Origin of the sequence: Bradyrhizobium sp. ISRA436 (assembly GCF_029910015.1) — a bacterium.
In the GTDB taxonomy this organism is placed as follows: domain Bacteria; phylum Pseudomonadota; class Alphaproteobacteria; order Rhizobiales; family Xanthobacteraceae; genus Bradyrhizobium.
This window is the reverse complement of record NZ_CP094519.1, coordinates 5,976,351-6,034,021: the sequence shown is the minus strand read 5'-3', so window position 1 is coordinate 6,034,021 and position 57,671 is coordinate 5,976,351. Positions and strand designations below refer to the sequence as shown.

Sequence of the window (57,671 nt, the reverse complement as noted above, 5' to 3'; positions counted from 1 at the left end):
TGTCCATGTGTTGAGCGGGATAAGCTCGCTGCCCGTCGCGTAGATCGGCGCGTCGGCAGTGGTGGTGACGGCTCATCCGTGAGAGCCATGCGGGCGGAGGGCAGCGTCTCACTGGCCGCGCTGAAGCGTCGAACGAAGCGGACGTGAAGGCAGATGTGGCCGCTCGCGGGTTCGGCAGGCGCAAAGCTTCGAGAGCGTGCGCCATCTGGCAGCCAACCGATCGATGGACCATTCTGACTGCATCGGCAGAGCTCGTTCGTGATGGAGCGGGGTGGGGAGCAAGTGGCTGAGCGTTCAGCGTCGGAGCGAATCGTGGATTGTGCCGCGTTCAGTATAGTACGAGTCTACGCAAGAGGGCTTTGGAGGACGAGGTGTCGGATCGGTACATGCTGCTGAACATGATCGAGACCGTTTGTCCCCTGAAACGGCATGGATGTTGCCGACGAAAATCACCTAACCGCGGAAGGCGCACCTCCTGACTTGGCCTACGCTTGTTGGTCACGAACGCGATAGCAAAAAACGCCGCACGAGCGCGCTGGCTTTAGGTCAATGGTCTTCTGCCGATGCCAAGCTGCTCGATGACGAGCTTGGAAATCTTTGTTGGATCGCGAACGCCCGTTGCGCCGATCTCGATGGTCTTTCTCGCGACGATTTCGGCGATCGGGTCATCACGATCGACCAAGCAAAGCGAGTGCAGGGTCAATTCATAGGCCGACGTTAGGCGCTCGACTTCGTCCGGTCCGAGGTTGCGGCCCTGGAGCAATTTATTGATGGCAGTCACGACGGCGCTAACCCCGCGACAAAAGTCACTTTTATCGTTCACATGCACCCTGATTCGAAATTTGCATTGAGTACGATGAAGCCGGATGTCTTTGGTTCGGGCGCATCGTCGCTGATGCAGCGTGCACGATCGAAATTGCGCACCATCGACCAAATGATCGGATCTGCTCAACTGGAACGCTTGTGTTCCTCCTTGGCTGCCAGCATCCGCTCGAAGCGATCAGCTTGTGCTTTCGTGAGATTGACGGCCAAGCCGACCCCGATCACCGCTGACCCCTTACGTTGCCGATCATAAACCATCCACCCGCTTGACCCTTGACGCACTAAGAACCTGGATGGAGGAGGCGCCTCATCGGTATCCTTGTCCGATCGTTGTTTGCCTGGATATTCCATCGTGGCCTCCCAAACAGTGCAATCCAATTCTTTGTACGTAGCGAACCGATCTGCTATCCGGCTGCGCGAAATGTTCGTGCATAGCAAGTGATGAGCGTGTTGTCGGGATCGCCCTTGCGGGCGGGCAAGTGAGGTCTCTATTCCAGACATCCGATCGGAAGAGGCCGGCGGCCAGCAAAAGCCCGCTCTAGCTCATCAGCCAACTGCATGGCGTTCGGTAGCGCTGGCATAGACCGTGCGCTACGATTGCGGCATCTGTAGGCGATCGGCTGCGCAAGTGTTCGCGGCCGGCAGGCGTGATTTCATGCGGCCGACCGTCACACCGGGCACGTTCATCTGATGCTGGGTAATCACTTAACGGGGGCGTTACCGGTCCTGTCCCGCCCGTGGAGCGGAAGCGAGACTGGGGCCGACTGGAATTGCGCTGTCTGGCCAAAAGTGAGCTGGCAGGTTGAAGTGGGCGTGATCGGAGGCTTGTCCGCCAACGCCGGGATCGACGGCATCAGTAGTTGTCGTCTTGTCTCGAAGTCGCCGCCGAGGGGTGCGGCGAGGCTAATTACGGCAGCGTCAAACGGATTAAGAACGCCTGGGTTAGGCTAGCGCCTGTCCGAAGCGTTCGGCCAAACCAGCCTGATTTCGACGGCTCGAAACTTCCATGCTGGTTTCCAGAGCCTCGGCTACTGGATCGGCGGCGAGCACGTTTGCGGCGCGGGACAAAACGATCTTTGATCGATCCGGCCTTTGCCTCCGAATCATTGACCCTGCAGAGCCCGCGGCAACGCAATGCCGGGTCCGTCATCCAACCAAGAAATCTTTCTGACTCGTCAGCTTCTCGAAAGCCGACGCTCCTAACATGAGCGAGATAGAGGTCCCGAGGCCAGTGCTCCGATCTGCAATCTGCATCAAACGGAGGTAATACGTGGAACCTGCTAGCAACGTCAAACCATCAGCGTCAGAAACCGTCGCGACGGCCGACTCTATGCTGCAAAAGCAGCCGGTAGAGCAAACGGCCTTTGAGCAACATCTCAGTGAAGCACAACAGCGCGAGCCGCCGCAAACCGATCCGGCCCCTTCGCGTCGCGGTGTTGCGCCGGGTGTCGCGGAGCACATCGTGGCGGCGGAGGCGCAATCTCCGCGCCTTGTCGTTGTTTCAAACCGCCTTTCCAAGCCTGGTGGGGCCATGACAGGCGGCCTGGCTGCGGCTTTGCTTCCCGCGGTGGAACGTTCCGGAGCGCTGTGGGTCGGGGCCTCGGGCCCGCTGAAAGCCGGCAACCACGAGCTCGGCGAGGGAGCGCTGGTGAAGCTCGATTTACCCGCCGCAGATTATGACCGCTACTACAACGGTTTTTCGAATTCGACACTGTGGCCGGCACTACATTCGCTGAGAGAGCGAATCTCCTTCTCGGAGGACGACTACAAGAGCTATCGTAAGATGAATGCCTTCATGGCTGATGCCCTGCTTGACTACAAGGAGCGGGACGCATTCTGGGTGCATGACTATCATTGGCTCACGCTCGGCGCCGAGCTGCGTGATCGGCGCGTCGACCGGCCGATCGGCTTCTTTCTGCACACGCCATGGCCGGCGCCCGGTGTGATGCAGCTGGTGCGGCCTCATCGCGAACTGATCGAAGCGATGCTTGCGTACGATTTGGCCGGCTTTCAGACCGACGAGGACCGGCAGAATTTCCTTGCCTGCGTCCGTGCCGAGCTCGGGCTGACCCCCAGCGAAGACGGTGTTGTTATCTCGCCCCGTGGCATCACCAGATGCCAAGTGTTCCCAATTGGCATCGATACGGACAAATTTGCACGATATGCTAAAGACGCAAGTTCGAATCCCGATGTCTCCAAGCTGCTGGACGGTCTCAATCGCGAGAAGCTTGCCGTCGGCGTCGACCGGCTGGATTACACCAAGGGCATCGACAATCGTATCCAGGCTGTCGGTCGCGCCTTGGACAAAAAGCCGAACAGCATCGCGCTTTTGCAGGTCGCCACCAGCTCTCGAGATGGCATTCCGAGCTACAGAGATTATCAGAACGACGTCAAAGCTGTTGTCGACGATGTCAACGCTCGCCACGGCGCGGACGACTGGATGCCGATCCGCTACGAGACCGAGCCTGTCAGTCAGGCGGTGCTCGCGGGTCTCTACCGCGCCGCACGTGTCGGCGTCGTGACCCCCCTGCGTGACGGGATGAATCTCGTAGCGAAAGAATATGTCGCCGCGCAAGACCCAATAAGTCCCGGCGTGCTGGTTCTGTCGAAATATGCCGGCGCGGCCAAGGAGCTCGATGCGGCACTACTAGTCGATCCCAACGATATCGAGGGTATGGCGGAGACGATTGCGAAGGCCATAGAGATGCCGCCCGAACGCCGCCTCGACTCCTACCGCAAGATGATCAAGAAGCTCCAAGACTATCCGATAGGCGCATGGTGGGCCGACTTCGTTGCGAAGCTCGAGGATAGCCGGATCGGCGTAGCCGCGGGCGACTCCATTCCGTTAGACGCGGGAGCTTCCAGTCGCTCAGAGAGCCGGACCATCCACGACGACCCAGCAGGCCCATCGGGTGCGATAGATCACTCGGAACGGGTGTCATATCCGGACGTCGCCGTTCCGGCTACGGTGCCAGCGGATCATTTCGGACATATCGGCTTCCGCTAGAGCAATGACGCCGCGCTGCCCCGGGACGTGTTGATCAGTACATTGGACAGAATCTGGGTCCTGCCGGCCACGGGCGAGCCCAGCGCCGATTCAGCGAGCAGCTTGACGCGGCGTAGTTGAGCAAACGCGCCGACCGAGCATGGATTGCATCGACGAGGCGAGCGTAGATCTCCAAGCTCATCATAACCGTCGGAGGGCCAAGGAAGGACCAAGGCGGCGCTGAAGCAGTCTTTGTTGGCGCGCCACACCGGAACAGAGGCCGACTATGTCGAGCTTCTAGAGCATGATCCGGAGCTGGCCTTCCGAAAAGATCATGCTCAAACAAGAAGCTAAAGCGCGATGACGGTTCGACCTCATCTCATCGCGCTTTAGGGTGGTTAGCCAACGGCCGGAAGATTGCAGCTCCGAACGCTTCGCATTCGTCGCTGGTTAAGTCGGAGCCATGGGTCGGCCCTTTTCAAGCGATCGCGATTCGAGCTCTCGCAATTGGAATCCAAGTGCGAATGTTGGGAGTACCTTTTTGCCTCCCCATTGCGGTATGCTCAGGCGATGAGCTCAATGTTGAAGATTGTAGCGGCAGTGGGAGCGATCTTCCTGGGAGAGGCCCTTTCGATCATCGCGGAGTTGATCGCCTCAAAGGAGTTCGGAAAAGCTGGCGGGAATCTGACGACGCTGCTTCCGATGTTCCTGCTGATCATGCTGGGCGGTATCTTGCTCGTCTGCGGATATGCTCTCGGCTACATGCATCTCAAGAATATTTGGATCATAGTCGCAGTATCGGTGGGATCGATCCTCGTGGTGGAACCGATTCTCTCGTTCTTACTCTTTCGGGACGTGCCGACGATCGGTTCGCTGGTTGGGCTGGCACTGGGCGCACTTGGCACTCTGGCAGCGATATTTTTATAAGCGCTATCTGTGTCAGGCTAAATTACCGTGGTTCTGTGAAAGCGGTGGGTTATGAACCGCTCAATTCGATCGCAGCGGCGGAAATGTATTCTGACCGATGTGGCCGGCTCCTGGGAGCGCTATTGCCGTGAGATTGGAGCCGGGGTCTCACTTCGTTGTTACCCGACGCGGAAACGTTCCAGCCTGGATATCAAGCTGCCGCGCAAGCTTCGAAATTTATCGGGAAGGACCTGCAAGTCTTCAACCGTAGAGCTCTTGCGAGCCAAGCAAAGGGAGCGCTCGCGTCTGATTGACGTGCCATCAACTGGAGGGGGGCCGTCGTTTGGTCCAATGACGTCCGTCGATGCCAAACGGATCGCCGACAACCATAGAGAGCTCCGCTGGATCGCAAACGCCGGTTGTACCGATCTTGGTGCCCTTCCTTGCAATGATTTCCGGCGCAAGGCGATCGTAGGGTTGGTCGAAGGCCGAGCCTCAGATGGCTCAGCTTTGTTTCGGCCCGCGTTTTGTCCTCAGGCGCCCCACTCACGGTCGGGCCCGAAGGCGCTGCTGTCGCGCCAACGAGAGCTCCAAAACAATATGCCACTGATAGTGGTCAGGGATTTTCCTATCGGCGTCAGGAACCGTTCGAGTTCACTTCGGCATAGCCGCCCTTATCGTCCCATTTGTAAACGACATAGTCGAGCTGCTTGATGTCGCCCTTGACGTCATATTCAAGATTGCCGATTACGGTGTCCCAAGAGCTCGCTTTGATCGTATCCATCACCTTCCTTGGATCTATGGTGCCGGCCTTGGCCACGGCTTGAGTCCACACTTGCACCGCCGCATAAGTGTAGAGCGTGTAGCCTTCGGGATCGATGTTCCTGGCCTTGAATTTCTCGACAATCGCGGCCGCCGTCGGCTTCTTGCGTGGGTCCGGTCCGAAGGTGAAGAGCGTGCCCGCACCGGCGGCGCCGGTGATCGAGGCATATTCCTTGTCGGCCAATGCGTCGCCCGACATCAGCGTCGTGTTTAGCCCCTGATCGCGCATCTGACGAAGGATGAGGCCTGCCTCCTGGTGATAGCCGCCGACATAGACGAGATCGATATTGTCTCGCTTCAGGCGCGAGACGATCGCATTAAAGTCCTTGTCGCCCTTGTTATAGGATTCGTACAGCTTTTCGGTAATGCCGGCCGCGTTAAGGGCCTTCTTAGTCTCGTCGGCAAGTCCCTTGCCATAGGTGGTCTTGTCATTGAGGATAGCGATATTCTTGCCCTTGAAGTTCTTGGCGATGAAGCGGCCGGCAACCAGACCCTGCTGGTCGTCACGCCCGCAGACGCGCGCTACGTTCCAAAGCTTGCGGTCAGTCAAGAGTGGATTGGTCGAAGCCGGCGTGATCTGCAACACGCCGCCGTCGGCATAGGCGTCCGACGCTGGGATCGAGGATGAAGAGCAAAAATGTCCGGCTACGAACGGGATCTTGGCTCCGGCGACCTTTTCCGCCACCGAGCGTGCCTGCTTGGGATCGCAAGCATCGTCCTCGACGTCGAGCACGAGCTTCTTGCCGAGCACGCCGCCAGATGCGTTGATATCGGCGACCGCCATTTCGGCGCCGTTCTTCATTTGCCGGCCGAAGGCCGACTCACCGCCGGTTATGGGTCCCGCAACGGCGATGGTGATGTCTTCCGCGAACACCGCTGTGGAGAACGCGAAGGATGCACCAAGTGCGAGGCCGATGAGGTCGAATAATTTCATGAATGGTCCTCACAAAGTGAAGGCAATGGCGAGTGAGCACGAGTGGAGCAGTGCGCTGGCGGCTGCAGTCGCGCTAGATCACTGTTGCTGACGCCGGCTTCATCGTGCATCAAACCCCTCGATCGCGTCCCGGAAAAGAGCAGCAGTCCTGTCTTGTCTCGCTAGGAGGACATCTGCCTCTCTCAAATGACCAAGCTTCTGGTCGCGAAGGCATCTGCAGAAAGCTTGGCCGAAAAGAGAGAACCTCTGCAGGCGTCGGGACAGAAGAACGAACCAGCGCGCATGTGCCAAGCAACGATTGAACGTTAAGCGCGCTCGCCGGTGCCAACTTTACGCGACCCGTCTCATGCTGGCCAGTCAACGCCACAAAGGTGTCCATGCGAATATTAGCTGAGTTGGCCGTCCAGAAAAGAAATAGGTTTGTACGAAACGTACACGGAGCGCGTCTTTGATTGTTGGCGTCAGTCGCGGCCGACAACCGCAGCAACGGAGTTTCCCTCAAGTCAGGAGTTCTTCACCAGTGCCGTGTTGAGTGGCGTCAGCTTCTTCACCATCACGCTCAAGGTGGGGCTATAGTCTGCTAAATTACCAGATGGGGCCCGAGAGGGGATTGGGGATTGTCATATACTCATTCAGTAGCTGCGGAATGCGCCAGTTATTTCAAACAGACCATAGCCAGGTTGAAGCGAGACGACCTCATTATTGCAGTCGCACTGCTCGTCTTCTTTGTGGTCAGTATCGTCTCGCTCATGGTCGCCGGAGCGACGTTTCGCAACATGCAATTTTGGCCGTCAGACAATATGTCGCCGGACACGCTAGTTGGAGTGGGCGCAATGATGCTGTTCATTCCAGCCTTTGCCGTCGCGCGGTTCTCGTTCGGCTACATCGTCGCATTCTTTCTGCTGTCGGCTGTGCTCGGTTACGTCTGGCTCTCCTTCTATTCCGGATTCGACTATCCTCATGCCTTGGCGCGGTGGTCGATGTTTGGAGCGCTCGTCGGTGCCGCGACGCCGCTGCTGTTCGTGAATTTTGAGATTTCACGGCCTGCCGTCACGGAGGATGCATCGCGCCGAATAGCGCTCGCGCTTGCAGCGATCGCGGTCTTGGTGCTCGCTGCGGATGCCTCTTATGGCCTCACGTTCGGCAGCCCGCTTGGCGCCGCCCGCAATTCGGTCACCCGCCCGCTTGTGCTGAACTACCTGACGGGTATCGTGATCTCGGGGATATTGCCGTATCTGTTCGCCTGGTTTGCGAGCGGCAGGCAGCCGATTGCGGCGTTCCTGGTGCTTGTCCTAACGGCTGCGTACTATCCCATCGCTGTCAATAAAACCGTATTGCTGCTGCCGCTTTGGCTGCCGATCGTGTTCTTGCTCTACGCGCGGCTCAATCCAAGGCTCGCGACGATCCTGTCGTTGCTAATTCCGATGGTCATAGGTCTCACACAATATGAGCTCGTTCGGCTGTATTCTCCGAACGATCCTTATTACTTGTTTGGGGTCTTCAATCTACGCATGATCAGTGTTCCGGCACTGGCCATAGACCATTATGCGAATTTCTTTCACGATCACGCGCTGACGAACTTTTGCCAAATCTCATTGGTGCGCGCCCTCATGGGCTGCCGATACGGCGAGCTTGGACCCGTCATGGCGCAAGTCTACCGCGCTGGCAACTTCAATGCCTCGTTCCTGGCGACGGAAGGAATTGCGTCGGTTGGGCTTCAATGGACGCCGGTGGCGGCGCTGATTTGCGGTACTATCTTGTCGATCGGTTCGCTTGCGAGCCGCCATCTGTCGCCGCCGTTTATTGCCGCGTCGTCGGCGGCAGCGGCAGAGGTCCTCGTGAACGTCCCACTGTCGACTGCGATGGTCTCAAATGGGCTTGCGTTACTATTCCTGCTTTGGTGGCTGACACCGCCCACCCCACTCGTTCGGGAGCAGCCTCAAAATGGAATCGTGGCAAGTCTTGGCCTGGCCGGTGATTGAGACCACCAAAGGCAGCAGCCCTGCAGTTCTGTCCGTGTCGACGGCAAGCGGCCTACATGGGCCGCTTTGGTTCGAGGCGGGATAGGGCTCGTCAGCTCCTCGCAGCTAAGCTTGGTCGTTGCGTCTTCTTCAGGTGATCTGATGGGATGGGTGTGCGCAATTTCAACATAACGGCTTGGGCGCACGTGCCTCAGCCAGTCGCGCAAGAGGAGCAAGCGAAACGCCCGGAGGCGGCTTTCCAACGGGCGCCCGTTTCTGCCCGATGATCTCTGTCGGTGCTATCCGCATCTGTCCAACTCGGACTGGAGGTTGATCGAGCGTGCGATCGGTGCCGCTTTTGCGAGCGGGGAGGTGGATTCGGCATTCGGTAGGCCAACCATCTGGCCAGATAGCCTTGGCTCTGAGGGTCTGTCGATGTCCGGGGCTCGATGACGCTGAATTGCGCGCTTACGTAAAGGCGGGACACAATCATGGCACGCATTTGCCCACCGGGTTGAATGACCTTCGTAAGTTCCGTGACCAATCTGCAGATGCGGCGAGCCGCGGCCTCGAAGTTGGCCCCCTGCAGTCGGGCTTCATCCTGGATGTTCGAAATGACTTCATGGGCCCTCCGGCAAAGCGTCAACGATTGCGGAAATAATGAGCCCGCACAATTGACAGTCTCGGTCAGCCTGGGATGAGCGTCAGCCAGGGCGAGGTGGCGAGGCCGCGTCGTTGGCGCTCGTCGACCCTGAACTCTTCACCTTCGATCCGGCCCAGTTCCCTCCAGGCGAGCTTCGGTCCTTGCTAGGTGATGAACCCGCCGCGGCGCCACTCTTCAGCGTCGATCCGGGGACTTCAGTTCCGCCCCAGATGAGCTTCGGTGATTGCTGGAAGATGAACCCGTCACATCGCGCGCCTTCCTTGTCGGTCCAGAGGACTTCAGCTTGCCTCCAGGTGAGCTTCGGTCGTCGTTGGAGGATCACTCCGCCCCGTTCGTCAATTTGGGTTCGGCAGATCAGCCGGGTTTCGACCGCAGTCCGCCGCCGGCTCTATCTCTGTATCTTCCCCAGGGCTGGCAGCACTGGGACCAGTGCGCGCCGGAAGACCTCAAGGAAGGAATGCGCTTGCACAACGTGCCAACCGCGGCTGACCCAAACAAAAATCTAACTCTTCGGGACGTGAACTACACGGCCACTATCGGACCGGCAGGTCTGGAGCACGAAATTGTTCTCCGTAGGACTTGAGCAGAGTCGCCGCCCATCCTGGTTGGAGCTCAGCGAGGCTTCTCGGCCATCCAGCGAACGTTCATATGGTCCGACCACTGCTGTTCGAGCAAGGCGCAAAGCGCGTTGCGTGCTCACGGACCGCCTTATCTCGGAATGACACTAAGAGAGAACGAGAGAGTAACTTGTACTTCGGCCTTCCCCGTGTCTTTGAGGAGGATGTCCAGAAGTTTCGCCCGGCGGCGGTGATGCCATCGAAAAGTTTGAAGAAATCGCCGTCTTGGGCATGCGCGCTGTGGAGCGAGGATGGGTGGCTGCAAGCACAGGTGCCGCAGCCGAACGACGCAAAAGCGAGGAACTGCCGTACCCAGCATCGATGTATCGGCTCTGCGTAGCTTTCGAAGCGCGCCGAAAACGAAACGCCCGGTACCTCCTGTGCGACTGCAACCAATGCACAAATTCTAGGCGAGCGATAGCAGCAGGAGTGGCGTTCTAGGCGACCGGCCCGTAGGAGCACGGGACACTCTTCCCCTGGCCTGCCGAGTTGGATAGCATCACAACCTTGAAGAGAGAAGAGCATGGCGAGCAGGCTTGAACGCGTCGAGAGGGTAGAGAGATCCGCGATTCTTCGGCGCCTCGGTCGCGTGCAGGCGTGGCGCAGGGCTCGCCTCCAGCGGCTCTTGGCCGATCCTGATATAGCGAAGAACGACCCGGAGCGACGCAAGTCCATCAAGGCGGCGCAGCACTATACGGCGGTCTCGATGCGCGCCAAAGCCATTCAGATCGGACTGATAGATCGCTAGTGCGGCACGCCCAGCCGCCCGCATGGCACGCCGGGACTGGACGATGTTCAACGGCCTTTCGGCCGTCCAAGATGTCGTATCATCGATTGCGGGATCAGCTATCGGAGTGCTTCCGAGCATTGGGGCGTTGGTGATGTTCTCGCCACAGGATCACGCTTTCGCGCGATCAAGATGTGCTTCTGAAGCAACTTTCGAATGCCCGGTAGTAGCGTTCTTCATCGCTAGTACCCACTTTTCTTGGATCGTGAGTCGTGATTCAAGATATGGATGATACCCAAAGCGAGAGAAGTCCACCTTTCGAGGGAGATCGCAAGGTGCTTGTGGCGTGCTGTCATTCGCCAGTGACGTTCCAGGCCGATTTGGAGTGGGTGCGGATAGTTCTTTTGGCGCCGGCCGAGCGCAGCACGCGGTCGATCGACAAGGAAGTTGGATCCAAACACGGATCGTTAACCTTTGGCGGCATCGCTATGCCGACCATGGCCTTGAAGGTCTGAAGGACATGCCGCGGTCTGACAAGCAGCCGATCTATACGAAGACGACCGACAAGCGAATTCTGAAGCTGTCGGACAAGCTACCCCAGCAAAGTTTGCGCGCTGGACCGGCGCTCTGCTGGCCGAGGCGCCAGGGATGTTGACGTCCAATATGTCTGGCGGTTTGTGCGCAGCCACCAGGTTGACTTGTCGACTCGCAAGCCCTCATGTGAGAGCAACGACCCGAACTTTACGGCCAAAGCCGCCGATGTTGTCGGCCATATGTTGCCCCGCCCGCGAACGCCATTGTGCTGTGCGTGGTCGAGAAGCCCTCGATCCAGGCTTTGGAGCGAGCGCAGGGTTATCTGAAGTTGTTCGATGACCGCGCCTTGATCGGCCAGAGCCACGATTACAAGCGTGCATGGCACGACAACATTATTTGCCGCGCTCGAAGTCGCCACCGGAAAGATCATCGCGACCTAGAATACGCGGATGGCCTAACCTAGGCAGCGACCTCATCATCACGGCCAAACTCGATCGCACCTTCGGACCGGACGCGCATGCGCCCGGCACGCTCGACTTCCAAATAGCTGAAAGCGGGCGCGCCAGTCCCGGCCGATTCGGCAATAGTCGATAGCTCGCCTGGACTGCGAAGGTCAGTGGCCGGAATCCGATGGCGAATGAGTTCGAGAGTCCGTCACCATCTCGGGCGTATCGGAGTTGATTCTTACCTTCTTGATCGGTGTATGATCTTGCGGTGCGCGAGCCGTATTCGGATTATCCACGCTGGCTGTCCAATAATCAGCTAGATTGCCGCCCAGAAACAAGACCTCGGTCTCCTCGCTCGGTATTCCCCCTAACCAATCTCGCAACTCCTCATCTCCGGGAGCATGCCCACGCTCTAGAATATCGTTGATCTTTTTGATCGGCCAGGCGGTGACGCTTGGTACCGTATAAGTGTGCAGCTTCTTAGCGTTTTTTGCAATTGCGTTCGCGCCATTCTCGCTATGGTCCTTTGAAAGGAGCAGTCGCGAGGGGGTCTGGCACAATGACACAAAAGCACTCTCTGTAAGGCCTTTCGTGTGCCATGCCGCGAGGCGCGCCATATCAATTTCGTCCTCTCTTTCGTCGTCCGAGCAGATAGCAGCCTTATAAACATGCGGGCTAGCCTGAGCACGCAAACCCGCTAGGGAACGCACATGCGCGATGGCACTCACCTTTTCGTCTAGAATCGGCTCACAATCGATGTTCTCGTTCTGAAAACGGTGCAGCGACAGATATGATGATGCCACCACATCGTCGAAAATGCGCTTGCCGTCGACACTGCCGGCAGAAGATCCGGTGGTTCGTGGCCACTGTGTTGCTCGCTGCGCAGCGAGTTTGATCTCGTTCTTCAGCGCCTTAACGCTCGCTCCGGCCAGCGATGCCGCAAGTTCGGCGCGCCCTCTCACAAAGGATGCGGCCGGGCAGCGCTCGCTTTCCCGGATGGCGCTCGCTCTCCGATTGCCCGTCGTCATGGTCGAGGGTGATCCAATCCGGAAATCCATGGAAGCGGCAGCTGAATCTGATGTTGAGCGCAGTTCACTCAGCTGCTGCTCAAAGTCCGCTTGATCCGGGGACGGGTATGCTAGTGAGCTGGTTTGTAGGCTTAGTCTGCCCGGCTCTTGCTGCGTCCGCTGCTGCTGGGTCAAGCGTTCTATTGTGTTCTGTGGATCGATGTTCATCTGCTCCCCTCGCGCGCGGATCGTTCGGTTTGATCTTGGCAGGTGCGGCTTTCGAGAAGCTGACAAATGAGGAAAGCATGCGGCCGCCAACTTTTCGGGGGGGCTTCCCGGTCGGCTAGCCACGCTGCGGGAGAGCGTCCCACGAACTGCGTACGCCAGGTAATCCGGCGCATTCGCGTGCCTGATGGGTCATGGGATGACGTTGCGGCTGTGTAACTCATCTGCCAAATAGTTTAGCAGCCGCTGGGAGTGTGCTCGCAGCCGTGCTGCCCCATCCTTTTTACGGGCTGGAAGTCGCGCAGAGCCTCGGAACGAAGCCACAGCTAGCAAAGTATCGCGGCAGAGAAGTGACGGAAGCGAAGAATGCTGCGCGCAATCGGCACATAATCTGCCGAGCATCTGCTCCAGCGCTTTGTGTTCCCCAGCTACTTCCAGCAGGAGCGAGCCTAACCGGTGGGCACCGGCCTAGCCCAACCAAGCGGCCGGCATGCCTTCAACGAAGAGGTCCGTCTCAGTTGGCCGCCATCGGGACCGCATCGTCCAGAACGCTTCCCAGTACCCTTTATTTTGGGACGATCTTGCAGGCCCCATGCTGGTATTCCACCAATAGAAGCTGCTCGTGCCGGCTCCGACTTAACCGGTCAGTGTTTCCTTAAATAGGCAATCCGGCAGGCGCGTCGGACTGGCCAACTTGGCTCACTTAAGCGCGTCAGCTTGTCGACAGCTAATCCCGATAGAGCGAGAACCAGAGAGCGACCCTATCTGCTCAGGATTGCGAACCGACTCAAACCGAGAGGGGACATGGACCCGTTTAACAGCATCAACCCATTCGACCGAGACTTTGCTGCTTACAACGCCGCGGTGCCACAACCGCAACAGCAGCAAGCGGAGTTTGAGCCGTACTTGGATGAAGTGCCGCAGCTTGATACCACTGCCGTCGACGGGATTCCCGTTTCTCCAGATCGCTACAATCCTCATCTGTCTGATGAAGACCGTAGATTCACCGAGGCGTCGGAACTTGGGGACCATACTGCACGCGGTCCTCATCCCCCGGACGCAGTCACTAGACGCGTTGGGGACGCCGCTTCTCAGCGCAGCGCGTCGCGTGAAGCTTTGAACTGGCCTAAGGAGATGACTGCCGAAGGTCACGATCAGGATCCGCCGCGAGCTATAACGGGCGAAGTCATCCTAGCATCGTCTCTCAAGCCAGCCGCGCGCGATCACCAAACACCGGATCCCGGAGAAGCCGTTCGTCACTCCAACTGGAGCTACGGTTCCCAGCCGGCTCACAACGAGCTGACCGGGAGCCTCCCCCTTTCAAGTCACGCGGCTCGCGTGGGTGAGGATTACAGCCGGCAGTTGTGTCCTGCGAAGAGGCAGAGGACGCTAGGCCATGCGGAACTGGATGCTATTGAGCGCCAGCTGAGCGAGCCGGGCAATTCAATAGCTCGTGTGCTGATGGAAAGCGCAGGCGCACCGTCGCCTTTCGGGCCAGCGGTCGATTCGCCATTGGTCCTTCCTGAGGAAGGTTACGATCAGGATCAGCTGTGGGCGATGGTGGAAGACGTCGGCCCATCATCGTCTCTCGAGCCAACCGCGCGCCATCAGCAGACCCTGGATTCAGGAGCCGTCGTTCGTCCCTTCAACTTCCGGCAAGGCGACCAGCACGTGTTGGCTGCGCCTGACGGTAGCAGCATTCCGCCGAGCCAGGACAGCCGACCCAACAGTTTCCTGGTTCACACTGACCGCTACACCGCGCTGTTCGTGCCCGCGGCGGCGATGAGGCGAAGCACCCCACTCAATCCGCCAGGCGCTGCCATTCGTCGCGGATCTCGATTGGAAAGCGTTCCGCAGCCTAGCGCGCGGCCGGCGAATCCGGCCTCGCCAGCGCGGCTTGGACGGTCGACGGAGCAAGCCGCCCCGGCGTCCTCCAGGGCTGAGAGGACGTCCCCCGCGGTCCGCGAGATTTATGCAGCATCATGGGCCGTTCCCGAGGGCTTTTCGCACGGCACCCAACCCGCCCCGCCCACGATGATTTCGAAGCTCGGCCGCTGGGGCCTCCTGCCGGACGCGGCGCAGCCGGAAAAACAATATGACATTCGCGGCGAGCGCTATACCGCCCTCTTGGGTCCGGGAGGGCCCAACGACGTTCGGCTCATCCATTATCCACGAATGTAGACGCCGAGGAACACTCGACACTAGGAGCCCGTCCAGATAGCTCTGATAGCGGGGTTGTTATTGGACGGCAGCTTGCTCCAGCGACTCTGCGACCTTGGCAATGGGGCGGGCGGTGCAAATGAGCGCTGCCCGTCCCGATGAACTTGCGCGCAACATCGCTCAGCGACTCCTCGTTGAGCCGAAAGCCATCGTCCCTTTATTGTTTGGGAAGAGCCAATGGCCAAAGCTGCGAAGAAAACCTAACGCGTTCTTGGCCACGCCTTGACCGACCAGAGCCACGATTACAAGCGGCATGGCACGACAACATTAATCGCCGCGCTCGAAGTCGCCACCGGAAAGATCATCGCGACGCATTCAAAACGCCGGCGCCGCGTCGAATTTCTCGATTTCATGAACAGCCTCACCGCGGCTTTTCCGAACCGGAAGCTTCACGTCATCCTCGACAACCTCAACACCCACAAGAAGAGCGAGGACTGGCAAGGCCCACCCAACGTGCAATTACATTTCACAGCGACAAGAGTGTCCTGGTTCAATCAGGTCGAGGTGTGGTTTTCGATCTTGCAGGGGCAGTCGCTCAGCGACACCTCCTTCGCAAGCCTCAAGCAGCTGCAGGATCACATCGATGCCTACGTCAACGCGTAGAACGACAGATACGAACCCTTCGTCTGGACCAAGAAAAAGGTCCATCAACGCCGTTTCAAAGGACGCCGTATCACTCAGCTCTGATTCCGTGTACTAGACGCGTGATCCCCGCCCCGTCGCGCGCGTATCCCCGATACGTGCTGCGCCTGTCTCGCACACGCGATTAACCACGGCTCAGCGCGCATTAACCGATCAGCATTGCGCGGTGGCGAACAGAGTGAGACTTCGCTCTCATCCTGATTGATTGTCGCGCCATACAGCATCTCCCGGTCTGGTTTCTCAGGTTTGGGCTGGCGTGACCTTTTCGACTGTCGCGCTGCCGAAAGTTCTTGCCAATTGCAGGAAGTTCGCAAGGAGCTCGTCTCCTCCTTGGGTCAGTATCGATTCCGGATGAAACTGTACGCCATAGGTTGGTTGATGGCGATGGGCCAAAGCCATGATCTCACCTTCAGCTGAACGGGCTGTCACCATGAGATCCTGCGCGCATGGCTCAGTGAGTTCGACGATCAGAGAATGGTAGCGCCCGACGCAAAGCGGAGACTGTAATCCCTTAAACAGCCCCCGGCCGTCATGGGTTATGCACGAGGGCCGGCCATGCATGGGGCGACGCGCGCGCGCCACGCGCCCGCCGAAAGCGCTTCCAACGCACTGGTGCCCGAGGCAGATCCCGAGAATTGGGACGCGACCGGAGAGCTCGCGGACCACGGCGGTGGATATCCCAGCCTCCATAGGCGTGCGGGGACCGGGCGAGATGACGACTGCCTGTGGCTTGAGGCCGAGGACGTCGCCGATGGTGACCGCATCATTTCGGATCACTTGCGCCTCTTCCCCGAGCTTACGGACATGGCGGGCAATATTGAAGACGAAGGAGTCGTAGTTATCGATGATGACGATCAAAATGCACCAAATGTTGAGACGCGAAAGCGTCAACGATTCGCTGTGCCTTTGCGAGCGCCTCTTCATATTCGGCCTCCCGACCAGGCATCGCCGTTATCCCGCGGCGTGCATGCAGCGCGGCCAGGTCATTGTCGATCATCATACTGCGGATCGCAATGTTCCTACCCATGAGCCCATTCAACCCGTGAAGCCGATCATGCCGCAATATACGTCTCGCGCCGCTCGTTCGATATCCGCAATGATTCCCATCAATCGCATCGTTGACGCTCCAGTTCGCGGAACTGCCCGGAAGCGAAGCTCAGAGCACTCTGCGTCTTGGTCTGCTGCAGTGCGGCGCCTGACCATCGAGCCGAAGTGGTTCGCCGACGCACAGGATTCGAGGTGGCACAGCGCAAGGAACTTCCATCAACCGCCGCCAGTGTAACGGCGGATAGATCGTTGCGCAGCGGGTCAACGATCGGCCACTGTCCTTTTCGGACGGAAGCGGGATTTTAGCACGGCGTCGGTTTGCCTTGGAGTTCCAGAATGTGCGATCGTGCCCTTGACGGAGCGCGCTTCCATGCGTCGTCCGTCGAGTCTCAGGAATCGTTCCGGCGATGCAATTGTCAGCTTGCCCTGGCCCAGCAGCGCTGCAAAGCGCGCTGGATTCGACGACCGCAGCCCGCAGTAGAAGGCAAGCTGATCCAATGAGGTCGACAGCTGTGCGCAAAGAGTGCTGCCCAGCGTTCACCTGGAAGACGTCGCCTGCCAGAATCGAGGACGACGACGTGTTGGAACGCTGCAATTAGTTTTGCCGGCTGAAAGTTCGAATGCCACGGGTCGGTTGAGCTGGAGCCCCTATTCTGCGGCGAGCTCGGGCTAGCGGGGCGAGCTGCCGTCGGCGCGACTACGCCAACGCTGGCTCCGCCGTGCAGCGTCCTGTTCGGGCCGTCCGGCGGAAACAATCCTGCGCAATCATGATGGCCTCGAAGCTGACGACCAGCCCATAGATGCGCAGGATTGATTGAGACAAGCGCTGACGGGCGATTGCCGGGATCGGCAAGTCGTTCTGACGTCCTGTTCAGATGACAGGCAAAAAAAGCCTGCAGGCATCTCTGGAACAGAAGCAAATCGGTCAATGCTCTTACGGATACTTGGCGAGCAAAGAACTCTCCATGAATCGTCCTCGATAGCATCTCCGTTGCAACCGCCCTCCGTCCGCAACCATGTAGGTTCAGAACGGCTTGCAGGCCGGATATGAGTAGCCGCCGAGCAGCTCATGCCTTGCTGCGCTATCGAGAAACGCAAGATCAGGCGATTGCTCGAGACGTCGCATTGCTGCGGCAGGCTCGATTCACCGCAGTTGCCGTCAATGACCAACGAGTGGAGCGCTGCGAGAGGTCTCCCATTGGGTGGTCTTGCGCGACGGTGACCATCGTCCGCGACTTGCAAGCCATCGAGACCGGTTTCAAACTATTCCCGCCGGTGGACCCGGCTGACTGCCAGCGGACCGATGCGTGCAGTCACTTAGCTCATGTCGGCGTCGAAGCCGGGCGCGCATTGGTCGATACATCGTAGTCCGCGGCAAACCGCAGCTCACGGAGTGGTCGCACCCGCCTGATTGATTCCTGGTACAGATGATGCGCTTTGTAGGCCGCGAGTTCCGTCTCGTTGTCGAACTCACCGTAAACCACGACATCGATATCGTTGCCGAGGGCATCGCTCTTGCGGTTACGTGCAACCTCAAGCCGGCGCGCATGTGGGATTGTAGTGAGAAGCGATAGGCCTTCGATGATTTGCTCGATATGGGCCCTATCCTTCGCGGAGAACAAGACGATGTGACGAATCATGGAAGCCCTAAAGGAGGAGTGATGCCGCAAGGAGGCCGCATAACTATCTTGAGAGCCGGGCCGCCGCAATGGCCGCAGCCATAGGGACCGCGCTAGACCGCTCAAGGGCTTGGCGCTAGCGATGTTGCCCGCAGTCTGCCTTGGTACTTGCAACGACCTTATTTCGTCAGGAGGCCGGAAGGGCAAGGCGCTCAATCGTTTGAATGTGACGCGCGAGCAGGCGGCAGGCTTGATCGATATTGCGCGCTCGCAGCGCTTGCAGAATTAGGCGGTGATCCTGACTGGGCCGCGGTCGCCAGCCGCTCGTGCGGGCCATCGCGAACACCAATCGAGAATTTGCAAGCTGCAGTCCGTCGAGACTGGCGAGCAGGCGGGGCATCGCGCAGGGCGCGACGAGGGCCTGATGAAAGGCGCGGTTGGTAACCTCAAATTCCTGAATGGTCTGCGCATTTTCCCCCTCGATCAGAGCGAGCTCGATGCGTGCCAAATGGTGAGACGTGAGCTTTGGGGCCGCATTGCGCAACGCGACCACTTCGAGCGCGGCGCGCATCTCGGCGATTTCCCTCACTGAATTGGTGTCGAGTGGCGCAACCCGGACCCCGCGACGAGGCTGAGCTACGACAAGGTACTGCGCCTCCAATTGTCGAAAGGCCTCGCGCACCGGAACGTGACTTGAGTTGAATTCCCGCGCGATGTGATCCTGCCGGAGCGGGGCGTCTGGCTGCAGCGCGCCGTTGATGATGCGCTCGCCGATTGCTTGCGCAATGCGGCCAGTCATGGTTGCGTTCTCTCCGTTCATCATAGATTATCTATCATAAAAACGAATGCATTCGCATCTGGCCTAGGCTAGCATCCCGTAATCAATCACATCATAGATAATATCGGTTATTATCTATGATCCGTCGAGGGTGGGAAAATCAAGATGGACGCGGCTGTGGAGGGCGAGCGGAACGATGGCGCGAGCCGCGCATCGATCCGAAGTGATTGGGAACTAGCGGAGGCCGCAGCGCTCCATGACCTGCCGTTTTCCGACCTGATGTTTCAGGCGCAGTGCGTCCATCGCGAGAACTTCGATCCAAACCACATCGAAACGGCAAGCCTGCTCAGCATCAAGACCGGCGGCTGTCCGGAGGACTGCGGCTACTGCTCGCAGAGCGCACATTACGAAACGGGCCTGAAAGCCACGCGCCTGATGGATCGCGCAAATGTGGTTGCCGCCGCGCAGCGCGCCAAGGCTGCTGGCGCCGCCCGCTTCTGCATGGCCGCAGCCTGGCGCAGTCCGAAAGGCCGCGATCTCGATACTGTCTGCGACATGGTGAGTGCGGTTAAAGATCTTGGCATGGAAACCTGTGCCACACTTGGTATGCTGACATTCAAGCAAGCGACACAACTCGCCAACGCCGGGCTCGACTTCTACAATCATAACGTCGACACTTCAGCCGAATTCTACGGCAAGATCATCTCGACCCGCGCCCTGCAGGACCGCATCGACACGCTTGGACATGCCCGCAAGGCCGGTCTCAAGCTGTGCAGCGGCGGCATTGTCGGGATGGGCGAGTGCACCGCGGATCGACTGGGCATGCTCGCCAATCTCGAAAAGCATCCGGAAAGCGTGCCGATCAATCTGTGGAACGAAGTCAAGGGCGTGCCAGTGAACGACACCGCGGAGCGTCCCGATCCGATCGCATTTGCGCGGCTGGTTGCAACCGCCAGGATCATGATGCCAAAGAGCGTGGTGCGGCTCTCCGCCGGACGACAATACATGACCGACGAGGCCCAGGCGCTGTGTTTTTTGGCTGGCGCGAATTCGATCTTCATTGGTGACGTACTTCTGACCACCAAAAACCCGCAAGCCGATTGCGATGCAAACTTGCTCGGTCGGCTCGGCATCAAGTCCTCAGCCAAGTGAAACAGAGCAGTGAGCGCATTGCGCGCAAACTCCAGCAAAGGTGAGCCATGCAAGTCACGTTGATGAAAGGCAAAATCCATCGCGCCTCGGTCACGCAGGCCGATCTGCACTATGAGGGCTCGATATCGATCGATCGCACGCTATTGGATGCGGCGGGATTCTTGATCAACGAACGCGTCGAAATCTACAACATCGAAACCGGAGCACGATTCGCCACCTATGTCATTGAGGCGCCGGAAGGGTCGGGCACCATAGGTCTGAACGGTGCAGCCGCGCGCCTTGCGATGACGGGCGACAAGGTGATCATCGTTGCATATGCGTCTTTCGAGGAGGTGGAAGCCAAGGAGTTCAAGCCGCGCGTTGTGCTGGTTGATCGGGAAAATCGCATCTTGCCGGGCTGAAAACCAACGAGGCCGACGTTGGGGCCGCTCGGTCTTCGCCGGCCAATGGGACGCATGCGCGTCATCTGCCGACGTTAGGAAGTCAACGATGAACTCGATCCACGCCGCGAAGCTGGCCGACTATGTCGCGGCCCTGCACGCCTTAAAAGAAGACGATCGGCTGCGCGGCCTCAAACCGCGCACGGGGATCGATTTTGCGTCGAATGATTATCTTGCTCTCGCGAGTGCGCCGCGCATGAAAAAGGCCGTCCTGGCTGCCCTGGAGACCGGCACGCCGATCGGAGCCGGCGGTTCGCGCCTTCTGCGCGGCAATTGCGAGGAGCACGAAAGGCTTGAAGCCGAAGCAGCGCAGTTCTTCGGCGCAGAGACAGCGCTGTTCTTTGGCGGCGGTTATGTTGCAAATTTTGCCGTCTTGACGACGTTGCCGCAACGAGGCGATTTGCTCGTTCTCGATTGCCTTGTGCACGCGAGTATTCATGAGGGCGCGCGGGCAGGGCGGGCCGATTTCCGCATAAGCGCTCACAACGACCCTGAATCGGTCGAAAACGCGATACGCGATTGGCGTGCGAAAGGCGGAACAGGCCGCGTATGGATTGTGGTCGAAAGCCTCTACAGCATGGACGGCGATTTCGCTCCGCTGGAAGACCTGGTTGCGCTCGCAGACCGGTACGACGCATTCCTGGTGGTGGACGAGGCTCATGCGACGGGCGTCTACGGCGAGCAGGGACGAGGGCTCACCGCGCCTTACGGGACGCTCGAAAATCTCCTGGTCGTCCACACCTGCGGCAAGGCACTCGGTGCTGCCGGAGCGCTTGTTACCGCCTCCGGTGTGCTGCGCGACTTCATGGTCAATCGCTGCCGTCCGTTCATTTTCGCCACCGCGCCCTCACCGCTGATGGCCGTCGCCGTACGCGAGGCACTCTTGATCCTGCAGGAGGAGCCCGAGCGTCAGCAACGCCTGGCCGAGCTGGTCGCGTTCACTCATCGACAGTTGGCTGTGCGCGGTTGGGAAAGTTCATCGATCTCGCAGATCGTGCCATACATCGTTGGCAACAACGCAGGTGCAATGAATCTTGCCTCTGCGCTACAGGCTCGCGGCTTCGACGTCCGCGCAATCCGGCCACCAACCGTGCCGGCAGGAACAGCCCGTTTACGCATTTCGCTGACACTCAATGCGGGGCAGGATGACGTGCGTTCAATGCTCGATGCTCTATTCGAGGAGACGAGAGATGACGCGTTATCAGGTCGGGGTCATGGTGACAGGTGAAGGATCGGACAAACGGCTTCTTGTGTCGGCATCTTTTGGGCGCGAGCTATCAAGAGGCCGATGCTGGCCGAGCCCGATGATGAGATCGCGATCGAACTTTCCGGGCCGCCGGACAATCGGGCACCCGGTCGAATCTTGGCCGAATTTTATGGTCTTCGAATGCCTGCCTCGCTCAATTATCCTGGCAATTTTGCGGGCGTTCGCGAACGACACGGACGTTGCTCGATGTGGCCGGACACCGAAGACCGGCGCTCGTGTGTTAGACAAGTTACCGACGCTGGCGCTGTCCGCACCATTCGCTTTGAACGGCCGAGCCGGATGTGTCGGTGAATAGTCTCCAGGTTGATGATGCAGCTCTTTTCGACGGCGCTGGACGAAATGAACTCGACCACCAAACATCACCGCCGTTCAAAGCGTACCGTTCTGCGTCAATTAGGAGACATCCTGCAGCGCGCATGCGCATTCGTCCGATCCGGACAATGTTTGCCTGCCGACGGCAATCTCAACCTGTCACAACGCATGAAATTCAACTCATGAGAGCGGCCGCGATGCGCCGTGCCTTGACCTTCTATGCGTTTAACCCGTCTGTTGGCATTCGAGCAAGATCCTCTGGTTCAAGGATGGAGCGAAGGCGATGGGCCCCTTGCATGACGATTGCGCGGCCACTGTTGAAATGAGGCGATCCGGAACGCCGTTATAAGCGCGCCGAGCGCCGTTTGCTCGGTTCTGCGCTGGCGCTGATCACCCTGGACCGGCCCCCGATCCTCCACGAGGCAGTGACAGCTCCTGCAAAGTGGCATCCGTTCGCGAATTTCACGGGCGCTGAATGCCCGGAGGACGACGTGAGTACAATGCTCGACCGCTCGGGTCGAGGAGACAGGAGGTGATCGCCGATGAGGCAGCAGCAAATCGTGGTGACTGGCACAGATACCGGGATTGGAAAGACGGTCTTCTGCGCGGGCCTCGCCAATCTTCTTGATGCGACCTATTGGAAGCCAATTCAGGCTGGTCTTGAAGGAGAGACCGATGCCGAGGTCGTCGCGCGGCTTGGCGGCCTTGCGTCCGATCGCATCGTGACGGAGCTCTACCGCCTGCGCACGCCCGCTTCACCGCACCTTTCTGCGGAGATCGACGAAGTTCGCATCAACACGGACACGCTCGATGTGCCGGACGCCGGAGGGCGGCCGCTCGTGATCGAGGGCGCCGGCGGGCTGATGGTACCGCTGAGTAGCGGTACACTTTACATTGACATTTTCGAGCGATGGCGGCTTCCAGTCGTGATCTGCGCGAGCACCGCGTTAGGAACGATTAATCACTCGTTGCTCTCCATCGAGGCTCTGCGAAAGCGTCAAATCGACATTCTCGGAATAGCCTTCATTGGCGAGAAGAACTCGGAAGCTGTGAGGGCGATTTGCGAAATTGGCCGGGTGCGTTGGTTAGGACGCTTGCCCTGGATCGCTCCCCTGTCGCCAGACACACTGCAGGCTGCGTTCAACGCCTCATTCCGTCGAGATGATTTCGCGCCATGATGCCAAGGAAGCGGTCGCCGATCTGGCATCCATTCACGCAACACGCGCTTCAGGACGAGATGACAAGGATCGTACGTGGTGATGGGGCTTATCTCCACACCGCGGACGGGCGCCGCATCATTGATGCAATCTCCTCCTGGTGGGTTGTAACCCATGGCCATTGCCATCCGCATATCGTCGGCGCGATCCAGGAGCAGGCCGGCAAGCTCAACCAAATTATCTTTGCCGGGTATACTCATGATCCGGCCGAGGAGGTTGCAGCGCTGCTGCTAAAGGTCACGCCGCCCGGTCTTGACCATGTCTTCTTCTCCGACAGTGGCTCAGCCAGCGTGGAAGTCGCGTTAAAGATGGCGCTCGGCTACTGGCACAATATAGGCAAACAGCGAACACGCATCGTCGTGATGCAGCATTCCTATCACGGCGATACGGTTGGGGCGATGTCGGTAGGGAGCCGCGGCGTATTCAACGCGCCCTACGAGCCTGTGCTGTTCGACGTCACTTCGGTTCCGTTCCCGGTAAGAGGCCGTGAACAGGCAACGCTCGACGCGCTCGAGTCCGCATGTCGAAATGAGATGCCCGCAGCGTTCATTGTCGAGCCTCTCATATTGGGGGCAGGCGGGATGCTGATGTACCCCGCCTGGGTGCTCAAAGAGATGAAGCGGATCTGCGAGGCATCAGGGGTTCTGTTCATTGCTGACGAGGTCATGACGGGCTGGGGCCGCACCGGCTCGCTGTTCGCCTGCCAGCAGGCGAACATCACGCCTGATATCGTCTGCTATTCAAAGGGCATTACTGGTGGTGCGCTTCCACTCGCGGTCACACTCTGCCGCGGCGATATTTTTGATGCGCATTATTCGAAAGACCGTACGCGTACGTTCTTTCACTCGAGCTCATATACCGCAAATCCTCTGGCCTGTGCTGCCGCTAAGGCCAATCTGGATCTATGGCAAGATAGGGAAGCGCGCCGGCGGGTGGCGGCGCTGGCGACGATGCAAGAGGAGGCAATCGAGCCATTCCGCCTCGACCCGCGCTTTGAAGGCATCCGTCGTACGGGCACCATTACCGCACTCGATCTCAAAACCGGCGACGCTGGCTATCTCGCCGACATCGGTCCAAAGCTTCAGGCTTTCTTCAAGGGGCGAAACCTGCTGTTGCGGCCGCTCGGCAATACGATCTACGTGATGCCGCCATACTGCATCACAAAGACGGACCTCGACGAGATATACGCGGCCATCAGGGATGCTGCCGATGCGCTGGCTTGCGCCAATCGATCCCGGGCAACAGATAGCTCAACTGCGCCGGAGAGATCGTTACCGATTCAGCGGCGACCGATGGCCAGATGAACTTTCCTGTCTCGAGGCTTTTGGTAACCAGGTATGCTCCCCGGTCATGGTGCGTCGGCTCCGGGAGTTGCACCCGGAGCCGCTCTCCGAACCGTAGTGACGCTCTCACGTCATACGGCTCTCAACAAGTAACGAAGCAGAACTCAACATCGTCCAATGAGCGAACAGCTTCGGCCTACGGCAGCGGATTAATCTGAGCGAGGTGGAGGCTCGAAGCATGCCAGCTGGCTGAACATGGTGGAGATTGAGGTCGGCGTGCTGCGCAGCCAATGCCTCGACAGGCGCATTGGGGATCGCCGACAGCTCATATCCTCGTTCTATGTTGGTTTGTCTTCCGTCGTTAGTGCTGCACACATGACGGATCGGTCAAACAAAAAAATAAGTCGCAGATGCCGTCCAACGGGTTGTCCGCGCATTGAGGATATGACGTATCGGCTACCTGCACCTTGGTGGTGACCGGTTGGGCGGAAACCTCAGCAACAAAGGTCGGCACCGCCGCCGTTCCAAGCGCGAGGGCGCTCGCAGTCACAATGACGAATTTTTTCATTCTAGAGTCGCTTCCCTAGGTTGGCCCCAGCCGTCCACCACGTCTATATGACCGCAGCGCAAGTGGTAAAATTGATTCTCTTGATTGGGTCCATCTACGGAATGGATAAGTCCGGATATCTCGGCAGGACCTCGCCTTAGGTCAATCGGAGTCAGCCGCCCACGTCATAATCGAGGTCACACGCTCGGTCGCGTCGTCCTTCGCGAGACCGTCGCATGCAATCGCGATATCGGCTTTCGTCGGTCGAACCGTGATCGGCATGGCACTGCTGCTGCTGGAAGCGGCAGCGGGCATCTGGCAATACGTCCGAGCAGACCGTGGCGTCGTCCGCCGCGTGCGTCGCGAATGATCAGGCCGGATCAACCCGGTCACCACGTCTGGCGATCGTACCAATCGCTCACCTCTTTGCGGGCCTGATCCTTTGCGTAGCCATAACGCTCCTGCAGGAGCCCTTCGAGTTGGTCCTGCCTGCCTGCAATCATATCGAGATCGTCGTCCGTCAGCTTGCCCCACTGCTCCTTGACCTTGCCTTTCACCTGTTTCCAATTTCCCTCGACTCGATTCCAGTCCATCGCAGCTCTCCTTGAACGGCCAAAACCGACCAACCGACTTATGAGCGCTTCGTTCCGCGCCGACGTCGCACCGGGAATTCGCACGTCTGGGCTCGCGAACCGCGAAAATAGGAACGTGGCTGCTCCGCACGGGTTGGAGCAGCACAAGCTTACGTCCAACCCGCGGAGCAACCTTATGTCGTAGCAAGCTCTCAGCGCCCCCTTCCTCGACATCTACGAGGCCGAAAGCAGATAAGATATAAGCGGCGCTGCCGGGCTTGGCGTGACGCACTTACAAAGCTTGCCATCACCGCGCTCAAAGCCTGGGCTGCATAACTGGGCTGCATAAGAAGGCACCCGATGAAGCGAACCGTTTTGGCAATGGCCGTCGTCGGCCTGCTGACCTCGACTGCGCTGGCGCAGTCGGTCGGTGAAAGGGCCGGCGTCAACTCCGTCCTCGGTGTTGCGCCGAAGACCGAGGATTTCATCAAGCGAGGAGTTCATCAAGGAAGCCGCTATGAGCGACATTCTGGAGATCGAGGCAGCGAAGGTCGCCCAGCAGAAGGGCAATCCAACGGAGAAGAAGTTCGCCGAACAAATGATCACCGATCACACCAAGATGAGCCGGGAGCTGAAACAGCTCGTCAATGGTGAGATGAAATCCGCGTTGCCGACAGGCCTGGATGACAGCTCGGAAAAGAAGCTGGATCGGCCGCGCAACGCAAAGCCGGACGACTTCGCCAGCGAATACGATCCGGCGCGGGTTAGTGCGCACAAGGACGCGGTCTCCCTGTTTGAGCGCTATTCCAAGGGCGGTGACGATCCGAAATTGAAAGACTGGGCCGGCAAGACTCTGCCAGCGCCATCTGGAGTTGGCACAGGACATGGACAAGAGCCGGAAGTGACGGTGTCATTTCTGGCCCTCGCGACTATGGTCTGAAGTCGTTTCGCGCATACGACCTGCGACCTGAGCGATCGGACGCAAAGACGAATGACGACGACGTAAGCGGCGATCGTTCGAGGACCGCGGTCCGGATTGCAGACCGATGTTCGATGGGAACGCGATTCACCGGGTTTGCGGAACAGTGCGACGACCTGTTCCGCCCATGCCACAGCATCTGCCGCGGGCCGCGACGGGAGCGCGCGGCATTCAGATTGGGGGGGCTTCCATTCTTGCTTGCTGCTGACCGTTTCGTCTGAAGCCATGGCGGCAGAGAGACGAGGCTGTTGCTACAGCCGAAATGCAAACGCATTTCACGAAGCCTACATTCGCGACGACCTGGACGCCGTGGTAGCGAAATTGCCGAGAACGCGGTGAGAGTGACAGCCAGCCGCATATTTAGGTCCGAGACGCCATATGCCGAAGCTTCAGCGATGCTCTCAAGCTCGGACTGCACGCCTATTCGGCTCAAGAAGTAATCTGGTGCTCCGAGGGCATCTACGTCACAAGTGCCCTGAGGCTCATACCGGCGTCGCGTGCCGGCAAACCTTGGTATAGCATTTGCAACCCCTTCGATATCGCTCGTTAACCTCCGTAGAATTGAGCCGCTGCCCGTCTTGTTGTTTGTACGTTTGACGTCGAAGTTCGATCATTCGAAGACAGTCGGTGGTCGGCTTCGGCAGACTTGATACGTTTGCTTGGAAGTTGTTGCCTGCCATTGAGGCGTGAGGACGAGTCTAATGGAAACGCGTGAGCCCATCGCCCTGTCTGATGTGCATCGGCACATTGTTTCGTTCCTGCAGAAGACGGATCCGGTGATCCTGGACATCGGTTGTTACGACGGAGCCGACTCGTTACGCTTTCTTCGGCTTTGCCCGGAAGCTCAGCTCTATTGCTTCGAGCCGGATCCTCGGGCGATTGCCCGCTTCAAGATGAACATGGGTCTCCATCTTGCGAAGGTGCCTCTGTTCGAGATCGCGATCAGCGATCATAACGGCAGGGTCGACTTTCATCCAAGCAACGGCGATGGCGAAGCGAAGGATTGGGCTCTCTCCGGCTCGATACGACGACCAAAGAATCACCTTGCCGAGTATGATTGGGTCCGGTTCGACAGCCCGATCTCGGTTGAAACGCGAAGACTGGATGACTGGTGCGCCGAGGCCAATCTGAGCAAGGTTGACTTGATCTGGATGGATGTGCAGGGAGCCGAGGCAGATGTCTTCGCCGGTGGCAGGCAGACGCTGAGCAATACGCGCTTTATCTATACCGAATACAGCGACAAGGAGCTTTACGAAGGACAGCTGACCCTTCAAGCCATGCTAAAGCTTCTCCCTTCATTCGAAGTGGTCGCCCAATATCCTCGCGCGGTGGAGGGTGATGTGTTGCTTAGGAACAAGAGCCTTTAGAGCAGCCGATTCCGCTTCCTTCATGCTGCGGGCCTTGGTCGCCACATTGACAACCATGGTTGGAGCCTGACTGGCCGTCGAATTTGCGTCGGCCTCTTGAATGCGAGCCCAGCGATGGCATTTACCGAGCTTTTCATCAAACGTCCGGTGTTGTCCATCGTCGTCAGCCTCCTGATCCTGCTGACCGGCTTTCGCGCGGCCACTGTTTTGCCGATTCGGCAGTATCCCAAGCTGTCGAACACAGTCGTCAACATCACGACGTCCTATCCGGGCGCTGCCGCCGACATGATCCAGGGGTTCATCACCACGCCCCTGGAGCAGGCGGTCGCTTCCGCCGAGGGCGTCGACTATATTACGTCCTCCTCGGTGCTCGGCACCTCGACGATCCAGGTCTATATCAAGCTCAATTTTGATCCTAACGAGGCGCTCACCGAGGTGCTCTCCAAGGTCAACTCGGTCAGATATTTGATCCCGAAAGAATCGAACGATCCGGTCGTCACCAAGTCGGGCGGTCAGGCCACGGCTGTCATGTATGTCGGCTTCTCCAGCGAGGAACTGACGGCCAGCGCGATCACCGACTATCTCTCTCGCGTGGTGCAACCGATTATGTCGACGGTAGACGGCGTCGCAGCGGCAGACATCCTGGGCGGCCAGAGTTTTGCGATGCGGCTATGGCTCGATCCTGCAAAAATGGCGGGGCGCGGGGTGTCGCCGGCCGACGTTTCGGCTGCAATCTCCGCCAACAACTTCCAGGCCGCGGCCGGCCAGGTCAAGGGTCATTTCAATCTCTTCGATGTCACGGCCAACACGGATCTGCGCAGTGTCGATGACTTCAAGCGCATGGTCGTCAAGGCCAAGGACGGCGGCTTTGTACGCATGGAGGACATTGCGACTGTCGAGCTTGCCGCGCAGACCACTGACGCCAGCGTTACCATGAACGGCGAACACGCGATTTTCATCGGAGTTCGGGCAAGCCCGCAGGGCAATCCGCTGAACATCGTGCGAGGCGTTCGAGCGCTGTTTCCAGAGATCGAGCGCAACCTGCCGCCATCACTGAAGATGAAGGTCGCCTACGACTCCACCAAGTTCATTCAATCATCGATCGATGAGGTGGAGAAGACGCTCATCGAGGCTGTCGTGATCGTGGTGGTGGTGATCTTCCTCTTCCTGGCCTCGCTGCGGTCCGTCATCATTCCTGTCGTCACCATTCCGCTGTCGCTCGTTGGTTCTTGCAGCATGATGCTGGCGCTGGGATTTTCATTCAATCTTTTAACCCTGCTCGCGATGGTGCTTGCGATCGGTCTCGTCGTCGATGACGCGATCGTTGTGGTGGAGAACATTTATCGCCATCTGGAAGACGGCGCACCGCCCATAGAGGCCGCTACAAAGGGGGCGCGCGAGATGGTCGGCCCCGTCGTTTCCATGACGATTACGCTCGCCGCCGTATACGCGCCCATCGGCTTTCTCGGCGGTCTCACCGGTACGCTGTTCCGCGAATTTGCGTTCACGCTGGCGGGCTCGGTGATCGTGTCGGGCGTGATCGCGCTCACGCTGTCGCCGATGATGTGCTCGGTCTTTCTCACGAGCGCAGAGGAGGGGCGATTTGCAAGGGGTGTGAACCGCACGTTCGGCGCCATGACGCGCTGGTACGGCCGCAAGCTCGACCGCTCGCTCGATTATTCGCCAATCACCGGGCTGTTTGCGCTGACCATGTTGGGCCTGGTCGGCTTTCTCTATCTGCATACGTCCAAGGAACTCGCGCCCGAGGAGGATCAGGGCATCGTCTTCGCACTGACCAAGGCGCCAAAATATGCCAATATCGATTACCTCGACTATTATGGCGCCAAGCTCGACACGGCGTTTAAGAAGTTTCCCGAGACCGACTTGCGCTTCATGCTCAACGGTATCAATGGGTCGCAGGCCGGCTTGGCCGGCATGTTGCTCAAGCCTTGGGACGAGCGCAAGCGATCATCGATCGCGCTCAAGTCGCAAGTCCAGGCCGAGCTGTCCAAAATCGAAGGTGTCAACGCATTTGCCTTTAGCTTGCCGCCGCTTCCGGGCGGTTCCGACGGCTTACCGGTGCAGATGGTGATCAACTCGACGCTCGGTTTCCAGTCCGTCTATGAGCAGATGTCGAAGCTGAAGGACGCCGCGCGCAGGAGCGGCCTGTTCGCGGTGAGCGACTCTGACCTCGAGTTCAACCAGCCGGTGGTCCGAATCAAAGTCGATCGATCCAAGGCCAATGATCTTGGCATTACCATGCAGAGTATCGGGAGCGCGCTTGCGACCTTGCTCGGTGGAAACTACGTCAATCGCTTCAACCTGCAGGGCCGCTCCTACCAGGTAATCCCGCAGGTGCCGCGCGAGAGCCGCCTGACGCCGGAAGCGCTCGGCAGTTATTATGTGAAGGCTGCAACGGGTTCGATGGTGCCGCTGTCAACCCTGGTTTCCATCGAGACTGGGACCGATCCGAATGCACTCACCCACTACAATCAGCTGAACTCCGCAACCTTCCAGGCCGTCCCGATGCCCGGCGTCACGATCGGCCAGGCCGTGGACTTCTTGGACGGGGAGGCAAAGAAGTTGCCGGCAGGCTTCAGCCACGACTTCCTTGCTGACGCCCGCCAATATGTCCAGGAGGGTAGCCAACTTCCGATCACTTTTGCATTTGCACTCATCATCATCTTCTTGGTGCTGGCGGCGCAGTTCGAAAGCCTGCGCGATCCCCTTATCATCCTGATCAGCGTGCCGATGGCAATCGTCGGCGCCTTGATCCCGCTATTCTTTGGCGCGGCGACGATGAACATCTACACCCAGGTCGGGCTGTTGACACTGGTCGGGTTGATTTCCAAGCACGGCATCCTGATGGTGCAGTTCGCCAATGAGCTGCAGCTCACGGAGAGGTTAGATCGCCGCTCGGCCATCGAGATGGCGGCGCGCGTCCGACTCCGTCCAATCCTGATGACCACGGCGGCGATGGTGACCGGCCTCGTACCTTTGTTGACCGCAACAGGGGCTGGCGCCGCGAGCCGCTTTTCGATCGGACTCGTGCTGGTCGCGGGCTTATCGATCGGTACGCTGTTCACGCTTTTCGTGCTGCCGGCGGTCTATGTCGCGCTCGCGTCCGACCACCGCGCCGACGCGGCTGACGACCATGCCAAGGACGCCCCCGAGCTTGGCCTCACTGAAGCAGCTGAAGCCCACTTGGCCAAGCCATGATGTTGGCAATTAACCCAGGGTCCGTCCGCTCGATTTCTCCTCGATGTCGGGGACAAATTGAGCGGACCGCGGTGATTTGATCGCACACGATTGCTGCAATTTGTGTTGCGGACGGACAAGAACGATCGTCCGCGACTGACGTGCTCGCTCTCGATCTATCGTTCGGCGGAGGTGCAGGACTACATCACCAAGAGGACGGCCGCGTCAGCGCGCCGGCATGACGAGCGGCGGAAGCCTCCAACGGCTTGGCGGTCCTGCGCGTCGAGATGTGCTGCTCCTGGTGCCGAATTGGGCTGGAATGAGGTGCTCGGCGAAGAATGCGCCTGCGATCCGCCGCTCGGACAGGCGGGATACTGTCCCTTCGCGCGGCCGGATAGAGACAATGGTCGTCGGTCTTAGACCCGGTGAATTGCCGTCGATCCACGGCCACGCAGCTTGCAAGATTGACGTCGCCGGAAAGAGAAAAGAAATGCATCTCCCTGATGAAATGAAGCGGCGTTGCCGTTTCTCCATTAGGTCTTGAAGGAGAATTGTCTACGTCAGACCGACGGCGCTCGGTCGCGAGCTAAAAGTTCTGCAGCTCCAAAATGTCAGACATAAATCGAGAGTCGTCCAACCTTGTGATCCACCGGCACACTATTCGCGCGCGGCAAGTTCAACGATCGTCGCCGTGTCGAGGATTCGACCGGCGAGGTCCTTGATCAGGACCTCGTTGCCGGCTTCGGCGAGTTCGTGGGCCTTGGCTAGAGCTTGCTTTGCTGAAGAAACAACAACTCGAATGGCACCGTTGCCGTTTTTCGAATACACTTGATATGCTACGTCGCTCATCGTCCACTCGCTGACGATGGCTTCTAATGCCTTTCCAGATCAGCGCCTAGTGCAAACGAGCCACAACTCGCAAACCTCCGAAACAAACGCAGAGGGTACGCCTGTCTGCAATTGGTCTCAGGTCCGTCTCCTGGCCGCCCGATAACCAACCGCAAACGCTTAAACGACGGATCATCCGCTTGGTCGCGATATGTGTTGTACGTCGCGCCTGCCTTCTCGATCTGGCAGGCGCATGAGAAGCTTTCCAGGTGCGAAACTGCTTGAGCAGGCACCGTTGCTCAAGCATTCGGTAATGTCTGCGCAAGAAGCTGCTCCGCCGTCTACCGCATCGCCTAAGACAGGTTGATACGGTAAGTCTGCCCCGAGCGTGCGGAGCTCCGTGACATGCACTCCGAAAAGAGGGCGAACAGGGCCGCTTGCGACTGCGTCCTGGCCTTACGTCACCTCCAGCGTGCGGCCATCCTCCCGTCTTGACGCTGATAGGCTTCAGCCGCTCACTGAGCGGATCGATTTGAAAAGTCAATATGATCTCTACTGCCGGATCTGGCAGGGGTGGGCCATCTGCACTTTGGGATACTCTCAAGCCCGTTCGCAGCCAAATGCCACAGTGGTTCGAAGCTTTGAATCGCGACTTGTCGATCGGCAAGCTCCCGAGAGAGCAGAATCTGCGGAGATGATGATGAGAAAGCGATCAGAGCACTATGGAGCTGATGATGAGTGCAATATCCCGCTGAGCAATCTGGATGTAAGCGAAGCCAGGCGGTTTCGAGACGACAGTATATGGGGATGCTTCGAGCGGTTGCGACGGGAAGACCCGGTCCACTACTGTCAGGACAGCCCGTACGGTCCATATTGGTCCCTTACGAAATACCGAGATATCGTAGCCGTCGATACGAACCACAGAGCATTCTCGTCGGAGCGAGGTGTCACTATTGTCGACGTGCCTGATGAACATTGGGCCTCGAGTTTCATCAAGATGGGGCCGCCCAAACACGCCGAGCGGCGCTATACCGTAAGTCCGATATTCGCACCGGAAAACCTGACAAAGCTCGAAAGCTTGATCCGCTCCCGGGTCAGGACGGTCCTGGACGGCTTGCCGCGCAATGACACCTTCAACTGGGTGGACATGGTCTCCATTGAATTGACGACGCAGATGCTCGCTACGCTGTTCGACTTTCCATTTGAAGATCGGCGGCTCTTGACCTATTGGTCGGACGTCGCGGTGGCTACCCCGAAACCAGGCCACGCGATCGACAGCTGGGACAAGCGAAGCACGATTCTATCCGAGTGTCTGAGCTATTTCACCCGACTTTGGAATGAGCGCATTGATGCCGAGCCGCGCCTCGACCTGATTTCTTTGATGGCACACTCGCCGGCTACACGCCATATGGAGCCGAGTGAGTTTCTCGGGAATTTGGTTCTATTGATCGTAGGGGGGAATGACACCACGCGCAATTCGATGACCGGTGGCCTCCTGTTCATGTATCAGAATCCCTCCGAACTGCGAAAGCTACGTGACAATCCCAAGCTGGTGTCGAGCGCTGTGTCCGAGATTATTCGATACCAGACGCCCATCGCCCATATGCGCCGCAACGCTGCGACCGATTGCATCGTAGGTGGGAAAAAAATCAGAAAGGGCGACAAGGTCATCATGTGGTACATCTCTGGCAATCGCGACGAAGAGGTCATCGAGAACGCCAGCAGTTTCGTCATCGACCGCAAGAACGTACGGCAGCATCTCTCGTTCGGATTTGGCATCCATCGCTGCCTTGGTCGACATCTTGCAGAACTGCAGTTGAAAGTCCTTTGGGAAGAGATGTTGAATGCGCGGTTGGAGTTCCAGGTTGTGGGCGAACCCGAGCGTATTGCGTCTAACTTTGTGCACGGCTATTCGACACTCCCTGCGCAAATTGCAGCCTAGTCTGTGATGCTCGGGCTTGAGAGCCGGCACTCAGCACGGCATTCAATCCGGTGTCCTATCCAGGCTCGCCGCCGCACAATGCATTTGATCGGTACTGCATCTTGAGAGCGGGGGCCATCAGACAGGCGCGACGATGACGCTCCGACGCAATTGCAGCGTCGATGGATCGGTATGCTGCGGAGCGTCGTCAGGGAAGGTGCGAGCGAGGAAGAGATCGTCGAGCACAAACAAATTGCAGTCAAAGATTGCTCCGCAGTCGAGCTTCGTCATGAGCGGCCTGAATGAGGGCGTAACGGTTTGAAGACGTCATCTGCCTTGAGATACTGAACCTTAAGGCCTTGGGATGGTCAGGTAGGCGAAGAGCTTGGCGACTTGGGATTAACATATTGGCCGTGTGTCCAGATGATTTGACCCCCAATCGGCCAGGTAGTCGGCTCCAGCGGACAGGTAGTGGCTCACGGCCGATCTGAGACAGACGGACTATTGGTGTGCTGCCCGGTACCTTAGAATTTTCGCTGGATGCGCATCTGGATGCGTCTAACGGCGACCCTGGCGAAAGTTGAGCCTGCGTTGCAAATCCCGCATCGGTCTGTCGTTCGTTGCAAGTTGCCATTCTGCAGTTCGTTCCGCGCTATCGTACGTTTTAGTGCGCAATGTCGTGTTCGCAACACGCCTAGCGGCTGACTTTTGGCCAGAAGGGACGCGTCGCGCCTTGCGTCTTGCGTCACGTTGGTCGCACGTCGCACCCGTACCGGCCGTCAGGCCAGTGGCCCGGCTTTTGCTCCGCTGCGTGCCAACGACGTGCGGTCCCCCCTTTGTCGGGAATTGTCCGCTACGGAAGGCGTTATGCAACGAAGGGCGATGCCATGAAAAACTGGAATCCCGTGACGATCGAGGGGCTAGGCGCCGCCTCCGGCGCTCCTAATTTGACGACGGGCACAGCGTTGGCGGGCGAATACAGAACCGGTGCCAGGCGGAATGGTGATCTTCGTTATGTTTCAGCCGACGGGAGCGCCCTTGCCGAGACCACGCTCATCTCAGACCGACCCGAAAGCTTCACGCTTCAGAACGGTTTACAAGTCGTGGTGATACCGGATCACCGCACGCCCGTTGTGACCCAGATGATCTGGTACAAGGTCGGCTCCGCCGACGAGCCGCCGGGCAAATCGGGGATCGCGCATTTCCTCGAACACCTGATGTTCAAGGGCACGGCCAAACATCCACCGGGTGAATTCTCCCAGGCCGTGCTGCGGGCCGGCGGCCACCAGAATGCCTTCACCGGGGTCGACTATACCAGCTATTACCAGCAGGTGCCGCGCGAGCAGCTCGGCAAGATGATGGACTTTGAAGCCGACCGCATGACCGGCCTCAGTCTCAAAGAGCAGAACGTGCTGTCTGAGCGCGACGTCGTGCTTGAAGAGTTCAATATGAGCGTCGCCAACGATCCCGGTGCGCGGCTCACCCAGCAGATGACGGCGGCGCTCTACCTCAACCATCCCTACCGGCGACCTGTGATCGGCTGGCGGCAGGAGATCGAAAAGCTGGATCGCGAGGACGCGCTCGCATTTTACAAGCGGTTCTATGCACCGAACAACGCGATCCTGATCATCGCCGGCGACGTCGAGGCCGACGAGATCCGCCCGATGGTGCAGAACAAGTTTGGCGATATCCCCGCGCAGCCATCGATCCCCGCGCACCGCCGGCGACCGCAGGAGCCGACGCCGGCCGCGCCGCGCACCGTGACGCTGGCCGATCCCCGCGTCGAGCAGCGAGTGTTGTACCGCTATTATCTCGTGCCGTCGGCTCGGACCGCGACGCCCGGCGAGAGTCCCGCCCTTGATGTGCTCGCGCAACTGATGGGCGGCGGCGTCAACTCCTATCTCTATCGCGCGCTGGTCATCGACAAGAAGCTCGCGGTCAGCACCGGAGCGAGCTACGAGCGTATCTCGCTCGATCCCTCCCAATTCGAGATTTCTGCCATACCGAAACCTGGCGTCGAGTTCGACCAGATCGAGTCAGCCATCGAGGGGGTGATCGCCGGCATTGCGCATAATTCCGCGCGCGCAGAGGACCTCGAGCGGGTCAAAACACAGCTGATCGCGCAAGCAATCTATGCCCAGGACGATCACGAAATGCTAGCGGACTGGTATGGCCGCGGGCTCACGACGGGACTGAGCATCGACGATATCCGAGGCTGGTCTGACGGCATCTATGCCGTCGACGCTGGGCGGGTGCGCGAGGCCGCGCGGAAATGGCTCGACAAGAAGCGCTCAGTGACCGGCTATCTCATCAAAGAGTCAACGTGAAAGCACGGGGAGAAGCAATCATGGCCTATCTCTTCACACGGCGTGCGGTCCTTCTCGGCGGAGCCTCGCTCTCAATCGCGATGCCCACGTCGGCATCTGCGCGTTCCACAGCTAAGGCGCTTGCCGCAACCGAGATTCAGCGCTTGGTCTCACCTTCCGGTATAGAAGCCTGGTTCGTGCAGGACGCGAGCGTCCCGTTGATCGCGATGGAATTTGCCGTGAGCGGCGGCGCGACCCAGGACCCCACCGACAAACCGGGGGTCGGGCACATGGTTGCGAGCCTGCTCAATGAAGGCTCCGGTGATCTTGATTCCAAAACCTTTCACGAGCGGCTCGACCGTCGCGCCATTGAGCTGAGCTTTGGACCGACCCACGACCACTTCTGCGGTTCGTTGCGCACGCTCGAGGAGAACAAGGAGGAGGCCTTCGACCTGTTGCGGATGGCGTTAACCTCGCCCCGTTTCGACGCGGCCGATCTCGAACGGGTTCGTGCCAGCACGCTTGCGGTCCTTCGGTATGACTCGACCAATCCCTCATCGATCGCCGATCGCAAGTTCCTCGAAGTCGCCTTTCACGATCACCCCTATGCTCGCCCGACCGGAGGCACGATCCAGAGCATGCCGAAGATCGGGGTCGCGGATCTCAAGGGCTATGTTCGACGCGTGATCGCAAAAGACACGCTCAAGATTGCGGTGGTCGGCAACGTCGATCCACAGGTTCTCTCCAAACTGCTCGACAGGACCTTCGGCAGCCTGCCAGCCAAGGGGGAGTCGACGCCGGTCCCCGACGTGGTCGCAGCCAAGCCGCCGCAGCGCGTTTTCATCCCGCTCGATGTGCCGCAGACGGTTGTGACTTTCGGCGGCCCCGGCATCCGCCGCAGCGAGCCCGATTTCATGGCCGCTTATGTCGTCAACCACATCCTCGGCGGCGCCGGCCCGACGTCGCGGCTGTTCCTCGAAGTCCGCGAGAACCGTGGGCTGGCCTATTCGGTCGGTGAGCAACTGGTCTGGATGGATCGTTCGGCCATGTTTGTCGGCCACAGCGGCACCCGCACCGATCGCGCCGGTGAGACAGTCGAAGAGATCGAGAAGCAGGTCCGTCGCATCGCCGAGGAAGGCCCGACCCAACAAGAACTCGATAATGCAAAGTCTTACCTGAAGGGCTCGCAGATGCTGGCTCTCAACACATCATCAAAGCTTGCAGGAACGTTGCTGCAGCATCAGCTCGACAAGCTGCCGATTGACTATATCGAAAAGCACAACGCCGTCGTCGAGTCCGTGGCGTTGGGGGACGCCAAGAGGGCCGCGCGCCGGCTGTGGGGCCAGGGTCTGCTCACCGTTGTCGTCGGCCGCTCCCCAAGCTGAGCACCAGCGCCGGCGGCACGTATGTCGGCATGCTCTCGGCAATGGACCTGCTCTCATCACTAGTCGACTTTCCAACCCGAACACCGATGAGGAAAGGCTCGCTCCAGGTGGCCTCGATGAGCGCGAGCGTGCACGGCAGGGACGGGCCATACCGCGAGCGAAGGGGCGCGTCGAGGTCGATCCGGTTGACGCGGCCATCCTCCATGCCGATAGTCGGGCATCATCGCGATGAGGATCGGGGAAAAAGCTCCGGCCGTGGCGCGCGACAGTTTCGACGTCCGGCGCGAGGACAAGCTGGTCGGTCACGTCCGCCGACAAACTGAGGCCGTCCAGGATATCGAATCCGCTTACGACGAAGCTTGGATGTTGGATCCCGAATGGCCGCCCGGCTTCCGTACGCAGGGGCCCCACTCGTCGCCTGCACGAACCGGACGTCGTCTATACTTGGTCCCTTAATCTGTTTCGTGAGGGCCGCACGGCTCCAGACGATCGGTGCGATCCTTCGTATCGCCGAAACGGCCGTTTTCGCGCTACTGGAAGAGATCGGCGTAGGCCTAGCCGAATCGTGGCAAATGGGGCAATTCGGGTTCTCACAGCGTGTCAGGAGCGCGGCGGGGCGAGCTTTTATCCTCGTTGAGCAATTCCTGTTCGGCGAGCCGCCAGAATTCTTCGTCCCGTCCCTCCGGCTTGCCCGCCTTCTCCCAGAGCTGATAGGCACGTGCCGCTACCGCTTCGTCAATCCGTCTGTTCATCAGACTACTCCTGACCACTCAACGAATGGGAACTTGATGCGTTCCTACGTTTTGGACTGGCCATTGAACGAACCGCCGGTACCAGCTCTTTGGGCGCCCAGCAGCCAGCGGAATTGGCTGGACACCGTTCACGACCAGCCGGTGCGGATCTTCCCCTTCAAGCACATCGATCATGGCACAACGCTCAATGACGCTCGGCAAGGACAACGTTACTCGGAGTGTTTTGAAGCCGACGATCGGCATCAGGGAGCGCCCGTCCATAACGATCATCTCAGCTGCGCGATGATCTCATCGCCGGGCACTGTGCAGGGCTCGATGTCGGCAACGGACGAGCGCGCCAGTTCGGGCGAGGTCTCGACTCGGCTTTTCGTTTGAGCATGCCGGAAGATGGTCTATCCCGGATGCTACCGCAAATCCGTCAGCGCGCCCGCCACTGGCCTCCAACAAGCCTCTGCTTTACGTATTCGGCCTGCTCCTTCGTCAGCTTCTCAGCGAAGCCGTCCTCGAACCGAGCTGGGCCCTTGCATTCTCGATCATAAACCATCCAGCCTGTGGCTCCTTGCCGAACGAGGAACCGAGCCTGCAGAGGTGCTGGGTCTTCCAAGATGGCCTCCAACTAGCGGGTGCAATTTGCCATCCAGCTTCCGTGCTGCCGTCCCTGGATTGACGGAATTTACCGGCTGTAGTCACGATGTTAGAGAGCTTCACAGGAATAGGAGGTCTCAACATTATGGTGCAGTTCGTCCTTTTCATCGTGGCGGGGACATCTCTGTTCAGCCTGGCCGGATCTCCTTCGCGGTCAGATCACGCGCAGGGATTGATCCAAGACTGTCGGCGGCTCTTTGGTTTTGGTCCCTAAGAACGCGTCAACCTTTCCGGCGCGCTTGCCTCGGCCATCTACCGTCCTTGCGGCGCGTCATCCATGCTCTAGAGACGATCGTTGATCAGGCAGCTTGCTTTCTGGTCGTGCAGCATGTCCCTGGACTGGCGGGTCGCGCGAAGGGCGAGGCAGGCGATTAGAACGATCGTGAGGAGCGCGTAGTACCGTCATTCCATGTATCGACCTTGGGTCTGAAGAACTGCGGGCTCGACAAGATCGGATAGGGTTGTAGCCTTTCAGGGCGCCTGACGATGACGGGATACTCGATTGCAACACCTTCGGCGCGCGTTCCTCAAGCCAGTGTTCGGCGGGCCTCATTGGAGGCAAATACCTTGAGGTATTCTCCATCACCGACTTTCTTGCTTGCATCTACATGGATCCAAACCGTTTCATCGGTCTCTCTCGCGATTGTGCCTGCCCCCAATTGGGATCTGAGCTAAACTCGTGAACGTTGCGCGGGTTCAACGTTTGCGTGAGGACGCGGGGCAGGCCTAGTCGGTCCGGTACGAGAGCCGACAGGCCCGGACTGCGAAACTCCCAAACGACCCCCGGCGGAAAGAGCGCCAAGGGTCGCCAACCTGGTTTGGGGACAGGTCTTCTCCCGGTTTAGGGGCAGGGGCAACCGAGAGCAAGGAATCGACTCTACAGGCGCAATGAGGTTCCTAATCGGGCCGCGTGCCAATTTCCCGAGTTGTCAGGGACCGAAGCCGATTTCGGCGAGCCACTGTCTCCGACCTGCCCGTCGAAGGCGGGACTCCCAGATGACAGAACCCGAGACGTTTCCGGAGAAGAAAGCCGAACGGGCGTGGGCAACGGCGCAAAAAACCATGGCGGCAAGAAGAATGGGTCCGGTCAGGCACCGACGAGAGCCCGTCGCCGTCACGAAAGGGCGGCAGGCCTGACGGAAAATGTCGGCGACCCGACCGACCGCTGAGCGTTCCAGATCTGCCAAGAAGGCTGCCAGAAATAGCGAAGCCGTGCGGCATGAAGGAAACCACAATACCGACTTGCGAAACCTGCAGCAACGGCGCGCGTTTCATCAATAAGCTTGGACGCGCCCCTTGGTGTCCGTCCGGAGTACGAAGGACTGCTGTGCTGTTTTGACAGGCTCGCAGGTAGACGCTGGCGTCGGCCATCGACTCGTCTCCCGCCACCCAAATCGTCGGGACCTGTCCATATTGTCGCACTTTCTATGATGCTCAATGCTGTCTCTTCGCGTCACGAACGGCTGAAGTCACCAATTGCGCTCCGAGGGGTCCTGAGTTCGGTTTCGGGAGCATCCCAATTTCAGTTTCGACGGGCAGGACGACAAGAAGAACTCCGATGTGGATCTCCGACGAACTGGAAGTCCCGGCTGACGATATGGGCCGCCGTCCAGAGCAGGCGACCGCCGGGACCGAATACGCGCGTTGTGCTCGTTCGAGCGTGTGAGCAACTCAAACATTCGCGAAAGCGCTGAGACGAAACTCGGCACAACGCCGGCGACTTGGCCAAAGCCGCCACAAAGCAAGTTAAGGCCGAAACGCCCTTGGCGACGCGGGGCTCTCGCAGCGCGCGAAAAGCGGGGCGCGTGCCCTGCAGTGGAAGCTTCCGCTGCGGATCGGTTGACGTCGCCGGCGCGCGGCCGCAATCAGGACTGTGCTCTGGTCGCCAGTGCAGGACTATGAGGTGAGGTACGAATCAACAAACGGGCGGTCCGCAGGGGCCAGTGAAGCAGGCGGTGAGGAAAGTTGGCAATAGCCGCGAGCGGGTGGAGCGACGTCTGGACTCCCGCATGAAGGAGCGCAGCCGCTAGTTTCTCAATCCGCGAATTCGGTCACCGCTTGGCGTCGGGATGAGCGTCAATATTCGCTCTTGCCGCAGCCAGCGCCTCCTGACTGGTTTGGTAAGTCATTGTCCGGATGGTCTGCCCGCCGGTCAGAGGCGTGATCTCGACCAACGAGCCGCCGCCTGGTTGCTCGATGTGCCTACAGCGGCTCTCCCTACAAAGGAAAAGGCCGCCAACCGAGGCGGCCTTACAAGGCCGATATCAGAAGAGCGAACGAGGCGATGAGGATTGCCGTACTGATGGCCACCACGACCAAGGCTCTTTCACTGCTGCTCTGTAAATCTTCGTCATCCATTGCAGCGAAACGGCTGGTTCGCGCATGCCGTTCCTGTCGGGAGTCGTTTTATGCGCGGGTCGAACTGAGACGGCCTATCGCCTATCGTAGAGCGATGCGGGCTACGGCCGTTTCCGCGATGTCTTTCGGCTCGCCAATGCACGTCCTGCTGGCCTCGACAACCTTGCGGGCCACCATCTCGCAAAGCGGATCGTTACGATCAACCAGGCCCATCGAGCGTAGAGCGAGGTTGAAGGCCTCGTTTAAGATCTCAATTTCTTCCGGCGTATATTTGCCGCCTTCTAGCACGCGATTGATTGGCATTGGCCGTCCCCCGGCCAGAACGTAAGTTCCGTTTGTGGCATGGATCTCCGATCAGGATCGGAGCAGTTGCCGCCCGATCGGAATTGCCGATTCCAGGCGGGCGGAGGGGAGGAAGATTGCCCACGTTCGTGGGGCATTCGCTTTGTCTGCCTTAGACTCCTTTTTTCCCAGGACGGGTTTTCGGTGAGGCCGGGGGGCGGCGGTGGTCGCCGCCCGTGATGGCCTCCTCTATTGCGTGCTGATCGCGATGCGCTTGACGCCCGCTCGCGGATTCTCGGACTTCGGCAGTGAGATGGTCAGGATGCCGTTCTTGAACGACGCCTCGGCCTTGTCCTCCTCGACGTTCTCAAGCGCAATCTGCCGCTGGAACGAGCCGTAGTAGCGCTCGCTGAAGTATCTGCCTTCATCCTTGCGTTCGCTCTTCTTCTCGCCGCGGATCGTCAGCACCCCATTCGCGATTTCGACCTGGACGTCGTTCTCGGTCATACCGGGAAGCTCGGCCGATATCGTCAGCGCCTTGTCAGTCTCGCTGAGTTCAATCCGGGGCCAGCCGAATTGCCCTTCCATCAGCGGGGACAGGCCCGTTCCGCCGAAGCCGCGGAAGACATCGTCGAACAGTCGGTTCATTTCGCGATGAAGCGTCATGAACGGATCGCGGGTGCCGCGGGCCGGCGCGAGCTCCTGGTTTCTTGACCAGGGAATGAGATCACGAACTGCCATGGTTTTCTCCTTCGTTGCATGAGCCATGGAACGCGGCCACGCACACGCGCCGCGTTCCGCTGTCGCACCTCAATTAGGTGTCAGGCCGCCTTCTGCTCGATCGGCGAGGCGAAAGCGGCGCCGCTTCCGATCTGAATCCGGCGCGGCTTCATGGCCTCCGGCACCTCGCGGACGAGGTCGATGATCAGTAGTCCGTCGCGGAAGGAGGCCTCCTTCACCTGGACATAGTCGGCGAGATTGAACACGCGCCGGAACGGACGGGCGGAGATGCCCCGGTACAGGAACTCGCCGGCCGCGTTCTCGGGCTTTCTGCCCTCGACGGCGAGTGCGTTCTGCTCGGCCGTCACTGTGATGTCGTCGGCCGCGAAGCCGGCAACCGCAAGCGAGATCCGATAGTGGTCGTCGCCGAAGCGTTCGATATTGTAGGGGGGATAGTGGTCTTCGCCTGCCTGCCGCAGCGTGCTGTCCACGAGATCGACCAAGTGATCGAAGCCGATCGTGGAGCGCCACAGGGGCGCGAAATCAAAGGTGGTCCTCATAGCCAAGTCCTCCAAAGAGCAAGATGGATACAAGGAGCGCAAGGCAGGAGTCAGAGCGGGTCCGATACCCAGCCCGGCGCCCGCGCCGGACCCGTAAAGGCGTCCGGCACACCGCTCTCGCGGCGAAAAATGAGTTAGGAAAACGCAAGGGCGTTTCAAGGGGTGCGCAAAAAAAATTGCAAGGCGGCGACGTGATCTGTCGGAAGCACCCGCCGCCGCGATGGAGTGCGCCAGGTAGCCATTCCGGCCTGAATATATTGTGCAGGGTGAGATCCTCGCTGTCTCAACACCGAAAAGGACCGTGACGCCTGTCAGGAGTAACGACCCTGCTTGATGAAGATTTACTCGCATCCGCGCTCGCCGCAACACCGTCCAGCGCTATCATCGGCTGCTGGAGACGGGCCTGTCGGACATCGAGCGCCAGTTTGTCAAACAGCGGGTGGCACTCGACGCGCCTGCTGCGATATTTCTATGAGCCGATTGGGGATGTGCTGTACGTTGAGGACGAGTATCGCAAGCCGGTTATGCTCGATTCGAACGAGCGGAAGGCGATGTGTTGACGGGCGTTCTACCTCTGGTCTGGTTTGGCGTCTGAGCGTTGGATCCGGAAAATCTTCGGTCGGAGACTTGCATCTCCTTCCCGGAGAATAGGACGCGTGCGGCAGACCGAAGGCGCCCGTTTGCCTCACCACAATCCTGCCGTCCGTTTCGGGACGCTAGCATTCTTGTGGCGGTTGTGCGGTGTTTGGAATTTCCAAGTCCATCTAGACAAAGCCGCCGGTATCGGCGGGCTCTTAAGGATCGCCGTCACCGCCGATGCCGGCAGAGCTTGACAGCGCAGATCCTTATGGCGGTCTGCCTGCGAGGCAGAACAAGATCGCCCTAATCCACTGCAGCTTACTATCGCCCACCTAACGCGGGCATCCCTCATCGCGGCCGCTAGCACCACCGCGGCTATCGCGGAACTGGAGCCCACGGTGATTCTGATTTTCTTGTTCATCGACGGGAATGCCCTTCGTCAGCTGCTCGTCAGCCAGGAGACCTATCCAGACAGGGCGCGCATTCTCGACCATATCGGAGTTGGAATATGACGGGCATTGATCGATCTGGCCAATCGCACGGTGAGGCTGCACCCGCGAACAGCGCCCGGGGATCCTCCAGCCTCGTCCCCGGGGAAGGCAGCCAATTTTTCGACGCCGCCTTGGAGCGGATGCATTCTGGGCGGCAAGATCGAGCGACACCACATGCTAGCCACCCGCCAAGTTCGGCTGTGGCCGCCCCAAGAATCGGCGAAATCAAGGCAGCGAAGCGAAAGATTGGCCGCCTGCTTGAGAACTTTGATGTCAGCCGCAATGCGGCCATGCAAGCCCAAAGCCCTGAGCAGGCGCAAGAGCTGATCGATCAAGTCGTTGGCGCAGGATCGGAAGTTCTGGACTACTACGCAAGCCTGCGGCCGGATTTGGCGCGTCGCATCCTGCCCGACGATCAGGCTCGCCGACTCCGCGACGGGACGCTGGATGCGGGGAACCAATGTAACGTCGTGGCCACCCCGATTATCTACGGCTTTGAGAAGAGCAGGAAGAAGGCGGCTGAAGTTCTCGAAGATACGCGCAAAAGTAATGCGCCGTCCCATCAGCTGAGCCGAGTCGTCGCCGGTGTGTCGAAGCACTATATCGACTGCATGGAGTGGTGGGGAAAGAAGGCATTGCGCTCGGAGCGGATGCAGTCCGTCTGTGCAGCCACCGCTGACTTACCAAGCGCCTCGCCCGAAATGCGACAGGCCGAAGAGTCTACGCTACGGCTGCATACAGGCTGGGCACTGTATACGAAGTGCATGTATCTGCAATCGCGGATTGCTCTTGCGCAGGTCTTGATTGGGCCGCTGGCGAGCACGTTCCAACCAGCCGTGCGCGAGGCCCTCGTGGGTGAGGACGGGCGGGTACGTCTGCTCGGGACCTTCATTGAGGATGTCTTTCCGGCATTCCTCTCGGCGTCCGACGCTGTTCTGAACGGCGGAGGACGGCCACTCGATGCAGAGCACTGCGCTGTCCTTGAAGGGGTCATGGAGCGGCTTTCGGAGTTTGCTTTAGGCGTGCACGGCATCGTTGTCGGTCTAAAGGATGCCGGAACGGCGGGCGACCTGCCGTTGGAACTATTGGACCAGATCGTCGAAGGTGCGTGGGTCACGGCGCACGAAGTCATGCGGCTGATGGCAGTGCAGCCAAAGACGCCAGCCATGATTGAACCGCTGGCCGAGGCTGCGATAGCGCAAAATACTGCAGCGGCTGAAGGGAGTGCAGGGCGCAGAAAGGGGAAGGGCAAGCGCGCACCGGCCGCAGGCGAGGGCAGTTCGACGGGGCGGCCCGAGCCGCAGCTCGCCAAGCCCGACGCCGGCAGGGCCCCGACAGCCAAAGTTGTCGTGCTCTCGGATCTGGGCACGAAGAAACTCGCGAGCGTGGAGGAAGCACACGCGATCGCGTCTTCGTCGGCAACCGCACACCTGGCGATGTGGCAGGCTCCACCCTCTAGGAAGGCACTGACCGGACTGCTCTCTCGATTGGACGAACTCTTGGAGTTCGACCTGCCCGGTCAGCAAAGTGCCGTCTCGCAAACCCGCCAGATGAAACCCGAAGATGCCGACCACGTCGTTGGCACCGTCATTGAGCGCCTGCAGAGGCAGGCCGCTGAGAGTGAGGCCTGTGTGGCCGCGCTGGAGGAGCTCCGTCGCAGTGGCCTCCTCACGCCTTTGCAGGTGCGCGAAGTGCACAGCAAAATAGTACGACTCAAGGCGATGTTGTCTGAGGTGCAGGGTCAAGCAAACGCTTTGAACGCGCAAAGGACGGCGATCACAGTCGATTGCATGAAAACCTATGCGTTTCCCTCGCAGAATTACCTTGAACAATTGCAAGCGGCGGGGGAGTTGGCGCCTCCGGATCAACCGCGCGCGTTGAACGGCGATCCGGGGACGTTGTTCGAGATCAAGCTGCAGCCCAAGGCGTTGCGCAACCGCGCGATGCCGAGTCCGATGTGGGTGCACATCCATACAACGCGGCCGGTATCTGCGTGGCAGTTGGCGATGCTGGGTGACGCCGACTTCGCCGCTTGCCATGTGAAGTCCCATGAACAGCGCGGCTACAATCGGCACTGGCAGAACGCGCGAGCCGCGATGGGACACGAAAACGTCGTGATCCACCGCGGCAAGCTCACACCTGCATTCTGTAGATCTTTGTTGAATAACGCAGTTGGCGCCAACCCGTGGTATCGGTCTGCCGAGGCAGAATACGCGTCGATGCGGTTCTCTCGCCTCGGGATCTAGTTACCTGGCCGTCTCGCGGCAGAGTGCCACTTGTGGGCAGCCGTGATCACAGTATCCGGCGGCTATGCCGGGCTTCGCTTGTTCGCGGCGATCTGAGTTGTCGGCGGTGCGGTCTCGGGCATCATGAGCATGGCAAAGAGCCCGGCCGCGCTGGCGACAAGCATATACCAGGCGGGCGCCAGCGCGTTCCCGGTCACGTGGATCAGCCCGGCGACGACGGGCTGAGCTGTGCCCCCAAAGATCGCTATCGCAAAGGCATAAATCGTCGCGAAGGCGCCGCCGCGAATGTTCTTGGGTAAACCTTCGACGAGACTCACATAGAAGGCGCTATACGGAATGGTTCCGATGAGGGTGAGCGCGCCGAGACCTCCAAGAAGTGCGACGGCACTGCGGCTCTCTGCGATCCACAAGAACACGGGATAAGTCATCAGCAACGCAGTGATCTGCGGCCATATCATGACGTGCCGACGTCCGGCCCGATCCGCAAGCCAACCGCCCAGCAATGCGGCAGCGATTCCGACCGCATTACTGATGAGCGTGGTGGCAAAGGCGAGAGGCGCAGAAACTTGCAGGGTGTGCAGCGCATAGGTGGTCATATACTCCGTGACGTAGGTGATAATCGTGCAGCTCGCCAAAATGACGAATCCAAGGCTCATGATGCGGCGAGCGGCAGGCGATCTCTTGACAGACTGGACGACGGGAGCCGCCGCTTCGGGGCGGTGCAACGTTTCGGGCAAGGCGCTCCGCAGCCAAAATCCGAACGGCAGCGTAGCGGCGCCGAGCAGGAGCGCGATCCGCCATCCGTACGCATTGAGCGCCTCGCTTGTCATGGTCAGGGAGAGTATTTCTCCGACAAGCGCGCCGGCCGTTGCGGCGATCTGTTGGCTGGCAGGCTGAAACGAGACAGCAAGACCGCGCCCTTCGACCGGCGCCGCCTCCAGCAAATAGGCAGTCGTCGGGCCAACTTCACCGCCCAGCGCAAAGCCCTGCACCAAACGTGCGAAAATGACCAGCAATGGAGCGGCAATTCCCACTGCCTCGTACGAGGGCGTAAGCGCCAACACTAGGATCGCCGCGCTCATCATGGCAAAGCTGATGGTCATCGCGGGCCGCCGACCGGCCCGATCCGAGTAGGAGCCGAGCACCATAGCCCCGATCGGTCTGGTCACAAAACCCGCGCCGAACGTTGCGAGCGACAACATGAGGCTGGCGAACGAGTCGCTTGCCGGGAAGAACGCCTGGCCGATCTGGATCGCGAAAAAGCTATAGGTCCCGAAGTCGTAGAATTCCAGAATATTGCCGATAGTTGCTCCCCACACGGCGCGGCCGGTCAAGCGTTCGTCTGCCGGAACCAGGACCGGCTCCGGCTTCTCCCGAGTAAATTGGCTAGCCATCCTCGATCCGTCTGAAGCTCTAGTCGCGGCCGAACATTTCGACCAGTCAGGTCGCGCGCGTTGCATTTCACTTGCTCTACACGTCGTCTAGCTTGAGGTGGCCGGGCTCGGCGTTCCGGTGCGCGACACCTGGCTGACGCATGCCAGGACGAAGCTCACGGCGATGAGTGCAACAAAAATGCCCAGCTCTTGCGCCCCATTCAGACCTTGAACCGATCGCGGCGATCGCCAGCAAAAATGAATAGGAAAGGCGCTCTAATTGTCGGGCGGGGCAGTCGTTGTGCTCCCGCGCAATGGCGAGTTTGCGACAAAATTGTTGGGCGACGAACAGGCAGCGCCTGTTTTCACACAGAAGGGCCGCCGCGTGGTTGCTGCGTTCAACTGGTGGCGCACGGTGAACGCATCGCGCGATTTGGTCCGGTTTTTGCTCCGCTGCTTGCTAGTTGCGCGCAGGCCGCCTGCTTTGTCGGGTTGGTCCGCTGCAGAATGAAGGGGCTGTGTGCGATCAAAGACCATAGGAGCTCGCATTTTTTGACGGTACCATGAAAACGATCAACCTCGCCCGGTGCCGCAGGGATCAGGCGATAATGTTCGGTCAGGCTCGGCGGGTCGCTAAGGGACAAGCGTGATGCGCCAGGGGGTGAGCTCCAGGACGTTGAAAATCAAAGTTACGAGCAATGGGGGCGCGCCTCCGTGAGTGGATTTGGTTTCATCACGGCCGACCCAAGGGGAAATAGCCTTCCTTTCGTATTGAGTTCTGCCATCAGGTCTGACCGCCAGGGCGAGCGGCCGACGTCTGGGCAATGACGGCTTTGCTTCGCTCGCGCATCTGCGTGCACGCGCGTTCGAAATTGGATGGCAAAGCACGCTCGCAATCAAACGCCTCCAATAGGAGGTGTAGTATGAAGACGAAGACAACTTACGACCATCTTGCTTGCGGATAATGCGTTGCTGAGCTCGCCCGGTAGGGCGGTTGAAACTTGCGATGTCAGCGATTCCAACGGCGTGCCGGAGCGTTCACTGCGGAATTTGGTGCAATGGGAAACAGACCATTCCCTTGCGGCGATACGGCATTGGGCCGCGGCTCAAGCCGGACTCAAACATCATCTGAAGGGAGCACTCAGGAACAGGTCACTGGAGACAAAAGGCCGACGATGGCCTTACTCAAGCGGCCAATGGGGACGCATGTCTGCAGCACAACTTAAACCAAATTGCCTCCGGCAAACTTGGAGCGCTTCACTCGGTCGTTAGGTACAGATCCTAGGATGTTCCAGAAAATCGAATACAATACTGATGCGCTCGGCAGCACGTTTGAGCGTTTGACGCGAATTGAAGCCCTCGCCCGTCGCGGAGACTCTAATGCTGAATCTCTGAAGATCGATGCCAAGGCGTTCGAGCGCGCAATAATAAGCTCATTGCAGCGTTCGGGAGACCAGCTGGTAACCAATCTTTCGTCAAAGGCAGTGAATCGCGTGCTGCGGAACGAGCGCTTGGGGGAGATTGGTCCCGCGGCGCTGATTTGTGAAGTGGTGACCGAAAAGTCTATTCGAAAAGGCTTCATCAGCGAGGCGGGCCGATACGAGCGATGCTGCCAAATCTCTCGTGTAATTGAACGAAATGGCGAGGTCGAGTTCGCAATTTTGCTCCTCCCATTTCGGACGTCAACGCCGCTGAAGAACCGTGGAACACTTCCCGACATGGGAGAGTTTTATACTCTGATGTTCCTCTACAGCTTGTCACGTGCGTGCCACGTCGCGCAGAAGAAGATGGCAAAGCTGATCGAAGATGTCGCCAAACGGGTAGGAGACGGCGCCCGCGAATGCGCTCAATCGGCTGCGACAGACGAGAAGTGCGGCGTAAAGCATCTCTTTGAAGCAGCCATCCAGGAATGTGAGAAGCTTATTAAAAACCCAAAAGAATGCGCTGCGACTCGAAAGTTCCTTCGGAAGGCTGCGGCGAATCCTCCGATCCTTCAAGTAAACCATGAACCCACTTTTGTTCGTCTACTCGTCGAGCTTGCGGTATCGTCCATTCCAATACGCAGCTGGTTCTCGTTTAAAGACGCTCCTGTCATACCGGTGCGAATTCTTGCATGTCGTGATGCCGGGCGCTATCCCTGCTTCGACACAGTTTCGTTGGAACAAATCGCTGAATATCGCGAAGTCCTATCTGATGCGTTAGAGGCATTCTCGATTGATCAACGATTCTTCCGTCTTATTGATTACGCGGAAATTAAGAAAAGCATCCAAGACACATCTGGTCACAAAGCGGCCATGCGTTACTACGCTAAACGCAAAGCTGCCTTCCTATCGGATGTCGAGAGAATTCTACCCGCTATATGGTCCACGCGCGGACGCGATGAAATGCACAAAGAACTATCCGAAATTGATGAGGAGGGAGTGTTAAGACCTCTCTTCGAGCCAATTTTATTTTCTCTCGAACATTCTTGCATATCTGATGCTGCGCGCCAAACCGGGCTGGACGAGAAGCGGCTCTACGTCGAAGCCATGCAGACAATATACCTGCCTCAGGATGATGAGAAGCTCGAGCGATTGCGTCGGCGGTTGATTGACGAATCCTTGCGGGGAGCCGCTTTATATTGCTCGGCATATGAGGCCAATACAGGTTCGAAAAATCCGGTAGGCTTCGATGATGTCGCCGCGGTGTTTCCGAATGCACTGCGTATGTCAATCCACCAAAAACCGGAATCTTCTGGCCATTTTACCGTTCACGTGAGTCCAACGAGGAAGCGTACTCCTTGGCACGGCACGGCCACCCTTACGACCGGCCGAACCCCAGATGAGACCTGTATCGCAATTGATCTAGCGGAGTACCTCGAATCAGCAGGTGCACGCGGCGTGGTCGTATGTGGCAATGAAGAAGGCTTGCTGGCTCGACACATCCGCGCCAAGCAGCCGGTCGTTTACCTATCTCCAACGATCTCTGCATCTGACGCTCAAGCGCTCGTGGAGCTCTTAGAGGGCACGTCCCTTGTTGCGAATGGATGATCAGATAAGTGGACTGAAGTGGGTCTGGGACTTACCGCTGAAGAACTCGATGAAGGCGTTATCCGGCATGATGTGGCCGATGTCCCGGTTTCCAGACTCGATCTGGCCCATTAGCGTAGACCGATCCGGGCCTCGGGCCACCGGGAGCACGCACGTGCGGGCAAGCCGTCGCACTGACATGAACTGCGAGTGCGAGGTCGTTATTTGGCCGCCCCTGCGACTAGCCCGGATGCGCTGCGAGCGTGGATCCGTAATTGTCGTGTTGCCGGCAGCTCCCTGTCGCACTGACCATGGAGGGAGAGATGCGCATCATTGGCATGGGCATCCATCGCGTGGCAGCCGAGGCCGTGGCGCTGCTCGAGAGTCATCTAACCAGCTCGGCCGCATTCCCATAACCCGTGACAGCTTGGAGGCTTTCGCCAGGAAGAACTCACCCATGACGATCACGTGGTTGTCGAGGCGACCGGCAGTGCCGCGGCCGTTGTCGTAGTTCTGGCACCGTATGTCGACCGTATTGTCATAGCCAGCCCGATGCAGATGCGGTTGATCGCACGCGCGAAGGTCAAGAGGGATGCGATTGATGCTACCGGGCTCGCACAGTTGTACGCCACCGGATCTCTTCCGGAGGTCTGGGTACCCGATGAGCGCACTATGGCCCTGCGACGGCGAGTGGCGCGCCGTACGCAGCTCGTGCGTCAGCGGGTGCGCTTGAAGAACCTCATTCAGTCGATCCTTCACGCCCACCTCATTCGGCCCTGTCCGCACCTCAACCTTGGAAGGATTGGCGGTCGCAGGTGGATCGCCGCCCAGGTAGGACCTGCCGACGAGCGTGCCGCAATCAAGCGGCACCTGGCGCAGATCGACCTGGTCCAGGGGGCGTAGAAGGAGGTCGAGGCGGATATCGCGCGTGAAGCGATGTTCGATCGGGTCGTCCGGCGGCTGATGATGCTGTCGGGTGTGGATATGTCGGTGGCTTCGGGCGTGGCCGCTGCCGTCGGTGACATTCGGCGCGTTGCCGATCCGACCAGACTGGTGAGCTACCTGGGGCTAAACCCGGTTGTGAGGCAGTCTGGCGAGGGCCGCTTACCATGGCAGGATCACCAAGCAGGGCCGCCGCCAAGCTCGCGGAATGCGCGTCGAAGCAGCATGGGCTGTCGCCCGTTCGCCGGGACCGCTACGTGCATTCTTCCAGCGTGTGGCTTCACGACGCGGCAAGCACATCGCGGCAGTCGCGACGGCGCGGAAGCTTGCGATGATCATCTGGCATATGCTGACCAGTAGCGCTGATTACATCTAGACGAGGCCGGCCTGCTGGCACGCAAGTTCGGAACATCGAACTGCGCGCTGGGCTACCCACCAGCCATGCCCAGCGTGGATCGTATTATGATTACAACATCCCCCCGAAGAGGGCTGAGGAACGAGGACGCGACGCCGAGAAGGAGTATACGCGGTGGCGGGCAAAGCCGCGATCCCGACAAAGCAAGGCTTTTGCGACATGGGGCTTGTCGACAACGTCCGTGTCGGTTGGCTTGCCGGGCCGCGAGAAGTCCAGCGTGACGACGCGCTGGTAGGCCCACATGTCAAGATCGCGCGACACGAACTCGCTGCCTTGATCGAGGCGGATCGTCGCCGGGAAGCCCGCTTCCTTGCAGGCCCTTTTCCAGCACCGCAACGACGTCGGCGCCGCGGAAGGTGAACCGTGGCGCCAGCGCCGGTGAGAACCGCGACAAGATATCGATGATCGTAAGCACGCGAAGCTTGTATCCTGTTGCCACTGGTTATGGACGAAGTCCATCGCCTAGGTCTCGCTGGATCGCGTCGCCGGCTTGCGGTCATCGTGCAGCTTGGCCTTGACGAGGCGCTTGGGCGCTTTGTAGCGCAATTGCAGAGCCCAACTTGCGGTAGACGCGCCGGGTCTTGTTCTAGCCGTCGCGCCATCCTTCACGACGCAGCAGCACGTGAACGCGGCGATAGCCGTAGCGAATGCGGGCATGACAAATCTCCTTGATCTTCTGTTCGAGGGCAGCCTGTCTGGAACGACGGGACTTGTATTGGTAGGTCGAGCGGTCAAACTCCGGCGCCGCGCAGGCTCTGCGGATCGAGACCTGCCACTCGCCACAGACCTCGTCGACCAGCTTGCGCTTCCGGCCAAGCCTCATAGCCTTCGGCGGATCACGTCCTGTAGCATCTCTTTATCGAGCGACAGGTCCGCCACCAGCTTCTTCAGTTTGCCGTTCTCTCCTCGAGCTGTTTCAGCCGTCGCATCTCCGTCGGCAGCTGTCCGAAGGGGCGACGGGCAATGCGTTCAACCAAATTGCGGCCGATGGAAGAGAAGGACGCGGCCTTCGGATAGGCTTTCGGCCGTATAGGGCTGACCGTGGATCAAAAAGCGGGTCATTGGGACATCCCGGCTCGGCAGAAGGTCCAAGTTTCGGAGCATGTCGATCACGATAGGCGAAGCCTCTCGGGGGCCGTGCCTCCAGTCGTCGCCGAACAACTCTCCGAGTTCAGGCAGTTGCGGGGACGGTTGATGGCCCGATCCCGATGCGGCAGACGGCGGTGGAAGATTCGGTGCCAGCGGAGAAGGAGCGTCCCTTCGCAATTCGAACGACACGGGCGGATCAAACCCGGGTGCAAGGGCGCGGTAGATATGCTGGGTAGCCGTCCGCCCCACAAGTGCAGCGTCACCCGAAAAAGCGAGCCTGGGGTGATGAATGAGTTGAACGTCGTTGGATCCTCTCGGCCCCAACACAGCCGTGTAGCGTTCGCCGGCAATCTCATAGTTCATCACCGGATGTTCCGCAACAGGCAAGAAGTCCCACTTGCCCAACGTGGAAAGCATCATGTCGGGGGCCAGTTGCGTGCAATGGCGAAAATCCTTGGGCACGGCGAACGAAACATCAAATGTATCACCAACAGCAGGAGACCGCAGATGGATGAGCTGAACATCGCTGCGCCCACGCGGTCCTAACACGGCCGTATAGCGTTCACCGTGAATGTCGTAGGTTTTTACGCGCTGTGCTGCATCCGGTAGCAGACCCCAGCGGCCGAGCTTGGAGCGCATCATGTCCGGCGCAGGCTGTGTGCCATGGGAGAAATCCTCGGGAACGGTCAAGGACGCATCAAAGCTCTCGCTGGCTACGGCGGAGGTCGGATCAAGCGTGGCCGGGACCGCAGCATCTCGATCCATCATCCGTCCAAAGTCTTCTTCAAAGAGAGGATTCTGCGGCCGTGAGCTGGGCTGCCAGATCGCGGCATCGAAAAGATCCGCTCGAAGAACGCTTTGCACGGGCAGTTGGGTGGCTGGTCCCATCGCCGCCCAAACCTCGGATGCATCGAGACCGAGAGCAGGCACAGCGCCGTTCCGATCCGCGGCATCGAACAGCTCTCCTTGAGCGACACTTTGTGCGGGAGGGCAGGCAGCTGAGTTGGTCCCTGGCCAAAGCCCACGAGCGCCTGGTTGATTGAACGGCGTGGCTGGCAGCAGGCCCTCGCGATCTGCGGCATCGAAAAGCTCGTCCTGGGCGACACTTTGCACGGGCGAGTGGGTGGCGTAACGCATTCCCTGCCAAGGGACCGGCGCATCGAAGGTAGCGTCCGGAAGCACGCTGCTCCGATCCACAGCGTTGAAAAGCACATCCCGGGCGCCACGTTGCGCGGGAGAATGAGCGGCTAAATCCATTCCCTGCCAAGCCTGCGGAGCATTGAAATCGTCGGCCAGCATGGGGCCGTCTTGGTCTGCAGCGTCCCCCGAAGACTGCGCACGATCAAAAAGCTGCACGGGCAAATCGGCGGTAGGCTGCATTGGCAGGCGCGAGACGCCTCCTTCGCCACCCAAATTGTCCGGTCCGGCGATCGCGCGGTACTCGCTCAGCCTATTCAACGCGTAGATGACTTTCTTGTCATTCGGAAATAAAGCGTCGGCATGGCCGAGCAGCGCTTTGTCGCTGAGCTTGGCAATTGACAAAGGTCGAAGGGCTGCTGCTAGCTTCCGAAGGCAGCTAGCATAATTTCCGGCAGTCTTTGCGTCGATGGTTCGACCAAAGCCTGCTGCGGTCGCCTCTCTGATGAGCCGAGCGTCTTCCTTGGACGGACGGTAATGTGTTGCGAGAGCGCTGGCGCTCCGCTCGCGGTACTTGCTAACCAGCGACAATGCGGCAACGATGACCTTGTCTGTTGGCAGTAGCTTCTTGGAGCACTCAAGCAACGTATCGTCATCGAGCCCAGCAATCGACTGGCCAGACTGCTTCAGCGCCTCGGCCAATTTGCGAAGCCGACGGTCGTAAATTTCGACGGTGGTCGCATTCGGCGGTGGCCCTCGCTTGAGAGCAGCGCCAGAGGCTGCTTGGATGAGGCGATCGTCTTCTTCAGTGATGTCATGAAGCTCCCTATGAGGATATATCGGGCCGAGCTGTCGCGCCTCTCCCAAGTGTTGCTCAAACGCCACTTGCGGTCGTTGCGACTGTTCCACGGTGGCATCGGACGCAACGGAATCGTTATCGGCAGGATTGATCGTGTTGTATCGGTCCATGGTGCATTCAGTCCGCTGGCATCGCTTCCTCGTTCTTTCGCTACTCACGTTAGCTTTCCAAAACCTGACGTGGCCGAGCGGAAAGATAGAATGAATGATGGCCAGCAAGTGCCTTCTCCAAAGCGTAGCAGCATCGTGCGTGCCGCCAGAAAAAGCGCCAGCTGCCAAAAGAGCGTCTTCAACTGAAGATTTGAGGCATTGGCTCCTGACGATGGCGATCGCCTTGATCTCGATTGCGGCGATCACAGGGCTATGATCGCGACGACTGGGATGTCACTCGGCGGGCTTTCGAGTGGTCGGAGGTCCGGGCGGGGCGACGTATCGCTCGCGCCTTCAAATGAATTAGATATTCATTCCGGTGGCATCGGAACCGTGAATTGAGCGCACTCTTGTGCGCTCCTGACCAGTTTTCGTAGAAATGTGAGTTTTCAATGAAGCTCGCAAATTCCGCTTTCTGGTCGATGGCCGCGAGAATAGTCGCGTAACGAAGCCATTCTTATACCAAGTCGGTCATTACGTGTTCGGTTTTTGACGCCGGTGCCGACACACAGGGCAGAACGGCAGCAGCCATCGGAGCAGTCTCCGCGGCGGCCAACCTCGGGCCTCTCTCGACCTCCAACCCGCCGCAAAGCCGGCGCAGCCTCCCTCTTTCTTTTTCCGGCGGCTTTACAAAATCACGGCGAAGACACGCGTTACTTTGGGAGGCCTCGGACCGAGTTTGCAGCAAGCGGTTGAAGGTGATTGTTCCGGTGCTGATCGAGGCGATGGAACGACATGGTCAGCTAGTCGAAAATCCGGCGTGTGAAGACCGGCGTCTCCATCGAGGAGCTGGCAGAATATCCCCCGCTGTACCTTGCTCCACGCTACTCGCCATCTTCACCATCGGCTTGTTCTGTTGGCTGGTGTTCCTGTTTGCTGCTTTCGCACTACCAGCAACGGTGTGTTGATCGGAGGCCGGAAATGAGCCTGATCCCCTATTCCCAGAAAGATACGCCGCCGGGCTCGAAATACGTTGTCCCGACGGCGCCCTGTTTCAAAGCTGGACGTGCAATTCCAGCAGCGAGAGATTCAGCAAGGGATATGCCACGCGTTAACTTCGCCTGATGTGAGGGCTGGCGGGTCAGAACGTTTGCTTGCGTCAGGCTGGAACGAAGTACCGCGCGAGTGCAGTCTCGGCTCTGGCCCCAAGCCACGCAAACTCTCCTGGCGACGATAGAATCTACTGCCGAGGTCCGGGGTTCAGGCGGCCAATGAGAGCGTTTCAGGTTTGATAGAAGCGTATCCTGCATTTTGGAAATAGTTGCTGCATTCGTTGGGCTGGATGGTTGAGATAAGGCCGCCGATATGGCGGCAAATATCGTCGATCGCGAGCTTCTGGGCGGAACGCATCCAGTGCTTGATCTTGGCGAGGGTCTGTTCGATCGGATCGAGGTCTGGCGAGTATGGCGGCTGGTACCAGAGTCTGGCGGCGGCGGTTTGATCAGGCTGCGCAGGACAGCGGACTTCTGGCTGCCGAGTTGTCTGAGAGGGCAGCCAGATCGGTTCCGGAGCGAGATCGTAGCCGCAACCGGTCCTGCGGACGCTGCTGAGTACCATTGAACAGAGCAGACCAGCGCGTCTCGGGCAGGCGGGCAAAGCGAAGATCAAGGACGTCTACGACATCCAGGCATTAGGGGGCTACTACAAGATTCGGTAGATGGCTAAGGCCAACTTGAGGTCCTAGGGTCCGGCCGCCTTCCCCGCCGATCATCATCGATGAACAGAGTGAAGGCAACTGCACGTGAAGCCGCTGCCCGTAGCGCCTGCCGGTCACCTTCCGCCCTTCGACCGCTTAGAGAGTGAAGTGCCACCGTGTCCGAACAACCCTTGCCGACGCTGCCGATGTGGCGCGTCGATCACATCGAGCCCTCGCCCGAGATGTTGGCGCTACGCGCCAACGGTCCGATCCATCGCGTGCGTTTCCCGTCCGGGCACGAAGGCTGGTGGGTGACAGGCTACGACGAAGCCAAGGCGGCGCTATCCGACGCGGCGTTCCGGCCGGCGGGAATGCCGCCGGCGGCATTCACCCCGGATTCGGTGATTCTCGGCTCGCCGGGGTGGCTGGTCTCGCACGAGGGGGACGAGCATGTCCGGTTACGCACGATCGTGGCGCCGGCCTTCAGGAACCGCAGGGTAAAGCTGCTGGCGCAGCATGTCGAAGCGATCGCCGCGCAATTGTTCGAGAACCTGGCGGACCAGCGCCAGCCCGCCGACCTAAAGCGCCACGTCTCGTTTCCGCTTCCGGCCATGGTCATCAGCGCGCTGATGGGCGTGCTCTACGAGGATCACGCCTTTTTCGCCCGGCTATCCGACGAGGTGATGACGCATCAGCATG

Annotated in this window: 38 protein-coding genes and 6 pseudogenes (1 of these 44 only partly in view); 24 read left to right on the top strand and 20 right to left on the bottom strand. The window is 59.2% G+C overall.

The features are described 5' to 3' along the window. Nucleotides 1-541: 541 nt before the first annotated feature. A complete protein-coding gene (locus tag MTX23_RS28095; RefSeq protein WP_280973384.1) occupies nt 542-781 on the bottom strand; it encodes a hypothetical protein in 240 nt (79 codons plus the stop codon). Nucleotides 782-948: 167 nt separating this feature from the next. Further along, a complete protein-coding gene (locus MTX23_RS28090) occupies nt 949-1,173 on the bottom strand; it encodes a hypothetical protein (protein ID WP_280973383.1) in 225 nt (74 codons plus the stop codon). Between the two features lie 1,180 nt (nt 1,174-2,353). Here MTX23_RS28090 and MTX23_RS28085 point away from each other — a divergent pair. Together MTX23_RS28085 and MTX23_RS28080 are read left to right on the top strand one after the other, a co-directional pair. Then, nucleotides 2,354-3,829 (top strand): trehalose-6-phosphate synthase, encoded by a 1,476-nt coding sequence (locus tag MTX23_RS28085; protein WP_280978224.1) that lies wholly within the window; start codon nt 2,354-2,356, stop codon nt 3,827-3,829. Nucleotides 3,830-4,387: 558 nt separating this feature from the next. After that, nucleotides 4,388-4,735, top strand: coding sequence for a hypothetical protein (locus MTX23_RS28080; RefSeq protein WP_280973382.1), 348 nt, complete (start codon nt 4,388-4,390; stop codon nt 4,733-4,735). Nucleotides 4,736-5,351: 616 nt separating this feature from the next. Here MTX23_RS28080 and MTX23_RS28075 read toward each other — a convergent pair. Then, entirely contained in the window at nt 5,352-6,470 is a 1,119-nt protein-coding gene (locus MTX23_RS28075) for a branched-chain amino acid ABC transporter substrate-binding protein (protein ID WP_280973381.1), read from the bottom strand. Between the two features lie 617 nt (nt 6,471-7,087). On the opposite strand from MTX23_RS28075, the gene MTX23_RS28070 reads away from it, so the two are divergent. From MTX23_RS28070 to MTX23_RS28060, 3 genes and pseudogenes are all read left to right on the top strand, one after another. After that, on the top strand, nt 7,088-8,452 hold the full coding sequence (locus MTX23_RS28070) for a hypothetical protein (RefSeq protein ID WP_280973380.1): 1,365 nt from the start codon (nt 7,088-7,090) through the stop codon (nt 8,450-8,452). A gap of 1,783 nt (nt 8,453-10,235) precedes the next feature. Beyond that, on the top strand, nt 10,236-10,460 hold the full coding sequence (locus MTX23_RS28065; protein ID WP_280973379.1) for a hypothetical protein: 225 nt from the start codon (nt 10,236-10,238) through the stop codon (nt 10,458-10,460). Nucleotides 10,461-10,727: 267 nt separating this feature from the next. Beyond that, nucleotides 10,728-11,410: pseudogene (locus MTX23_RS28060) on the top strand (IS630 family transposase); the annotation flags it as partial. 176 nt (nt 11,411-11,586) lie between these two features. Here the strand turns inward: MTX23_RS28060 and MTX23_RS28055 are convergent. Next, nucleotides 11,587-12,654 carry a hypothetical protein gene (locus tag MTX23_RS28055; RefSeq protein ID WP_280973378.1) on the bottom strand — a complete coding sequence of 356 codons (1,068 nt, stop codon included), beginning with the start codon at nt 12,652-12,654 and terminating at the stop codon, nt 11,587-11,589. 801 nt (nt 12,655-13,455) lie between these two features. Between MTX23_RS28055 and MTX23_RS28050 the strand changes: the two genes are divergently transcribed. Both MTX23_RS28050 and MTX23_RS28045 read left to right on the top strand, forming a co-directional pair. Beyond that, the gene (locus tag MTX23_RS28050; RefSeq protein ID WP_280973377.1) at nt 13,456-14,832 is read left to right on the top strand and encodes a hypothetical protein; all 1,377 of its coding nucleotides are present in this window, start codon (nt 13,456-13,458) and stop codon (nt 14,830-14,832) included. A gap of 258 nt (nt 14,833-15,090) precedes the next feature. Beyond that, a pseudogene (locus MTX23_RS28045) lies at nt 15,091-15,558 on the top strand (IS630 family transposase); the annotation flags it as partial. Nucleotides 15,559-15,753: 195 nt separating this feature from the next. On the opposite strand, the gene MTX23_RS28040 reads toward MTX23_RS28045, so the two are convergent. The 4 genes from MTX23_RS28040 to MTX23_RS28030 all read right to left on the bottom strand — a co-directional run bounded on the left by MTX23_RS28040 (nt 15,754) and on the right by MTX23_RS28030 (nt 19,002). Further along, on the bottom strand, nt 15,754-16,371 hold the full coding sequence (locus MTX23_RS28040) for an aminodeoxychorismate/anthranilate synthase component II (protein WP_280978223.1): 618 nt from the start codon (nt 16,369-16,371) through the stop codon (nt 15,754-15,756). Between the two features lie 450 nt (nt 16,372-16,821). Beyond that, nucleotides 16,822-17,058, bottom strand: coding sequence for a chorismate-binding protein (locus MTX23_RS36470; RefSeq protein WP_348637525.1), 237 nt, complete (start codon nt 17,056-17,058; stop codon nt 16,822-16,824). An 824-nt stretch (nt 17,059-17,882) separates the two neighbouring features. Beyond that, complete coding sequence (locus MTX23_RS28035; protein WP_280973376.1) at nt 17,883-18,200, bottom strand: Dabb family protein; 318 nt, start codon at nt 18,198-18,200, stop codon at nt 17,883-17,885. A gap of 166 nt (nt 18,201-18,366) precedes the next feature. Continuing rightward, a complete protein-coding gene (locus tag MTX23_RS28030) occupies nt 18,367-19,002 on the bottom strand; it encodes a GntR family transcriptional regulator (RefSeq protein ID WP_280973375.1) in 636 nt (211 codons plus the stop codon). 120 nt (nt 19,003-19,122) lie between these two features. Between MTX23_RS28030 and bioB the strand changes: the two genes are divergently transcribed. The 5 genes from bioB (at nt 19,123) to MTX23_RS28005 (ending at nt 24,649) form a co-directional block, all read left to right on the top strand. Further along, nucleotides 19,123-20,109, top strand: a complete 987-nt coding sequence (bioB, locus tag MTX23_RS28025) for a biotin synthase BioB (RefSeq protein WP_280973373.1) — start codon at nt 19,123-19,125, stop codon at nt 20,107-20,109. Between the two features lie 47 nt (nt 20,110-20,156). Beyond that, nucleotides 20,157-20,510: an aspartate 1-decarboxylase gene (gene panD, locus MTX23_RS28020; RefSeq protein ID WP_280973371.1), complete on the top strand. Its 354-nt coding sequence runs from the start codon at nt 20,157-20,159 to the stop codon at nt 20,508-20,510. Between the two features lie 88 nt (nt 20,511-20,598). Beyond that, nucleotides 20,599-21,777 carry an 8-amino-7-oxononanoate synthase gene (locus MTX23_RS28015; RefSeq protein ID WP_280973370.1) on the top strand — a complete coding sequence of 393 codons (1,179 nt, stop codon included), beginning with the start codon at nt 20,599-20,601 and terminating at the stop codon, nt 21,775-21,777. An 893-nt stretch (nt 21,778-22,670) separates the two neighbouring features. Continuing rightward, nucleotides 22,671-23,306, top strand: coding sequence for a dethiobiotin synthase (gene bioD, locus MTX23_RS28010; RefSeq protein WP_280973369.1), 636 nt, complete (start codon nt 22,671-22,673; stop codon nt 23,304-23,306). Continuing rightward, complete coding sequence (locus MTX23_RS28005) at nt 23,303-24,649, top strand: adenosylmethionine--8-amino-7-oxononanoate transaminase (protein ID WP_280973368.1); 1,347 nt, start codon at nt 23,303-23,305, stop codon at nt 24,647-24,649. The genes bioD and MTX23_RS28005 overlap by 4 nt, the downstream gene beginning before the upstream one ends. Before the next feature lie 340 nt (nt 24,650-24,989). On the opposite strand, the gene MTX23_RS28000 is transcribed toward MTX23_RS28005, so the two are convergent. After that, complete coding sequence (locus MTX23_RS28000) at nt 24,990-25,196, bottom strand: hypothetical protein (protein WP_280973367.1); 207 nt, start codon at nt 25,194-25,196, stop codon at nt 24,990-24,992. A 368-nt stretch (nt 25,197-25,564) separates the two neighbouring features. Beyond that, nucleotides 25,565-25,768 carry a CsbD family protein gene (locus MTX23_RS27995; RefSeq protein ID WP_280973365.1) on the bottom strand — a complete coding sequence of 68 codons (204 nt, stop codon included), beginning with the start codon at nt 25,766-25,768 and terminating at the stop codon, nt 25,565-25,567. A gap of 339 nt (nt 25,769-26,107) precedes the next feature. On the opposite strand from MTX23_RS27995, the pseudogene MTX23_RS27990 reads away from it, so the two are divergent. The 3 genes and pseudogenes from MTX23_RS27990 to MTX23_RS27980 all read left to right on the top strand — a co-directional run bounded on the left by MTX23_RS27990 (nt 26,108) and on the right by MTX23_RS27980 (nt 31,312). Beyond that, nucleotides 26,108-26,652, top strand: a pseudogene (locus MTX23_RS27990) (DUF4142 domain-containing protein). A 775-nt stretch (nt 26,653-27,427) separates the two neighbouring features. After that, on the top strand, nt 27,428-28,093 hold the full coding sequence (locus MTX23_RS27985; RefSeq protein ID WP_280973364.1) for an FkbM family methyltransferase: 666 nt from the start codon (nt 27,428-27,430) through the stop codon (nt 28,091-28,093). Between the two features lie 114 nt (nt 28,094-28,207). Next, on the top strand, nt 28,208-31,312 hold the full coding sequence (locus MTX23_RS27980) for a multidrug efflux RND transporter permease subunit (RefSeq protein ID WP_280973363.1): 3,105 nt from the start codon (nt 28,208-28,210) through the stop codon (nt 31,310-31,312). Nucleotides 31,313-31,948: 636 nt separating this feature from the next. Here the strand turns inward: MTX23_RS27980 and MTX23_RS27975 are convergent. After that, on the bottom strand, nt 31,949-32,140 hold the full coding sequence (locus MTX23_RS27975; RefSeq protein ID WP_280973362.1) for a hypothetical protein: 192 nt from the start codon (nt 32,138-32,140) through the stop codon (nt 31,949-31,951). Nucleotides 32,141-32,813: 673 nt separating this feature from the next. Here MTX23_RS27975 and MTX23_RS27970 point away from each other — a divergent pair. Further along, nucleotides 32,814-34,061, top strand: a complete 1,248-nt coding sequence (locus tag MTX23_RS27970) for a cytochrome P450 (protein WP_280973361.1) — start codon at nt 32,814-32,816, stop codon at nt 34,059-34,061. A 117-nt stretch (nt 34,062-34,178) separates the two neighbouring features. On the opposite strand, the gene MTX23_RS27965 is transcribed toward MTX23_RS27970, so the two are convergent. Further along, the gene (locus tag MTX23_RS27965; RefSeq protein ID WP_280973360.1) at nt 34,179-34,331 is read right to left on the bottom strand and encodes a hypothetical protein; all 153 of its coding nucleotides are present in this window, start codon (nt 34,329-34,331) and stop codon (nt 34,179-34,181) included. A 764-nt stretch (nt 34,332-35,095) separates the two neighbouring features. Here MTX23_RS27965 and MTX23_RS27960 point away from each other — a divergent pair. Then, nucleotides 35,096-36,367 carry a pitrilysin family protein gene (locus MTX23_RS27960; RefSeq protein ID WP_280978222.1) on the top strand — a complete coding sequence of 424 codons (1,272 nt, stop codon included), beginning with the start codon at nt 35,096-35,098 and terminating at the stop codon, nt 36,365-36,367. 80 nt (nt 36,368-36,447) lie between these two features. After that, nucleotides 36,448-37,731 carry a pitrilysin family protein gene (locus MTX23_RS27955; protein WP_280978221.1) on the top strand — a complete coding sequence of 428 codons (1,284 nt, stop codon included), beginning with the start codon at nt 36,448-36,450 and terminating at the stop codon, nt 37,729-37,731. A 590-nt stretch (nt 37,732-38,321) separates the two neighbouring features. Here the strand turns inward: MTX23_RS27955 and MTX23_RS27950 are convergent. Then, nucleotides 38,322-38,483 carry a DUF2934 domain-containing protein gene (locus MTX23_RS27950; protein ID WP_280973359.1) on the bottom strand — a complete coding sequence of 54 codons (162 nt, stop codon included), beginning with the start codon at nt 38,481-38,483 and terminating at the stop codon, nt 38,322-38,324. Nucleotides 38,484-38,546: 63 nt separating this feature from the next. Between MTX23_RS27950 and MTX23_RS27945 the strand changes: the two genes are divergently transcribed. After that, a complete protein-coding gene (locus MTX23_RS27945) occupies nt 38,547-38,858 on the top strand; it encodes a hypothetical protein (protein ID WP_280990708.1) in 312 nt (103 codons plus the stop codon). A 2,085-nt stretch (nt 38,859-40,943) separates the two neighbouring features. Further along, a pseudogene (locus MTX23_RS27940) lies at nt 40,944-41,158 on the top strand (DUF3606 domain-containing protein). Nucleotides 41,159-41,567: 409 nt separating this feature from the next. On the opposite strand, the gene MTX23_RS27935 reads toward MTX23_RS27940, so the two are convergent. The 3 genes from MTX23_RS27935 to MTX23_RS27925 all read right to left on the bottom strand — a co-directional run bounded on the left by MTX23_RS27935 (nt 41,568) and on the right by MTX23_RS27925 (nt 43,048). Next, the gene (locus MTX23_RS27935; RefSeq protein WP_280973357.1) at nt 41,568-41,789 is read right to left on the bottom strand and encodes a hypothetical protein; all 222 of its coding nucleotides are present in this window, start codon (nt 41,787-41,789) and stop codon (nt 41,568-41,570) included. A 228-nt stretch (nt 41,790-42,017) separates the two neighbouring features. Continuing rightward, nucleotides 42,018-42,509: an Hsp20/alpha crystallin family protein gene (locus MTX23_RS27930; protein ID WP_280973356.1), complete on the bottom strand. Its 492-nt coding sequence runs from the start codon at nt 42,507-42,509 to the stop codon at nt 42,018-42,020. A gap of 80 nt (nt 42,510-42,589) precedes the next feature. Then, entirely contained in the window at nt 42,590-43,048 is a 459-nt protein-coding gene (locus MTX23_RS27925) for an Hsp20 family protein (protein WP_280973355.1), read from the bottom strand. Between the two features lie 1,087 nt (nt 43,049-44,135). On the opposite strand from MTX23_RS27925, the gene MTX23_RS27920 reads away from it, so the two are divergent. Beyond that, nucleotides 44,136-46,364 carry a hypothetical protein gene (locus MTX23_RS27920; protein ID WP_280973354.1) on the top strand — a complete coding sequence of 743 codons (2,229 nt, stop codon included), beginning with the start codon at nt 44,136-44,138 and terminating at the stop codon, nt 46,362-46,364. Nucleotides 46,365-46,426: 62 nt separating this feature from the next. On the opposite strand, the gene MTX23_RS27915 is transcribed toward MTX23_RS27920, so the two are convergent. Beyond that, nucleotides 46,427-47,758 (bottom strand): MFS transporter, encoded by a 1,332-nt coding sequence (locus tag MTX23_RS27915; protein ID WP_280973353.1) that lies wholly within the window; start codon nt 47,756-47,758, stop codon nt 46,427-46,429. A 1,265-nt stretch (nt 47,759-49,023) separates the two neighbouring features. Here MTX23_RS27915 and MTX23_RS27910 point away from each other — a divergent pair. Beyond that, a complete protein-coding gene (locus MTX23_RS27910; RefSeq protein WP_280973352.1) occupies nt 49,024-50,766 on the top strand; it encodes an L-tyrosine/L-tryptophan isonitrile synthase family protein in 1,743 nt (580 codons plus the stop codon). A gap of 447 nt (nt 50,767-51,213) precedes the next feature. Next, nucleotides 51,214-51,648 (top strand): transposase, encoded by a 435-nt coding sequence (locus MTX23_RS27905; protein WP_280973351.1) that lies wholly within the window; start codon nt 51,214-51,216, stop codon nt 51,646-51,648. Nucleotides 51,649-52,285: 637 nt separating this feature from the next. Here the strand turns inward: MTX23_RS27905 and MTX23_RS27900 are convergent. The 3 genes and pseudogenes from MTX23_RS27900 to MTX23_RS27890 all read right to left on the bottom strand — a co-directional run. Continuing rightward, a pseudogene (locus MTX23_RS27900) lies at nt 52,286-53,049 on the bottom strand (DDE-type integrase/transposase/recombinase); the annotation flags it as partial. A 22-nt stretch (nt 53,050-53,071) separates the two neighbouring features. Then, nucleotides 53,072-55,543, bottom strand: a complete 2,472-nt coding sequence (locus tag MTX23_RS27895) for a hypothetical protein (protein WP_280973349.1) — start codon at nt 55,541-55,543, stop codon at nt 53,072-53,074. A 993-nt stretch (nt 55,544-56,536) separates the two neighbouring features. Further along, nucleotides 56,537-56,814 (bottom strand): annotated as a pseudogene (locus MTX23_RS27890) (transposase); the annotation flags it as partial. 334 nt (nt 56,815-57,148) lie between these two features. Between MTX23_RS27890 and MTX23_RS27885 the strand changes: the two are divergent. After that, nucleotides 57,149-57,671, top strand: the 5' portion of a protein-coding gene (locus MTX23_RS27885; RefSeq protein ID WP_280973348.1) for a cytochrome P450. Its footprint extends 680 nt past the window's final position; the window shows 523 of its 1,203 coding nt (coding positions 1-523); the start codon lies at nt 57,149-57,151; the stop codon falls past the right edge of the window.

Excerpts from the sequence above, each read along its gene's own strand:
- MTX23_RS28000 (WP_280973367.1), bottom strand. The coding sequence starts at position 25,196 with ATGAAAAAATTCGTCATTGTGACTGCGAGCGCCCTCGCGCTTGGAACG.
- MTX23_RS28030 (WP_280973375.1), bottom strand. The coding sequence starts at position 19,002 with ATGATGAACGGAGAGAACGCAACCATGACTGGCCGCATTGCGCAAGCA.
- MTX23_RS27985 (WP_280973364.1), top strand. The coding sequence starts at position 27,428 with ATGGAAACGCGTGAGCCCATCGCCCTGTCTGATGTGCATCGGCACATT.
- panD (WP_280973371.1), top strand. The coding sequence starts at position 20,157 with ATGCAAGTCACGTTGATGAAAGGCAAAATCCATCGCGCCTCGGTCACG.
- MTX23_RS27935 (WP_280973357.1), bottom strand. The coding sequence starts at position 41,789 with ATGCCAATCAATCGCGTGCTAGAAGGCGGCAAATATACGCCGGAAGAA.
- MTX23_RS27970 (WP_280973361.1), top strand. The coding sequence starts at position 32,814 with ATGATGATGAGAAAGCGATCAGAGCACTATGGAGCTGATGATGAGTGC.
- MTX23_RS27920 (WP_280973354.1), top strand. The coding sequence starts at position 44,136 with ATGACGGGCATTGATCGATCTGGCCAATCGCACGGTGAGGCTGCACCC.
- MTX23_RS27980 (WP_280973363.1), top strand. The coding sequence starts at position 28,208 with ATGGCATTTACCGAGCTTTTCATCAAACGTCCGGTGTTGTCCATCGTC.
- MTX23_RS28085 (WP_280978224.1), top strand. The coding sequence starts at position 2,354 with ATGACAGGCGGCCTGGCTGCGGCTTTGCTTCCCGCGGTGGAACGTTCC.
- MTX23_RS27955 (WP_280978221.1), top strand. The coding sequence starts at position 36,448 with ATGCCCACGTCGGCATCTGCGCGTTCCACAGCTAAGGCGCTTGCCGCA.
- bioB (WP_280973373.1), top strand. The coding sequence starts at position 19,123 with ATGGACGCGGCTGTGGAGGGCGAGCGGAACGATGGCGCGAGCCGCGCA.
- MTX23_RS28015 (WP_280973370.1), top strand. The coding sequence starts at position 20,599 with ATGAACTCGATCCACGCCGCGAAGCTGGCCGACTATGTCGCGGCCCTG.
- MTX23_RS27950 (WP_280973359.1), bottom strand. The coding sequence starts at position 38,483 with ATGAACAGACGGATTGACGAAGCGGTAGCGGCACGTGCCTATCAGCTC.
- MTX23_RS27915 (WP_280973353.1), bottom strand. The coding sequence starts at position 47,758 with ATGGCTAGCCAATTTACTCGGGAGAAGCCGGAGCCGGTCCTGGTTCCG.
- MTX23_RS28075 (WP_280973381.1), bottom strand. The coding sequence starts at position 6,470 with ATGAAATTATTCGACCTCATCGGCCTCGCACTTGGTGCATCCTTCGCG.
- MTX23_RS28080 (WP_280973382.1), top strand. The coding sequence starts at position 4,388 with ATGTTGAAGATTGTAGCGGCAGTGGGAGCGATCTTCCTGGGAGAGGCC.
- MTX23_RS28065 (WP_280973379.1), top strand. The coding sequence starts at position 10,236 with ATGGCGAGCAGGCTTGAACGCGTCGAGAGGGTAGAGAGATCCGCGATT.
- MTX23_RS28005 (WP_280973368.1), top strand. The coding sequence starts at position 23,303 with ATGATGCCAAGGAAGCGGTCGCCGATCTGGCATCCATTCACGCAACAC.
- MTX23_RS27975 (WP_280973362.1), bottom strand. The coding sequence starts at position 32,140 with ATGAGCGACGTAGCATATCAAGTGTATTCGAAAAACGGCAACGGTGCC.
- bioD (WP_280973369.1), top strand. The coding sequence starts at position 22,671 with ATGAGGCAGCAGCAAATCGTGGTGACTGGCACAGATACCGGGATTGGA.
- MTX23_RS27965 (WP_280973360.1), bottom strand. The coding sequence starts at position 34,331 with ATGACGAAGCTCGACTGCGGAGCAATCTTTGACTGCAATTTGTTTGTG.
- MTX23_RS27925 (WP_280973355.1), bottom strand. The coding sequence starts at position 43,048 with ATGAGGACCACCTTTGATTTCGCGCCCCTGTGGCGCTCCACGATCGGC.
- MTX23_RS27995 (WP_280973365.1), bottom strand. The coding sequence starts at position 25,768 with ATGGACTGGAATCGAGTCGAGGGAAATTGGAAACAGGTGAAAGGCAAG.
- MTX23_RS27910 (WP_280973352.1), top strand. The coding sequence starts at position 49,024 with ATGTTCCAGAAAATCGAATACAATACTGATGCGCTCGGCAGCACGTTT.
- MTX23_RS28090 (WP_280973383.1), bottom strand. The coding sequence starts at position 1,173 with ATGGAATATCCAGGCAAACAACGATCGGACAAGGATACCGATGAGGCG.
- MTX23_RS28050 (WP_280973377.1), top strand. The coding sequence starts at position 13,456 with ATGGACCCGTTTAACAGCATCAACCCATTCGACCGAGACTTTGCTGCT.
- MTX23_RS28035 (WP_280973376.1), bottom strand. The coding sequence starts at position 18,200 with ATGATTCGTCACATCGTCTTGTTCTCCGCGAAGGATAGGGCCCATATC.
- MTX23_RS28055 (WP_280973378.1), bottom strand. The coding sequence starts at position 12,654 with ATGAACATCGATCCACAGAACACAATAGAACGCTTGACCCAGCAGCAG.
- MTX23_RS27930 (WP_280973356.1), bottom strand. The coding sequence starts at position 42,509 with ATGGCAGTTCGTGATCTCATTCCCTGGTCAAGAAACCAGGAGCTCGCG.